The organism is Kitasatospora sp. NPDC059327 (genome assembly GCF_042752535.1).
In the GTDB taxonomy this organism is placed as follows: Bacteria; Actinomycetota; Actinomycetes; order Streptomycetales; family Streptomycetaceae; genus Kitasatospora.
The window spans coordinates 1-56,149 of sequence record NZ_JBHYYB010000054.1; the positions used below are offsets into that span (position 1 = coordinate 1).

Annotated in this window: 49 protein-coding genes and 1 tRNA gene (1 of these 50 cut by a window edge); 28 read left to right on the top strand and 22 right to left on the bottom strand. The window is 73.0% G+C overall.

All coding sequences use genetic code 11. The features are described from left to right. Positions 1–505 precede the first annotated feature (505 nt). The 3 genes from ACFXHB_RS27930 to ACFXHB_RS27940 all read left to right on the top strand — a co-directional run bounded on the left by ACFXHB_RS27930 (position 506) and on the right by ACFXHB_RS27940 (position 2,141). Positions 506–587 (top strand) — tRNA-Leu (locus ACFXHB_RS27930). Between the two features lie 142 nt (positions 588–729). Continuing rightward, positions 730–1,656, top strand: coding sequence for a Bax inhibitor-1/YccA family protein (locus ACFXHB_RS27935; RefSeq protein WP_380577412.1), 927 nt, complete (start codon positions 730–732; stop codon positions 1,654–1,656). Between the two features lie 80 nt (positions 1,657–1,736). Beyond that, the gene (locus ACFXHB_RS27940; protein WP_380577413.1) at positions 1,737–2,141 is read left to right on the top strand and encodes a hypothetical protein; all 405 of its coding nucleotides are present in this window, start codon (positions 1,737–1,739) and stop codon (positions 2,139–2,141) included. Positions 2,142–2,294: 153 nt separating this feature from the next. On the opposite strand, the gene ACFXHB_RS27945 is transcribed toward ACFXHB_RS27940, so the two are convergent. The 3 genes from ACFXHB_RS27945 to ACFXHB_RS27955 form a co-directional block, all read right to left on the bottom strand. Next, entirely contained in the window at positions 2,295–3,260 is a 966-nt protein-coding gene (locus tag ACFXHB_RS27945) for a hypothetical protein (RefSeq protein ID WP_380577414.1), read from the bottom strand. 291 nt (positions 3,261–3,551) lie between these two features. Further along, positions 3,552–4,772 (bottom strand): acetyl-CoA C-acetyltransferase, encoded by a 1,221-nt coding sequence (locus tag ACFXHB_RS27950; RefSeq protein WP_380577415.1) that lies wholly within the window; start codon positions 4,770–4,772, stop codon positions 3,552–3,554. 109 nt (positions 4,773–4,881) lie between these two features. Next, entirely contained in the window at positions 4,882–5,976 is a 1,095-nt protein-coding gene (locus ACFXHB_RS27955; protein WP_380577416.1) for an SGNH/GDSL hydrolase family protein, read from the bottom strand. A gap of 331 nt (positions 5,977–6,307) precedes the next feature. Between ACFXHB_RS27955 and ACFXHB_RS27960 the strand changes: the two genes are divergently transcribed. From ACFXHB_RS27960 to ACFXHB_RS27975, 4 genes are all read left to right on the top strand, one after another. Continuing rightward, positions 6,308–7,708: a cystathionine beta-synthase gene (locus ACFXHB_RS27960; protein WP_380577417.1), complete on the top strand. Its 1,401-nt coding sequence runs from the start codon at positions 6,308–6,310 to the stop codon at positions 7,706–7,708. Between the two features lie 595 nt (positions 7,709–8,303). Beyond that, positions 8,304–8,642 (top strand): hypothetical protein, encoded by a 339-nt coding sequence (locus tag ACFXHB_RS27965; protein WP_380577418.1) that lies wholly within the window; start codon positions 8,304–8,306, stop codon positions 8,640–8,642. Between the two features lie 188 nt (positions 8,643–8,830). Further along, a complete protein-coding gene (locus tag ACFXHB_RS27970) occupies positions 8,831–10,138 on the top strand; it encodes an Ig-like domain-containing protein (protein WP_380577419.1) in 1,308 nt (435 codons plus the stop codon). A 115-nt stretch (positions 10,139–10,253) separates the two neighbouring features. Then, positions 10,254–10,748 (top strand): DUF1203 domain-containing protein, encoded by a 495-nt coding sequence (locus ACFXHB_RS27975; RefSeq protein ID WP_380577420.1) that lies wholly within the window; start codon positions 10,254–10,256, stop codon positions 10,746–10,748. Between the two features lie 71 nt (positions 10,749–10,819). Here ACFXHB_RS27975 and msrA read toward each other — a convergent pair whose 3' ends face one another. Next, positions 10,820–11,485, bottom strand: a complete 666-nt coding sequence (gene msrA, locus ACFXHB_RS27980; RefSeq protein ID WP_380577421.1) for a peptide-methionine (S)-S-oxide reductase MsrA — start codon at positions 11,483–11,485, stop codon at positions 10,820–10,822. Between the two features lie 141 nt (positions 11,486–11,626). Here msrA and ACFXHB_RS27985 point away from each other — a divergent pair, with 141 nt between their 5' ends. Next, on the top strand, positions 11,627–12,784 hold the full coding sequence (locus tag ACFXHB_RS27985; protein ID WP_380577422.1) for a cystathionine gamma-synthase: 1,158 nt from the start codon (positions 11,627–11,629) through the stop codon (positions 12,782–12,784). A 14-nt stretch (positions 12,785–12,798) separates the two neighbouring features. Here ACFXHB_RS27985 and ACFXHB_RS27990 read toward each other — a convergent pair whose 3' ends face one another. Continuing rightward, a complete protein-coding gene (locus ACFXHB_RS27990; RefSeq protein WP_380577423.1) occupies positions 12,799–13,278 on the bottom strand; it encodes a MarR family winged helix-turn-helix transcriptional regulator in 480 nt (159 codons plus the stop codon). Positions 13,279–13,471: 193 nt separating this feature from the next. On the opposite strand from ACFXHB_RS27990, the gene ilvA reads away from it, so the two are divergent. The 3 genes from ilvA (at position 13,472) to ACFXHB_RS28005 (ending at position 16,811) form a co-directional block, all read left to right on the top strand. Further along, entirely contained in the window at positions 13,472–14,683 is a 1,212-nt protein-coding gene (gene ilvA / locus ACFXHB_RS27995; RefSeq protein ID WP_380577424.1) for a threonine ammonia-lyase, read from the top strand. 207 nt (positions 14,684–14,890) lie between these two features. Further along, positions 14,891–15,952: an ATP-binding cassette domain-containing protein gene (locus tag ACFXHB_RS28000; RefSeq protein WP_380577425.1), complete on the top strand. Its 1,062-nt coding sequence runs from the start codon at positions 14,891–14,893 to the stop codon at positions 15,950–15,952. Position 15,953: 1 nt separating this feature from the next. Next, complete coding sequence (locus ACFXHB_RS28005; protein WP_380577426.1) at positions 15,954–16,811, top strand: ABC transporter permease; 858 nt, start codon at positions 15,954–15,956, stop codon at positions 16,809–16,811. A gap of 88 nt (positions 16,812–16,899) precedes the next feature. On the opposite strand, the gene greA is transcribed toward ACFXHB_RS28005, so the two are convergent. Together greA and ACFXHB_RS28015 are read right to left on the bottom strand one after the other, a co-directional pair. Continuing rightward, positions 16,900–17,400: a transcription elongation factor GreA gene (greA, locus tag ACFXHB_RS28010; RefSeq protein WP_380577427.1), complete on the bottom strand. Its 501-nt coding sequence runs from the start codon at positions 17,398–17,400 to the stop codon at positions 16,900–16,902. 288 nt (positions 17,401–17,688) lie between these two features. Further along, positions 17,689–18,102 (bottom strand): DUF4307 domain-containing protein, encoded by a 414-nt coding sequence (locus tag ACFXHB_RS28015; protein ID WP_380577428.1) that lies wholly within the window; start codon positions 18,100–18,102, stop codon positions 17,689–17,691. 272 nt (positions 18,103–18,374) lie between these two features. Here ACFXHB_RS28015 and mca point away from each other — a divergent pair, with 272 nt between their 5' ends. The 4 genes from mca to ACFXHB_RS28035 are packed head-to-tail and all read left to right on the top strand — an operon-like array spanning position 18,375 to position 22,145. Further along, complete coding sequence (gene mca, locus ACFXHB_RS28020) at positions 18,375–19,280, top strand: mycothiol conjugate amidase Mca (protein ID WP_380577429.1); 906 nt, start codon at positions 18,375–18,377, stop codon at positions 19,278–19,280. 49 nt (positions 19,281–19,329) lie between these two features. Beyond that, positions 19,330–19,521: a hypothetical protein gene (locus ACFXHB_RS28025; protein WP_329489368.1), complete on the top strand. Its 192-nt coding sequence runs from the start codon at positions 19,330–19,332 to the stop codon at positions 19,519–19,521. Between the two features lie 42 nt (positions 19,522–19,563). Continuing rightward, the gene (locus ACFXHB_RS28030; RefSeq protein ID WP_380577430.1) at positions 19,564–21,684 is read left to right on the top strand and encodes a thioredoxin domain-containing protein; all 2,121 of its coding nucleotides are present in this window, start codon (positions 19,564–19,566) and stop codon (positions 21,682–21,684) included. Between the two features lie 56 nt (positions 21,685–21,740). Next, positions 21,741–22,145 (top strand): GNAT family N-acetyltransferase, encoded by a 405-nt coding sequence (locus ACFXHB_RS28035; RefSeq protein WP_380577465.1) that lies wholly within the window; start codon positions 21,741–21,743, stop codon positions 22,143–22,145. Here the strand turns inward: ACFXHB_RS28035 and ACFXHB_RS28040 are convergent. Next, positions 22,043–22,975 (bottom strand): hypothetical protein, encoded by a 933-nt coding sequence (locus tag ACFXHB_RS28040; RefSeq protein ID WP_380577431.1) that lies wholly within the window; start codon positions 22,973–22,975, stop codon positions 22,043–22,045. The two genes, ACFXHB_RS28035 and ACFXHB_RS28040, sit on opposite strands and share 103 nt — an antisense overlap. Before the next feature lie 265 nt (positions 22,976–23,240). Here ACFXHB_RS28040 and ACFXHB_RS28045 point away from each other — a divergent pair, with 265 nt between their 5' ends. Both ACFXHB_RS28045 and ACFXHB_RS28050 read left to right on the top strand, forming a co-directional pair. After that, entirely contained in the window at positions 23,241–23,897 is a 657-nt protein-coding gene (locus ACFXHB_RS28045; protein ID WP_380577432.1) for a papain-like cysteine protease family protein, read from the top strand. Positions 23,898–23,905: 8 nt separating this feature from the next. After that, on the top strand, positions 23,906–24,766 hold the full coding sequence (locus tag ACFXHB_RS28050; RefSeq protein ID WP_380577433.1) for a hypothetical protein: 861 nt from the start codon (positions 23,906–23,908) through the stop codon (positions 24,764–24,766). A 117-nt stretch (positions 24,767–24,883) separates the two neighbouring features. Here ACFXHB_RS28050 and ACFXHB_RS28055 read toward each other — a convergent pair whose 3' ends face one another. Beyond that, positions 24,884–25,540 (bottom strand): TetR family transcriptional regulator, encoded by a 657-nt coding sequence (locus tag ACFXHB_RS28055; protein ID WP_380577434.1) that lies wholly within the window; start codon positions 25,538–25,540, stop codon positions 24,884–24,886. Positions 25,541–25,548: 8 nt separating this feature from the next. Further along, positions 25,549–27,147: an MFS transporter gene (locus tag ACFXHB_RS28060; protein ID WP_380577466.1), complete on the bottom strand. Its 1,599-nt coding sequence runs from the start codon at positions 27,145–27,147 to the stop codon at positions 25,549–25,551. A gap of 306 nt (positions 27,148–27,453) precedes the next feature. Here ACFXHB_RS28060 and ACFXHB_RS28065 point away from each other — a divergent pair, with 306 nt between their 5' ends. Further along, entirely contained in the window at positions 27,454–28,260 is an 807-nt protein-coding gene (locus ACFXHB_RS28065; RefSeq protein ID WP_380577435.1) for a hypothetical protein, read from the top strand. Here the strand turns inward: ACFXHB_RS28065 and ACFXHB_RS28070 are convergent. Next, the gene (locus tag ACFXHB_RS28070; protein WP_380577436.1) at positions 28,231–28,914 is read right to left on the bottom strand and encodes a hemolysin III family protein; all 684 of its coding nucleotides are present in this window, start codon (positions 28,912–28,914) and stop codon (positions 28,231–28,233) included. The genes ACFXHB_RS28065 and ACFXHB_RS28070 overlap by 30 nt on opposite strands. Before the next feature lie 276 nt (positions 28,915–29,190). Here ACFXHB_RS28070 and ACFXHB_RS28075 point away from each other — a divergent pair, with 276 nt between their 5' ends. Beyond that, complete coding sequence (locus ACFXHB_RS28075; RefSeq protein WP_380577437.1) at positions 29,191–31,017, top strand: phosphoenolpyruvate carboxykinase (GTP); 1,827 nt, start codon at positions 29,191–29,193, stop codon at positions 31,015–31,017. Positions 31,018–31,180: 163 nt separating this feature from the next. Here the strand turns inward: ACFXHB_RS28075 and ACFXHB_RS28080 are convergent, their stop codons facing one another. From ACFXHB_RS28080 to ACFXHB_RS28090, 3 genes are all read right to left on the bottom strand, one after another. Next, positions 31,181–31,750: an RICIN domain-containing protein gene (locus tag ACFXHB_RS28080; protein WP_380577438.1), complete on the bottom strand. Its 570-nt coding sequence runs from the start codon at positions 31,748–31,750 to the stop codon at positions 31,181–31,183. A 213-nt stretch (positions 31,751–31,963) separates the two neighbouring features. Beyond that, positions 31,964–33,178 (bottom strand): pyridoxal phosphate-dependent aminotransferase, encoded by a 1,215-nt coding sequence (locus tag ACFXHB_RS28085; RefSeq protein WP_380577439.1) that lies wholly within the window; start codon positions 33,176–33,178, stop codon positions 31,964–31,966. 100 nt (positions 33,179–33,278) lie between these two features. Continuing rightward, positions 33,279–34,037 (bottom strand): hypothetical protein, encoded by a 759-nt coding sequence (locus ACFXHB_RS28090; RefSeq protein WP_380577440.1) that lies wholly within the window; start codon positions 34,035–34,037, stop codon positions 33,279–33,281. Positions 34,038–34,165: 128 nt separating this feature from the next. Between ACFXHB_RS28090 and ACFXHB_RS28095 the strand changes: the two genes are divergently transcribed. Next, positions 34,166–34,879 (top strand): prepilin peptidase, encoded by a 714-nt coding sequence (locus ACFXHB_RS28095; protein WP_380577441.1) that lies wholly within the window; start codon positions 34,166–34,168, stop codon positions 34,877–34,879. 124 nt (positions 34,880–35,003) lie between these two features. Here the strand turns inward: ACFXHB_RS28095 and ACFXHB_RS28100 are convergent, their stop codons facing one another. Continuing rightward, a complete protein-coding gene (locus ACFXHB_RS28100; RefSeq protein ID WP_380577442.1) occupies positions 35,004–36,626 on the bottom strand; it encodes a chitinase in 1,623 nt (540 codons plus the stop codon). A 405-nt stretch (positions 36,627–37,031) separates the two neighbouring features. Between ACFXHB_RS28100 and ACFXHB_RS28105 the strand changes: the two genes are divergently transcribed. The 4 genes from ACFXHB_RS28105 (at position 37,032) to ACFXHB_RS28120 (ending at position 42,491) form a co-directional block, all read left to right on the top strand. Continuing rightward, positions 37,032–37,826 carry an isoprenyl transferase gene (locus tag ACFXHB_RS28105; RefSeq protein WP_380577443.1) on the top strand — a complete coding sequence of 265 codons (795 nt, stop codon included), beginning with the start codon at positions 37,032–37,034 and terminating at the stop codon, positions 37,824–37,826. Between the two features lie 225 nt (positions 37,827–38,051). Continuing rightward, positions 38,052–39,386: a PhoH family protein gene (locus ACFXHB_RS28110; protein WP_380577444.1), complete on the top strand. Its 1,335-nt coding sequence runs from the start codon at positions 38,052–38,054 to the stop codon at positions 39,384–39,386. A gap of 431 nt (positions 39,387–39,817) precedes the next feature. After that, the gene (locus tag ACFXHB_RS28115) at positions 39,818–40,558 is read left to right on the top strand and encodes a transglycosylase SLT domain-containing protein (protein ID WP_380577445.1); all 741 of its coding nucleotides are present in this window, start codon (positions 39,818–39,820) and stop codon (positions 40,556–40,558) included. Between the two features lie 484 nt (positions 40,559–41,042). Beyond that, entirely contained in the window at positions 41,043–42,491 is a 1,449-nt protein-coding gene (locus ACFXHB_RS28120; RefSeq protein ID WP_380577446.1) for an AI-2E family transporter, read from the top strand. Positions 42,492–42,578: 87 nt separating this feature from the next. On the opposite strand, the gene ACFXHB_RS28125 is transcribed toward ACFXHB_RS28120, so the two are convergent. Then, positions 42,579–43,121: an alkyl hydroperoxide reductase gene (locus ACFXHB_RS28125; protein ID WP_380577448.1), complete on the bottom strand. Its 543-nt coding sequence runs from the start codon at positions 43,119–43,121 to the stop codon at positions 42,579–42,581. A 5-nt stretch (positions 43,122–43,126) separates the two neighbouring features. Then, positions 43,127–43,678, bottom strand: coding sequence for a peroxiredoxin (locus tag ACFXHB_RS28130; protein WP_380577449.1), 552 nt, complete (start codon positions 43,676–43,678; stop codon positions 43,127–43,129). 191 nt (positions 43,679–43,869) lie between these two features. On the opposite strand from ACFXHB_RS28130, the gene ACFXHB_RS28135 reads away from it, so the two are divergent. Then, positions 43,870–44,820: a LysR substrate-binding domain-containing protein gene (locus tag ACFXHB_RS28135; protein ID WP_380577451.1), complete on the top strand. Its 951-nt coding sequence runs from the start codon at positions 43,870–43,872 to the stop codon at positions 44,818–44,820. Between the two features lie 37 nt (positions 44,821–44,857). Here the strand turns inward: ACFXHB_RS28135 and ACFXHB_RS28140 are convergent, their stop codons facing one another. After that, complete coding sequence (locus tag ACFXHB_RS28140; RefSeq protein ID WP_380577452.1) at positions 44,858–45,484, bottom strand: TetR/AcrR family transcriptional regulator; 627 nt, start codon at positions 45,482–45,484, stop codon at positions 44,858–44,860. Between the two features lie 155 nt (positions 45,485–45,639). Here ACFXHB_RS28140 and ACFXHB_RS28145 point away from each other — a divergent pair, with 155 nt between their 5' ends. Next, complete coding sequence (locus tag ACFXHB_RS28145; protein ID WP_380577453.1) at positions 45,640–47,925, top strand: MMPL family transporter; 2,286 nt, start codon at positions 45,640–45,642, stop codon at positions 47,923–47,925. An 80-nt stretch (positions 47,926–48,005) separates the two neighbouring features. Here ACFXHB_RS28145 and ACFXHB_RS28150 read toward each other — a convergent pair whose 3' ends face one another. From ACFXHB_RS28150 to ACFXHB_RS28160, 3 genes are all read right to left on the bottom strand, one after another. Further along, on the bottom strand, positions 48,006–49,949 hold the full coding sequence (locus ACFXHB_RS28150) for a SpoIIE family protein phosphatase (RefSeq protein WP_380577454.1): 1,944 nt from the start codon (positions 49,947–49,949) through the stop codon (positions 48,006–48,008). Between the two features lie 71 nt (positions 49,950–50,020). Beyond that, positions 50,021–50,788 carry a class I SAM-dependent methyltransferase gene (locus ACFXHB_RS28155; RefSeq protein ID WP_380577455.1) on the bottom strand — a complete coding sequence of 256 codons (768 nt, stop codon included), beginning with the start codon at positions 50,786–50,788 and terminating at the stop codon, positions 50,021–50,023. Between the two features lie 583 nt (positions 50,789–51,371). Then, positions 51,372–54,353 (bottom strand): BTAD domain-containing putative transcriptional regulator, encoded by a 2,982-nt coding sequence (locus ACFXHB_RS28160; RefSeq protein ID WP_380577456.1) that lies wholly within the window; start codon positions 54,351–54,353, stop codon positions 51,372–51,374. 222 nt (positions 54,354–54,575) lie between these two features. Here ACFXHB_RS28160 and ACFXHB_RS28165 point away from each other — a divergent pair, with 222 nt between their 5' ends. Further along, the gene (locus ACFXHB_RS28165; RefSeq protein ID WP_380577457.1) at positions 54,576–54,824 is read left to right on the top strand and encodes a hypothetical protein; all 249 of its coding nucleotides are present in this window, start codon (positions 54,576–54,578) and stop codon (positions 54,822–54,824) included. Between the two features lie 151 nt (positions 54,825–54,975). Here the strand turns inward: ACFXHB_RS28165 and ACFXHB_RS28170 are convergent, their stop codons facing one another. Further along, complete coding sequence (locus tag ACFXHB_RS28170) at positions 54,976–55,320, bottom strand: hypothetical protein (protein WP_380577458.1); 345 nt, start codon at positions 55,318–55,320, stop codon at positions 54,976–54,978. A 204-nt stretch (positions 55,321–55,524) separates the two neighbouring features. Here ACFXHB_RS28170 and ACFXHB_RS28175 point away from each other — a divergent pair, with 204 nt between their 5' ends. Continuing rightward, on the top strand, positions 55,525–56,149 hold the 5' portion of the coding sequence (locus ACFXHB_RS28175) for a GntR family transcriptional regulator (protein WP_380577459.1). The gene runs 134 nt beyond the window's last position; 625 of the gene's 759 nt are visible here — the first part of the coding sequence; it begins with the start codon at positions 55,525–55,527; its stop codon lies off the right edge, out of view.

Here is a 56,149-nt window from a genome sequence, read left to right on the forward strand (position 1 = left end):
GTCGAGGGCGACGACGCGGGTCTCCCCGTCCCCGTAGACCTTGTTGAGGCCGGTGGCGCGGGCGGCCGCCCGGCCGGTACGGACGGCGGTTGCGGTCGACGTGGTCACGGGGATGCTCCTTGTGGTCGGGCTGCCGACGGCGTCGGGAGAGCGCGAGAGGTCGCTGGAGGGCCGTTCACCGCAGGGTTCCGGCCGTATTTCCATGGTCGGCCACGTGATCATGGTTTCTCGTCGCTCCGCCGGACGGTTGGCCTGACCACCGCTGGGCGTAGGCCCAGGTAAAGCCCTCATCCTCCGGTATGACACCGACCCTTACCGGAGTTCGGTGGCCGGATCGCACGCTTTGACTGGCCAAATCACGAACTGTTCGTCAGATGGCAAGGAAACATGACAACTTCCCTGGCTGGGAACATGCGAAAGGGGGAGGCGGGCGACTAGGCTCAGGGCTGGCCCGCACGGGGACGGAGCAGCACCTCCGGCTGTCGGCAGGGCAGATCCGCAGAAGGCCCGGATGGTGGAACGCAGACACGGGCAGCTTAAAACTGCTTGGCCGTGAGGCCGTGCCGGTTCGAGTCCGGCTCCGGGCACCGCTCGATGGACGGGGACGCCACCGGGCGTCCCCGCCGGGTGCCGTTCACCGGATCCTCCTCGCGGCGTATCCCCATTCTTTTGCCAACCCATTACCCTTGTGCTGCGGGCGGTGCAGTGCCGCCACGGAGGGAATGAGCAATGAGAAGCAGCAACCCGGTCTTCTCGCGGGAGGGATCCTTCACCCGCGAGCCCGGCTACGCGGGTTTCGGTACCACGCAGGCCCCGCCGGCCGGGAGTCCGCACGCCACCGGTCCCGCCGGCCAGAGCGACCCGTACGGCAACAACCCGTACGGCAACAACCCCTACGCGGGCAGCCCCTACGCCCAGCAGCCGCAGGCCCAGGGCCCGCTGACCGACGAGCAGCTGGTCGAGATGTACCAGGCGCCGTCCGCCGGTCCGCTGGCGACGGGGCGGATGACGCTCGACGATGTCGTCGCCCGCACCGCCATGACGTTGCTCACCCTGGTCGCCGCCGGCGGGCTGGCCTGGTTCCTCCTGCCGGACCGGAACTACGGCCTGGCGGTCGGCGCCTCGCTGATCGCTTTCGTGGTCGGCCTGGTGATCTCGTTCAAGCGCAGCGTCAGCCCGCCGCTGATCCTGGTCTACGCGGGCCTGGAGGGCTTCGCGCTCGGTGCCGTGACCAAGGTGTTCAACACCATCTGGCCGGGCATCGCGATCCAGGCGGTGCTGGGTACCGCGGCGGTCTTCGCGGCGATGCTGATCGCCTACAAGACCGGCCGGATCCGGGTCACCCCGCGCTACACGCGGATCGGCATCGCGATCGCCATGGGCTTCGTGCTGCTGCTCATGATCAACATGGTCGCGTCGATGTTCGGTGCGGAGATGGGGCTGCGCTCCGGCCCGCTGGGCATCGTGGTGGGCCTGGTCGGCATCGCCCTCGGCGCGTTCTTCCTGTCGCTGGACTTCGCGGCCATCGAGCAGGCCATCGCGCAGGGCGCCCCGCAGAAGGAGGCCTGGCGGGCCGCCTTCGGGCTCACCCTCTCGCTGGTCTGGATCTACATCGAGATGCTGCGACTGATCGCGATCCTGCGCGGCGACGACTGATCACCGCGTCCCTCGCGCACTGCCGCCGGACCCCGGAGCCTTCCGCTCCGGGGTCCGGCGGCTTTCGTTAGGCTCGCGCCATGTCTGAAGCAGTCTCCCTCGTCGAAGCCGTCGAAGCCCTGGCGGATCGTTTCCGCTCGATGCCGCAGAGCCGGCTGCTGGGTGCCGTCCCCGGCCACCCCTCCCGGGCCGCCGCGGCGCTGGCGCTGGCCCGCCGGCTGGCGCTGGCGGCGCAGGCCGCCGAGGGCGCGGCGGCGGGCGGGGACGGGGCGGCCGGGGCACCGCGGGAGTTCCCGGACGCCGGCGCCTTCGCGGCCGGCGACCAGCTGGCCGTCGCCGGGCACGACCTGGCGGCCGCGCTGGACGCCCTGCCGGCGTGGACGCCGGTACCGCTTCCGGAGCCGCTGGGCGGGCCCGCGCCGGCCTCGACGGTGCTCACCCGGGCGCTGGCCGAGGTGGCCGCCACGGCCGCCCTCTGCGGTTGAGTGCCCCGCCGGGTCCGCCGGGTCCGCCGGGTCCGGTGGGGAACGCCGGGTCCGCCGGCTCCGGCGGGGAACGCCGAAGGCCGACCGGATCGGTAACCCCTTGATCCGGTCGGCCTTCTGTCGTGCGGTCGGTCGCGTCGGTGGGCGCGGGCGTCAGATGCTGGCGACCACCCGGTCGGCGAGCACGTAGACGGCGTCCTCGTCGGTGGAGAAGGTCAGGGAGTACGAGCCGGAGAAACGCGAGCCGCCGAGCAGCCGGACGTCCTCACCGGCCCGGACGGCGTCGATCAGCCGGTACGCGGCCTCGCGGTCGCCGGGGGCGACGCAGAGGGTGGTGCCGTCGGCGAAGGCGTACACGTCCAGCGTGCCGAGCGGGCCGGGGCGGACGTCGATCAGGCCCACGCCCTCCTCGGCGAGCGTGGCCAGCCGGGTGTCGGTCCACTCGCGGGACGGTGCCTGGCTGGGCACGAAGTCGGGGTGCGAGGGGTGGCGGCGCGGGTCGGGGGCGGGCGCCGGCGCGTCCTCGACGGCCGGTTCGGCGTCCAGCAGTCCGGCCTCCAGGCCGGTGGCCAGCAGGTCGGCCTCCCGGCGGGCCCGGGCGTCGCCGCCGCCGACCTCGGCGGCCGGGGCTCCGGAGGGGTGGCCGGACGGGTGGCCGGGCCGCAGGGGCGCACCGCCCTCGGGGCCGGGCCCGGCCGGGTCGGCGCCGCCCTCGTTGATCAGGTCTTCCAGCGCGGAACGCAGCGCCTCGCCGAACTCCGGGTCCATGGTGCCCGCGTTGTCGGCGGCCTCCTGCGGACCGGTCGGCCGGGGGAAGAAGAGCGGCCACTCGTCGGTGGTGCCGAGCGCGCCGGTGAAGGGGGAGTCGAACAGTGGCGCGTCCTCGGCCGCGCGGGCCTCCTGCTCGGCCCAGAACGCGCGGGCCTCGGTGATCTCCCGCTCGCGGTCGGCGGCGAGCGCCTCGGCGACGGCCCGGCGGATCGCGGCCTCGTCGACCGGTGCGGGTGCGGCGGCTGCGGCCCGGGCGTCCAGCCGGCGGGAGAGCCCCCGGAGGTGGACCAGCACAGCGGTCGACACGGTGATCAGTATCAGCAGGAGGAGGGTGTAGACGGCGCTCACGGAACGTACTCCTAGGGAGGAGTGGAACGGGGTTACCTCTCCACACTGCCCCATACGGGGCTGTTACCGCAGTGGCGAATGTCTACTTTGTCCGTGACTTTCGCTCTTGTCCCCAAATTGTTAGGTAACACCGTTCTACGCTGCGGAGTTGATCCGCTCCGCACTGTCGATTTCCGGGCCCGATTCGAAAGAAAAGAGGGCCGGATCGACCTCTCGGTGTGATCCGGCCCTCAATTACTCTGCGTCACTCCAAATGGGTGGTCTGGACCCTTCGGGGTTGACGTCCGAGGGTCAGCTGAGTCGCTCGACGACCATCGCCATGCCCTGGCCGCCGCCGACGCACATGGTCTCCAGGCCGAACTGCTTGTCGTGCCACTGCAGGGAGTTGATCAGCGTGGTGGTGATGCGGGCGCCGGTCATGCCGAAGGGGTGGCCGACGGCGATGGCGCCACCGTTGACGTTGAGGCGCTCGGGGTCGATGCCCAGGTCGCGGTAGGACGGGATGACCTGGGCGGCGAAGGCTTCGTTGATCTCGACGAGGTCGATGTCGTCGATGGTGAGGCCGGCGCGGCGCAGGGCCTGGCGGGACGCCTCGACGGGGCCGTAGCCCATGATCTCGGGGGAGAGGGCGCTGAGGCCGGTGGAGACGATCCGGGCGAGGGGCGTGATGCCGAGGTCGCGGGCCTTGGCGTCGGACATGATGACGAGGGCGGCCGCGCCGTCGTTGAGGGGGCAGCAGTTACCGGCGGTCACGGTGCCGTCGGGGCGGAAGACGGGCTTCAGGCCGGAGACGCCCTCCAGGGTGACGCCGGCGCGGGGGCCGTCGTCGGTGCTGACCACGGTGCCGTCGGGGAGGGTGACGGGCGTGATCTCGCGCTCCCAGAAGCCGGCCTTGAGGGCGGCCTCGGCGAGGTTCTGGGAGCGGACGCCGAAGGCGTCCTGGTCGGCGCGGGTGATGCCCTTGAGGGCGGCGAGGTTCTCGGCGGTCTGGCCCATCGCGATGTAGGCGTCGGGCAGCAGACCGTCCTCGCGCGGGTCGTGCCACTCGCCGCCGCCCTGCTCGGCGCGCCGGGCGGTACGGGCCTGGGCGTCGTCGAAGAGCGGGTTCATGGTGCCGGGCATGCCGTCGGAGGTGCCGTGCACGCTGCGGGAGACGGTCTCGACGCCGGCCGAGATGAAGACGTCGCCCTCGCCGGCCTTGATCGCGTGCAGCGCCATCCGGGTGGTCTGGAGGGAGGAGGAACAGTAGCGGGTGACGGTGGTCCCGGGCAGGTGGTCCAGGCCCATCTGGACGGCGACGATCCGCGCGAGGTTGTGGCCCTGCTCACCGCCGGGCAGGCCGCAGCCGAGCATCAGGTCCTCGATGTCGCGGGGGTCGAGCTCGGGGACCTTGGCCAGGGCGGTGGCGATGATGTGGGCGGTCAGGTCGTCGGGGCGGACGTCCTTGAGGGAGCCCTTGAAGGCCCGGCCGATCGGCGAACGGGCAGCGCTGACGATGACGGCTTCGGGCATGGCGGGCTCCTCGCTGAGTGACCTTCGGGCTGGGGGTCCGGGTGGCGGTCCGGCGGGAACGGCCGGACGCGCGCGCGGACGCCCGGGAGGAAAGTTACCGTCTGGTAGCTCAGGCGTCACTCGCCCCGGCGTGTGAGCTGGCCGACGTGTTCCCGTGATCGGCCCCGGGATCCGAGACCGGCCCGGCCGCAGGGCCCTCGGCGGCCCAGGTGCCCGGCAGGCCGACCCGCAGCCGGTGACGCAGCAGCGCCCAGCGCCGGGCCGCGCCCTCGGCCCCGACGGCCGCCACCTCGGTGCCCGAGCGGCCCGCCGCGGCGGCCGCGGCCACCGCCACCGGCAGCAGCTCCTCGCCCGGCACCGGGCCGGCCGGCCGCTCCTCCTCGGGCCAGAGGCCGAGCACCGCGCAGAGCGAGGGCAGGACGGCCATCGCCGCCGTCGCGTAGCCCTGGGCGGAGGGGTGGTAGCGGTCGGCGGCGAACATCTCGGGCCGGGCCGCGAACTCCGGCCCGAGCAGGGAGCCCAGCGAGACCGTCCGGCCGCCGGCCTCCACCACGGCGATGGTCTGCGCGGCCGCCAGCTGCCGGCTGACCCGCCGGGCCACCCAGCGCAGCGGCGGACGCACCGGCTTGATCGTGCCGAGGTCCGGGCAGGTGCCGACCACCACCTCGCAGCCGTTGGCGCGCAGCGCGGCGACCGCCTCGCCGAGATGGCGCACCGCGAGCTGGGCCGGGCTGTGCCGGGTCACGTCGTTGGCGCCCACCATGATCACGGCGATGTCGGGGCGGTGCGGCAGGGCCAGCTCCAGCTGGCCGGAGAGGTCGGCGGAGCGCCCGCCGGAGCGGGCCACGTTGACCAGCCGGACCGGCCGCTCGGCCACCGACGCCAGACCTGCGGCGAGCAGCGCGCCCGGGGTCTCGCGGGCCCGCAGCACCCCCAGGCCGGCGGCGGTGGAGTCGCCGAGGAAGGCCAGCACCAGGGGCGGCTGCCCGGCGGTGGCGCCGTCGGCGAAGGCCTCGCCGTAGACGCCGTCGGCCTTGGGCGGGTCGCCCTGGAGGATGCCGATCGCCTGCACGGCCAGTTTGCTCTCGGTCAGCAGTACCCCGACCAGGCCCACGCCCAGCAGGCCGAGCCCGCCGCCCCCGTACGCCGCCGCGGTGGCGATCCGCCGGGCCACCCGGGCCCGCGACTCCTGCGTCCCTGGCATCCGGCACCCCCTTCGCGTCCTCGTGCCGCCCCCCGGCGGGGCCGCCCCTCGCGTTGCCTGTACACCTCCTACCCGTCCTCGGCCGTGCGCTATCGACCGGACTGGGCCATCCGTGGGCGTGCGACGGGGCGCGCGGTCGGAGGTGGGGGCGGGCGTCCGGTCCCTGGGCGGGCGCGCGGACGGCCGGAGCGGGGGTGGTGGGGAGGGGGCGGGGACGGGGCCGGAGGAGGCCGGGAGGGAGTGTGGCGCAGGGGAGAGCTGGGGCCGGTGGCACGCCCTAGGCTTTGCAGTACCGAAAGCACTCGCATGCCCACAGACCGGGAGGACCCCCGTGCGGTACCACAACTCGATCATCGACCTGGTCGGCAACACGCCCTTGGTCAAGCTCAACAAGGTCACCGACGGCATCAGCGCGACGGTGCTGGCGAAGGTCGAGTACTTCAACCCCGGCGGCTCGGTGAAGGACCGGATCGCGATGCGCATGATCGAGGCCGCCGAGGCCTCGGGCGCGCTGAAGCCCGGCGGCACGATCGTGGAGCCGACCTCCGGCAACACCGGTGTCGGCCTGGCGATCGTGGCCCAGCAGAAGGGCTACAAGTGCATCTTCGTCTGTCCGGACAAGGTGTCCACCGACAAGATCAATACGCTGCGCGCGTACGGCGCCGAGGTGGTCGTCTGTCCGACCGCGGTCGCCCCGGAGCATCCGGACTCCTATTACAACGTCTCGGACCGCCTGGTCCGTGAGACGCCGAACGCCTGGAAGCCGGACCAGTACTCCAACCCGGACAACCCGGCCTCGCACTACCACTCCACCGGCCCGGAGCTCTGGGAGCAGACCGGCGGGCGGATCACCCACTTCGTGGCCGGCGTCGGCACCGGCGGCACCATCTCGGGCACCGGCAACTACCTGAAGGAGGTCTCCGGCGGCAAGGTCAAGGTCGTCGGCGCCGACCCGGAGGGCTCGGTCTACTCGGGCGGCACCGGCCGGCCGTACCTGGTCGAGGGTGTCGGCGAGGACTTCTGGCCGACCGCCTACGACCGCGGCGTCGCGGACGAGATCGTCGCCGTCTCCGACAAGGACTCGTTCCAGATGACCCGCCGCCTCGCGAAGGAGGAGGGCCTGCTGGTCGGCGGCTCCTGCGGGATGGCCGTGGTCGCCGCGCTGGAGGTGGCCAAGCGGCTGGGCCCGGACGACGTCGTGGTCGTCCTGCTGCCGGACGGCGGCCGCGGCTACCTGTCGAAGATCTTCAACGACGACTGGATGGCCGACTACGGCTTCCTGCCGTCGGCCACCGACGAGGCGCACATCGCCGAGGTGCTGGCCCGCAAGGACGCCATCGAGCACGAGGGCATTCCGCAGTTCGTCCACATGCACCCCAACGAGACCGTCGCCGAGGCGGTCCGGGTCCTGCGCGAGTACGGCGTCTCGCAGATGCCGGTGGTCTCCCCGGGGGCCGGCCACCCCGACATCATGGCCGGCGAGGTGATCGGTTCGGTGGCCGAGAAGCTCCTGCTGGAGGGCGTCTTCGCGAACGAGATCCAGCTCACCGACACGCTCGACAAGGTGATGTCCAAGCCGCTGCCGGTGGTCGGCTCGGGCGAGACGGTCACCAACCTGATGACCGTGCTGGAGAAGGCCGACGCGGCCGTGGTGCTGGTGGAGGGCAAGCCGCAGGGCATCGTCACCCGCCAGGACCTGCTGGGCTTCCTCGCGGGCCGCGGCTCGCACTGACCGGCTCGCACTGACCGGCTCGCGCCGGCGGGCCCGTACCGGTGGGGCCGTACCGGTGGGGCCGCGCTGACCCGGCTCGAACGGGCGGGCCCGCGGTGACGGCCACTCACCCCGGTGGTCCGACCGGACGGCTGAGGGTTCGTCCGCGGGCGAAGTGGTACATCGGCGTCACCTGCGCGCAGCACGCGCTTAACAACGGTCGGGCATCGTTGAGGTCAACGGCAAGACGCCGAGTGAGGCGACAGTGACCGACCGGGAGCGGCTCCCCGGTGGCCGCGGTCGTCTCCGGACACGTCGGACGGTCCTGACCCGGCCTGCCGTGTCCTGCCCTCCCCGCCCGGTCTCCGGGCAGGAGGGGCCCGCCGCGGGTGACGTCGTCGTCCCGCCCCTGTCCGGCTACGGCCGGTCGACAGGGTGCGACGGCTCCCGCGGTCACCACCGCGCCGCTTGGCGCGTCTCCGCGGCTCCCGGGTGGGGGAGTCCGGCGGAGACGGCAGGGCCGGTCCCTCCTCGGAGGGGCCGGCCCTTCCCGTGTGTGTGGGGGGAGGGGTTGTCGCCCGCTCGCCTCCGGGCGGTTTCCCGTACGCTCGCTCGCATGACCAGCACTGACACGACCGGCCAGGACGAACCGCGCTACGTCCGGCTCAGCATCGAGCTCATCGCCGAGATCACCGACGAGGGGGCGCTCAAGGCGGCGGCCCTGCAGCAGGTGACGGAAGACGAGTACCTCGACGACGAGGAGCGCGCCCAGTCCGTCGAGGCCATCGAGGTGGACCCGTCGGGTTCGCTCGCGCACTTCATCGACCCGGTCGCCCTGCTCGGCGACGTCCCGGGCGTCGAGCTCGCCTCGGCGACCTGGGAGTCCGCGCAGACCGAGTTCGACGCCGAGGGGGAGGGCTGGGACGAGTACGCGGTGGAAGAGTCCGCCGAGTAGTCTCCGCCCGCCTTCGTCACGGCCTGTGAGTGCCCGGTCTGCGATCCGCAGGCCGGGCATTTTGTCCATATTTGGCGGGAAGTTGAGTAGTCTCATACGATCGCTTCCCGTTGGTGATGGAACCGTGAAGGGGCGGATTGCGTTTCTGTATCCGTAATGCCCGGGATGATCAGCAGGGAGAACGCGACGTGACGGCACGGGACGGTCAGGGCCGGGCGGCCGGAGGAAACTGGAGCCGGCGCGGGGTGCTGGCCGGTCTGATCGGTGCGCCGGTCCTCCTGCTGGCGGCCTGCAACGACACCAAGGGCGACGGCGGGACCGGCGCGGGCGGTGGGTCCGGCTCCGGCAACGGGTCCGCGGGTGGCGGCGGAGCCGCCACGGGCAGTGGCGCGAGCGCGAGCGCGAGCAGCTCGCCGAAGACCTCGGTGGCCGTCATCACCGTCACCCCCGCCGACGGCTCCACCGCCGCCAGCTTCAGCGAGCCGGTCAAGGTCACCGTCACGGGCGGCACCCTCGGCGCGGTCAAGGTCGCCGACTCGACCGGCAAGGCGCTGGCCGGGGAGCTCTCCTCGGACGGCACCAGCTGGACGTCCGCCGCCGCGCCGGCCAGCGGCACCAAGTACACCGTCTCCGCCTCGGCCACCGACAAGGACAAGCTGGAGGCGGACGCCAACGCCGTCTTCACCACGGCGACCCCGGCCAACACCTTCGTCGGCTACTTCACCCCCGAGGACGGCTCGGTCGTCGGCGTCGGCATGCCGGTCTCGATCAACTTCAGCAAGCCGGTGAGCGACCGCAAGGCCGTCCAGCAGGCGATCACCGTCATAGCCGAGCCCGGCGTCGAGATCGTCGGGCACTGGTTCTCCAGCACCCGCCTGGACTTCCGGCCGCAGGAGTACTGGGCCAAGGGCACCAAGGTCACCGTGAAGCTCCGGCTCAAGGACGTGCAGGCGGCCAAGGGCGTCTACGGCACCCAGTCCAAGGACGTCCGCTTCACCGTCGGCCGCGCGCAGACCAGCGTCGCCGACCTCGCCGCCAAGAAGCTCACCGTCACCACCGACGGCCAGGTCAGCGCCGTCTACGCGATCTCCGGCGGCTCGCCCGAGTACCGCACCTGGGGCGGCAAGATGGTCATCTCGGAGCAGTACCAGCAGACCCGGATGAACTCGCAGACCGTCGGCCTCGGCAGTGAGTACGACATCGCCGACGTGCCGCACGCCCAGCGCCTGACCACCTCCGGCACCTTCATCCACGGCAACTACTGGTCGCCGACGTCGATCTTCGGCAGCCAGAACACCAGCCACGGCTGCGTCGGCCTGAAGGACACCAAGGGCGGCCAGGACCAGAGCGCGGACGGCTACAAGTTCTACAAGAGCTCGATGATCGGCGACGTCGTCGAGGTCGTGAACTCCGGCGACAAGACGGTCGAGCCCTCCAACGGGCTGAACGGCTGGAACCTCGGCTGGGCCGCCTGGAAGGCAGGCAGCGCGATCTGAGCCCGCCCGGCGGCCGCCGAAGGGTCGGGGCGGCCGTCGAACCACCAGGGCGGCCGCCGAACGCGACGGCCGAAACCCGCCGGACCCCGGGCGGCTCCGGCGGCAGGCTGGACGCATGACCACCACGCCCGCCGTACCCGCCCTGGCCGTCGGCCCGATCGATCCGGCCGTCCACCTCGCCCTGCTGGAGCGCGACGACGCCGGGTGCCCGCCGGTCCGGTCGGTGGACCGGACCGGCGGCGCCCCGCTGCGCTGCTGCCTCACCCGCGCCCTGCCCGGCGACCGGATCGCCCTGGTCGGCTACGCGCCGCTGCGCCGCTGGGCCGCCCGGACGGGCGCCGAACCCGGTCCGTACGACGAGGTCGGCCCGGTGTTCGTGCACGCCGACCCGTGCCCCGGCGCGGGCGCGTCCTGGCCGGCCGGGTTCCACCTCGGCGCGCGGGTGCTGCGCGCCTACGACCGGCGCGGCCACATCCTGCGCGGTGTGCCCGTCACCCCCGACACCGCCGAGGCGGCCGCCGCCGAGCTGCTCGCCGATCCGGAGGTGGCCGTGGTGCACGTCCGGGCGCTGGAGTTCGGCTGCTTCCAGCACGAAGTCCGGCGCGCCTGAGGTCCGGCCCACCTGGGGCCGGGCGTGCTTCAGGCCGGGCGCGCCCGGCTCGCGCCGGCGCCCGGCTCCCGTCAGCCCTCGCTGCGGGCCACGCCGATCGGGCAGCTGGCGCCCGTGCCGCCGAGGCCGCAGTAGCCGTTCGGGTTCTTGGCGTCGGACAGGTACTGCTGGTGGTACGGCTCCGCCGGGTAGAACGGCCCCGCCGGGGCGATCTCGGTGGTGATCGGCCCCAGGCCGATCGCGGTCAGCGCCGGCTGGAAGGCCTCCCGCGCGGCGGCCACGGTGGCGGCCTGGGTCGGCGAGTGCGTGTAGACGGCCGACCGGTACTGGGTGCCGACGTCGTTGCCCTGCCGGTTGCCCTGGGTCGGGTCGTGCGCCTCCCAGAAGGTCTTCAGCAGCCGCTCGTACGAGATCACCGCCGGGTCGAACACCACCCGGACCGCCTCGGTGTGGCCGGTCAGCCCGCTGCACACCTCCTCGTACGTCGGGTGGGGGGTGTGCCCGCCCTGGTAGCCGACCAGCGTCGTCCAGACGCCGGGCAGCCGCCAGAACGTGCGCTCGGCGCCCCAGAAGCAGCCCAGCCCGAAGTCGGCCACCTCCAGCCCGGCCGGGTACGGACCGGTGAGCGGGGTGCCGAGCACGGTGTGCGGCTCGCTCAGGGTGAAGCCCGGCGACTCCCGGCCGGGCAGCGCCTGGTCGGCGGGAACGAGCGAGGTCTTGTGGCGGTTGAACAGCACGGCCTGCTCCAGCTGGTCGGGAAGGGTTGTGCAGGTTTCAACGCTGCCGGACGCCGCCGGATTCCGGGCAGCGCCGGTGCTTTCCGGACGGCGCCGCCCCTTCGGGAGGCGCCCCGGCGTTCGCCCACTACGCTCGTTGTCATGACCGAGCACCAGCTTCCCCAGGGCTTCGAGACTCTCGCCATCCACGCGGGTCAGGAAGCAGACCCCCAGACCGGGGCCGTCGTCACGCCGATCTACCAGGTGTCCACCTACAAGCAGGACGGGGTGGGCGGCCTCCGGGGCGGTTACGAGTACAGCCGTAGCGCCAACCCGACCCGGACCGCGCTGGAGGAGTGCCTCGCGGCACTGGAGGGCGGCGCCCGCGGCCTGGCCTTCGCCTCCGGCCTGGCCGCCGAGGACACCCTGCTGCGCACCATCCTCAAGCCGGGCGACCACATCGTGATCCCCAACGACGCCTACGGCGGTACCTTCCGGCTGTTCGCCAAGGTCCTGACCCGCTGGGGCGTCGAGTTCTCCGTCGCCAACACCCAGGACCTGTCGACCGTTCGCGAGGCGCTGCGCCCCAACACCCGCGCGGTCTGGGTGGAGACCCCGTCCAACCCGCTGCTGGGCATCACCGACCTGACCGCGCTCGCCGAGATCGCGCACGGCGCCGGCGCGCTGCTGGTGGTCGACAACACCTTCGCCAGCCCCTACCTGCAGCAGCCCATCGCGCTCGGCGCGGACGCGGTCGTGCACTCCACCACCAAGTACATGGGCGGTCACTCCGACGTCGTCGGTGGTGCGCTGGTGCTGGCCGAGGCGGGCCTCGGTGAGGAGGTCGCCTACCACCAGAACGCGATGGGCGCCGTCTCCGGCCCGTTCGACGCCTGGCTGGTGCTGCGCGGGATCAAGACCCTCGGGGTCCGGATGGACCGGCACAGCTCCAACGCCGAGAAGGTCGCCGAGCTGCTGGCGGGCCACCCCAAGGTCAGCCAGGTGCTGTACCCGGGCCTGCCCGAGCACCCCGGCCACGACATCGCCGCCAAGCAGATGAAGGCGTTCGGCGGCATGGTCTCCTTCCGCGTCAACGGCGGGGAGGAGGCGGCGGTCGAGGTCTGCAACCGCGCGCAGCTCTTCACCCTCGGTGAGTCGCTGGGCGGTGTCGAGTCGCTCATCGAGCACCCGGGCCGGATGACCCACGCCTCGGTGGCCGGTTCGGCCCTGGAGGTGCCCGCCGACCTGGTGCGCGTCTCGGTCGGCATCGAGTCGATCGACGACCTGCTCGCCGACCTCCAGCAGGCGCTCGGCCAGTAGTCCCCGGCCGGGCTCTACGCGCCCTGCCGGCCCGCCGTGTACGACTCCATGGAGTGGTTGAAGCGGGCCAGCAGGGCGCAGAACACGTGCTGTTCCTCGGGTGGCCAGTCGGCCACCAGCCGGCGGGCCAACTCGGCCCGCCCGGCGCGGACTTCGGCCAGCCGACGGGCGCCGATCGGGGACAGTGCGAGCCGCACGGCGCGGCGGTCGGCCGGGTCCTGGACCCGGCCGACCAGCCCGGCGGCGACCAGCGGGGCGACCTGCCGGGTGACGGTGGAGGAGTCGACGCCCAGCGCGTCGGCCAGCGCCTTGACGTTGGCGGGCCCGTGCCGCTCCAGCCGGTCGAGCAGCAGGTAGGCGGCCCGGTCCAGCGCGCCCACGCCGTCGGAGCTGCGGACCTGCTCCATGCGTCGGGCGAACACCGCCAGCTGGTACTGGAGTTGGGCGTGCAGGGGGTCGGTGCGGTCGGTGGCCTGGGGCGAGGTCGTCGTCATCGCGGCTCACGATCGTCGTGCGGTGAGGGAGGCTCAGAACCAGCAGCGTACGCGGGCCGGGCGGGCCCGGGAACAGTGCCGACACGCCCGGTTGGCGCTCCCGCCCAGCCGCGGGGGCCGGTGCGTGGAGCCCCGCCCTCCCGTCGGCCGGGCGAACGGCGCCACTTCGGTGGGCGGGCCCTAGGCTGGCGCCATGCACAGCTGGCCGATCACCATCGACGATGTCCGCGGCGCCCAGAAGATGCTCGCCGGGGTCGCCCGGGTGACGCCGATGGAGGGCAGCCGGCACCTGTCCGCGCTGGTCGGCGCGCCGGTCCACCTGAAGTGCGAGAACCTCCAGCGCACCGGTTCGTTCAAGCTGCGCGGGGCGTACGTGCGGATCGCGGGCCTCTCGCCGGTCCAGCGGGCCGGCGGTGTGGTCGCGGCGAGCGCCGGGAACCACGCCCAGGGCGTGGCGCTGGCGGCCGCGCTGCTCGGGGTCCGCTCGACGGTCTTCATGCCGGTGGCCGCGCCGCTGCCCAAGGTCGCGGCGACCCGCGAGTACGGCGCCGAGGTCCGGCTGGCCGGAGCCACGGTGGACGAGGCGCTGCGGGCCGCGCAGCACTACGCGGAGGCGACCGGCGCGGTGTTCATCCACCCCTTCGACCACTGGGACGTGGTCACCGGCCAGGCCACCGTGGGGCTGGAGATCCTGGAGCAGTGCCCGGAGGTGCGGACCATCCTGGTCGGGGTGGGCGGCGGCGGGCTGCTGGCCGGGATCGCGGCGGCGGTGAAGCCGATCCGCCCCGACGTGCGGGTGATCGGGGTGCAGGCGGCCGGTGCGGCCGCGTACCCGCCCTCGTTGGCGGCCGGTCGGCCGGTGACGCTGGAGCGCTACGCCACCATGGCGGACGGGATCATGGTCGGCCGGCCCGGGGACATTCCGTTCGAGATCGTCAACGCCCTGGCGGACGGTGTGCGGACGGTCTCCGAGGACTCGCTCTCCCGGGCCCTGCTGCTCGGCCTGGAGCGGCTGAAGCTGGTGGTCGAGCCGGCCGGGGTCAGCCCGGTGGCGGCCCTGTTGGAGCAGCCGGGCTCCTTCGAGGGCCCGGTGGTGGCGGTGCTCTCGGGCGGCAACATCGATCCGCAGCTGATGCAGCGGGTGCTCCGGCACGGCCTGGCGGCGGCCGGCCGCTACCTGTCGCTGCGGGTGCGGCTGGCGGACCGGCCGGGGGCGCTGGCCGACCTGCTCGGGGTGCTCACGCGGGTGGACGCGAACGTGCTGGACGTGGCGCACGTGCGGATCGACCCCCAGCTGGGGCTGACCGAGGTCGAGGTGGACCTTCACCTGGAGACCAAGGGGCCGGAGCACTGCGCGGCGGTGCTCGGCGAGCTGAGGGACGCCGGGTACGTCGTCTCGCACTGAGGTGTCGAGTGCCCGCGCGGCGGTGGTGTCCGGCCCGGCCGGCGCGGCCCGGCGCGGGCCTTTCCGGTCCGCGACGCGTCGCACGTTCGGCCCCCTCGGGGCGAAGGCCGAGTCGCCCGCATGCCTGCATTCGGGGCAAAGTGGGACAGACCATTGGAATTCGCCCAATCGATAGCGTCGCTGTCGTCCGAGGAGATGAGGCAGGCCATGGCGCCAGCCATCCAAGCCGAGAACCTGGTGAAGACCTTCGGTGACGTACGCGCCCTGGACGGCGTCAGCCTCGACGTGCCCGAGGGCACGGTGCTGGGGCTGCTCGGCCCGAACGGAGCCGGCAAGACCACCACCGTGCGCGTCCTCACCACCTTGCTCCACCCCGATTCCGGCCGGGCGGTGGTCGCCGGGGTCGACGTCCTCAGACATCCCAACAAGGTCCGCAGCCTGATCGGCCTCTCCGGCCAGTACGCCGCGGTCGACGAGTACCTGACCGGGTTCGAGAACCTGCAGATGGTCGGTGAGCTGTACCAGATGACCGGCCGGGCCGCGAAGGCGCGCGCGCTGGAACTGCTGGAGTGGTTCAACCTCGCCGAGGCCAAGGACCGCACCGCCAAGACCTACTCCGGCGGTATGCGACGCCGGCTCGACCTCGCCGCCGCGCTGGTCGTGCGGCCGCCGGTGATGTTCCTGGACGAGCCGACCACCGGTCTCGACCCGCGCAACCGGCTCGCCCTCTGGGAGGTCATCGAGACCCTCGTCGAGCAGGGCACCACCCTGCTGCTCACCACCCAGTACCTGGAGGAGGCGGACCGCCTCGCCCACGACATCGCGGTCGTCGACCACGGCCGGGTGATCGCCCGGGGCACCGCCGACCAGCTGAAGGCACAGATCGGCGGTGAGCGGATCGAGGTCGTGGTGCACCGCGCCGACCTCGTCGCCGAGGCCCTCCAGGCCCTGTCCGCGTACGCCAAGGGTGATCCGGCGGTGGAGAAGAACACCCGCCGGATCACCGTGCCGGTCAGCGGCGGCGCCCGGGTGCTCGCGGACGCCATCCGCGAGCTGGACGCCCGCTCCATCGAGATCGACGACATCGGCCTGCGCCGGCCGACCCTGGACGACGTGTTCCTCTCGCTCACCGGTCACGTCACCGCGGCCGAGGACGAGGAGAACCGGGCCGCCGGCAAGGGCCGCGGCAAGGGGCACGGCAGGGGCCGGGCCGGTGAGGACGGCGAGGACCCGGACCAGCGGGCCGTCCCGGCCGGGAAGGAGCTGTGAGATGACGACGGCCACCGAGCACGCCATCGGCGGGGCGGTACCCAAGCAGCGCCGGGGCGCGGCCGCCACCCTGCACGACTCCTGGGTGGTCGCCCGGCGCAACCTGCGCCGGATGACCCGGATCCCCGAGATCGTGGTCTTCGGGCTGATGCAGCCCGTGATGTTCGTGCTGCTGTTCTCCTACGTCATGGGCGGGGCGATCCAGATCCCCGGGACGCAGGCCAGCTCCAACTCGTACATCCAGTTCCTGATGGCCGGCATCTTCGCGCAGACCGTCACCTTCGCCACGGCCGGCGCCTCCGCCGGCATCGCGGAGGACATGACCAAGGGGCTGGTGGACCGCTTCCGCTCGCTGCCGATGGCCCGGTCGGCGGTGCTGGTCGGCCGCACCCTGGCCGACCTCTGCCAGACCGCGTTCACCCTGGTCGTGCTGGCGGTGGTGGCGCTGCTGGTCGGCTGGCGGATCCACGAGGGCGTGCCGAAGGCGCTCGCCGCGTTCGGGCTGCTGCTCCTGCTCGGCTACGCGTTCTCCTGGATCGGCGCGCTGATCGGCCTCTCGGTCCGCAGCCCCGAGGCGGCCACCTCGGCCGGGCTGATCTGGCTCTTCCCGCTGACCTTCATCTCCAACGCGTTCGTGCCGATCAGCTCGATGCCGGGCTGGCTGCAGGGCATCGCCTACTGGAACCCGTTCAGTGCCACCGTGCAGGCCTGTCGCGACCTGTTCGGCAACCAGGTCGGGCCGGTGGACAGTGCCTGGCCGATGCAGCACGCGACGCTGATGTCGGTGCTCTGGTCGCTGGTCATCACCGCCGTGTTCTCCTGGCTGTCGGTGCGCAAGTACCGCTCGGCGTCGGGCTGAGCCCGGCCGCGGGCCTGCCTGCCCGGGGAATGCCGCGAGGGCGGCCGTGGAGGTCTCCACGGCCGCCCTCGGCGTCGGATGCGGGGGATCAGCCGTTGTGCGGCTTCGCCTCGGTGACGGTGACCGAGGCGGCCTTGCCGTTCGGCAGCTCGTACGTCGCCTCGTCGCCGACCTTCTTGCCGTCGATCGCGCGGCCCAGCGGCGACTGCGGCGAGTAGACGTCCAGGTCGTCGCTGCCGGCCATCTCGCGCGAGCCCAGCAGGAAGGTCATGGTGTCGTCCGCGTCGCCGTCGAAGGCGACCGTGACGACCATGCCCGGGGCCACCACGCCGGAGTCCGCCGGTGCCTCGCCGACCTTGGCACGCTCCAGGAGCTGGGTGAGCTGGCGGATCCGCAGCTCGTACTTGCCCTGCTCCTCCTTGGCCGCGTGGTAACCGGCGTTCTCCTTGAGGTCACCCTCTTCGCGCGCCGCCTCGATCTTCTGGGCGATCTCGATGCGCCAGGGGCCGCTCAGGTGGTCCAGCTCGGCCTTGAGCTGGTCGTAGCCGGACTGAGTGAGCCAGGTCACGTTCTCGCTGGTCTGGGTCACGGGTGCTCCTCGTAGGTGCTGGGGCTGTGCTGAGGGTGTGAGTCGTCAGCAGGGTGGCGGGTGCGGATATCGGTCGTAACTACAAAGCAACGCCCGCTCCCGTACCTCTTGGTGCGGAAGGGGCGAAACCACGAGCCTAACAACTCCCGCCGACAAGCGGGAGAGTCGTTGGCGCGTCATTGACGACAGCATTGCGCCGAGGTGTACAGGACCGGTGTGCGGGACATCCTGACGGATTCCCGCTCCGCCGATCGAATATGCGCCCGGGCGCGTCGCGATCGGGGGAGACTACTTGGCCGGTGTGCATCCCAGCAGCTCGGCGGTGGTGCCGCGGGCGGTGGTCCGCAGGGTCACCACGGCGTCGTAGTCGCCGCCGTCGGCCGGTACGGGGAAGTCGGCCACCCCGACCACCGCGCCGTCCTCGCCCTGCGAGCGGACGGTACAGCTGCCCGCCGTGCCGTCGCCCTTGCGGACCGCCAGGTGCAGCTGCATCTCGGTGTCCGAGACGGCCTGGAACGAGGGGACGCTGCCGTTGATGGTGGTCTCGCGGATCAGGTAGGAGCCGCCCAGCCAGGCCACCAGGCCCAGCCCCAGCACGGCGCAGACCGCGCCCGCCACCTTGAGACGGCGGTCGGACTCGCGGTCGCCGTGCCGGCCGTAGCGCCCCTCGGGCAGCTGCGGGGTGGTGGTGCCTGCGCTCATCGGGCTCAGTCCTCTCCGGGAGGTACCCCCCGCGGTGGTGCCGGGGGAATGCGACGCTCCTCCAGTCCGTCACTATAGGAGGGGCACGCCCGCGGCCGGTCCGGCGGGGGGCGCTGCTCGGCCGTGTCGGTGCCGTGCCGGCGGCGTGGTGAGGTCGTGCCGCGGCGCACCCGGCGGCAGGTCCGCGGTGACGCGGCCCGAACCGAGCGGCTCGGACGGTGGGCAGACCGGACTTCGCGGAAGGCCCAGACATTGTGGAAGGAACGCGCGCGTTGAGTGAGCAGTTGCGACTGATGGCGGTGCACGCCCACCCGGACGACGAGTCCAGCAAGGGCGCTGCCACCATGGCCATGTACGTCGACCAGGGGGTGGACGTGCTGGTGGCCACCTGCACCGGGGGGGAACGCGGGTCGGTCCTCAATCCCAAGCTGCAGGGCAAGCCGGAGATCGAGGAGAACATCCACGAGGTCCGGCGCAAGGAGATGGACGAGGCGCGACGGATCCTCGGGGTCAAGCAGGCCTGGCTGGGCTTCGTCGACTCCGGCCTGCCGGAGGGCGACCCGCTGCCCCCGCTGCCCGAGGGCTGCTTCGGCCTGAAGGACGTCGAGGAGGCGGCCGAGCCCCTGGTCCGGCTTATCCGCGAGTTCAAGCCGCAGGTCATCACGACCTACGACGAGAACGGCGGCTACCCGCACCCGGACCACATCATGACCCACAAGATCACCATGCGGGCCTTCGACGCCGCCGGTGACCCGGACGCCTACCCGGACGCCGGCGAGCCCTGGCAGCCGCTGAAGCTCTACTACAACCACGGCTTCCCGATGGGCCGGATCCGCGAACTGCACGCGTACCTCACCGAGCACGGCCACGAGTCGCCGTACGGCGAGTGGATCGAGGGCTGGGAGAAGAGCGGCCGCAAGGAGCGCGAGATCACCACCCGGGTCCGCTGCGAGGACTGGTTCGAGACCCGGGACCGCGCGCTGATCGCGCACGCCACCCAGATTGACCCGGACGGGCCGTGGTTCCGCGTCCCGCTGGAGGTCCAGCGGGAGGTCTGGCCGACCGAGGACTACGAGCTGGCCCGGACCCTGATCGACGTCGACCTGCCGGAGGACGACCTGTTCGCCGGCCTGCGCACCCCGACCCTGGCGGCCGAGGCCGCCGACACGCGCGACTGAACCACCCCCCGATGGCCCGGCTCCCCGTGAGTCGGGCCACCATAGAGATATGAGCGCCCCCGTGAACCTCACCCACCTCGCCGCCGAGCTCGCCCTCGACGAGACCAAGGTGACCCCCGGACTGCTGGGCTTCGTCGTCTTCGCCGCCCTCGGCGTGGCCACCTGGTTCCTGGTCAAGTCGATGAACAAGCAGTTCAAGCGCGTCGACTTCGTCGAGGAGCCGGAAGCCCCGAAGGAGTGAGGCTCCGCCCCCGTCGGCGCGCCGATGCGCGAGGATGGGGGCATGCCGAACCGTCTCGCGGACGCGACCTCGCCGTATCTGCAGCAGCACGCCGACAACCCCGTCGACTGGTGGCCCTGGGGCCCCGAGGCGTTCGCGGAGGCGGAGCGCCGGGGGGTGCCGGTGCTGCTGAGTGTGGGGTACGCGGCCTGTCACTGGTGCCACGTGATGGCCCACGAGTCGTTCGAGGACGACGAGCTGGCCGCGTACGCCAATGAGCGGTTCGTCGCGGTGAAGGTCGACCGCGAGGAGCGGCCGGACGTCGACGCGGTCTACATGGAGGCCGTGCAGGCGGCGACCGGGCAGGGCGGCTGGCCGATGACGGTCTTCCTCACGCCCGAGAAGGACCCGTTCTACTTCGGGACGTACTTCCCGCCCGAGCCCCGGCACGGGATGCCGTCCTTCCGGCAGGTGCTGGAGGGCGTCGACGCGGCCTGGCGGGACCGGCGGGAGGAGGTCGGCGAGGTCGCCGGCCGGATCCGGGCGGACCTGGCCCGGCGGGCCTCGGTGTACGCGGTCGGCGGCGGGGTCCACCGGCCGCCGGGTGAGGCGGAGTTGCACGAGGCGCTGGTCGCGCTCGGCCGGGACTTCGACGCCCGGCGCGGCGGCTTCGGCGGCGCGCCCAAGTTCCCGCCGGCCATGGTGATCGAGTTCCTGCTGCGCCACCACGCCCGGACCGGCTCGGCGGCCGCGCTGGAGATGGCCGTCCGGACCGCCGCCGCGATGGCCCGCGGCGGGATCCACGACCAGCTCGGCGGCGGCTTCGCCCGGTACGCGGTGGACGCCGACTGGGTCGTCCCGCACTTCGAGAAGATGCTGTACGACAACGCGCTGCTGCTCCGCGCGTACCTGCACCTGTGGCGGGCCACCGGCTCGCCGCTCGCCCGTCGGGTGGCGCTCTCCACGGCGGACTTCCTGCTGCGTGAACTGCGCACCCCCGAGGGGGCGTTCGCCTCGGCGCTGGACGCGGACAGTCTGGACCGGGAGAGCGGCGCCTCGGTCGAGGGCGCGTACTACGCCTGGACGCCCGCGCAGTTGGCCGAGGTCCTGGGGGAGGCGGACGCGGCCTTCGCCGCGGAGCTCTACGAGGTGACCGAGGCGGGCACCTTCGAGCACGGCGCCTCGGTGCTGCAACTGCTCTCCGACCCGCGGGACGACGAGGCGGCCGAGCGGGTCCGGGCCGCCCTGTTCGCGGCGCGGGCCGAGCGGCCGGCGCCCGCCCGGGACGACAAGGTGGTCGCCGCCTGGAACGGGCTGGCCGTCGCCGCGCTCGCCGAGACCGGTGCGCTGCTGGAGCGGCCCGACCTGGTCGAGGCCGCCGAGCGCGCCGCCGACCTGCTGCTCGCCGTCCACCTCACGCCCGACGGCCGGCTGCTGCGCACCTCCCGGGACGGCCGGGCCGGGGCCAACGCGGGCGTCCTGGAGGACTACGCGGACACCGCCGAGGGCTTCCTCGCGCTGTACGCCGTGACCGGCGCCGCGGAGTGGCTGCAGCTCGCCGGCGGGCTGCTGGACACCGTGCTGAAGCACTTCGCGGACGAGGCCTCCGGCGCGCTCTTCGACACCGCCGACGACGCCGAGGAGCTGATCCGGCGGCCGCAGGACCCGACCGACAACGCGACCCCGTCCGGCTGGACGGCCGCCGCCGGGGCGCTGCTCACCTACGCCGCGTACACCGGGTCGGCGCGCCACCGCACGGCCGCCGAGCGGGCGCTCGGCATCGTCGGGGCGCTCGCCACCCGGGCACCGCGGTTCATCGGCTGGGGCCTGGCCGTCGCCGAGGCGCTGGTGGACGGGCCGCGCGAGGTCGCGGTGGTCGGCCCGGCGGGGGATTCGGCGACGGCCGCGCTGCACCGGGCGGCGTTGCTGGGCACCGCGCCCGGTGTGGTGGTCGCGGTCGGCGAGCCGACGGCGGTCGGTGGGTCGGCGCCGGTCGGCGGGTCGGGTGACTGGCAGGGCGACTGGCCCGGGACCGGGCCGGAGGCCGCCGGGGTGCCGTTGCTCGCGGACCGGCCGCTGGTGGGCGGAGCGCCCGCCGCGTACGTCTGCCGGCACTTCGCCTGTGAGGCGCCGACCACCGATCCGGCGGTGCTGGCCGAGCGGCTGGGCGCGGCCGAGCGGTAGCGGGTCGCGCTCCCCGGCGTGCCGGGCGCGGTGGACGAGCGGACGGCCGACGGGGGCTGCGCCTCCGGGAGGACGGCGGTACCCCGGTCGCGATGGCCGGCAACAGCCCGGTGAACGCCGGCATGTCGCGGATCGGCCCGGTCCGCACGCCGGGCGAGCGGCGCGGCCGCGGCTACGCGAGCGGCGTCACCGCGGCCGCCACCGCGCACGCGCTCGCACAGGGGGCCACCGAGGTGCTGCTCCACACCGATCTGGCCCACCCGACCGGCAACTCGATCTACCAGCAGCTCGGTTACCGGCCGGTGGAGGACTGCCTGACGGTGGGCTTCCGGCGCTGGGCCTTCGGCGCTGGGGCGCGCTACTCCCAGTCCCAGCGGACGCCGAGCAGACAGGGCTGCAGGGCGGTCGCCACCAGATGGACGCAGTGGTGGCCGTCCAGGGTCAACTCCTCGGTCTCGTAGGGCTTCTCGCCGGGGGAGCGGAGCGCGAAGCGGTGGCAGCGGACGGGCAGCGCGTCGGGGTGGAAGGTGACCTGGAGGACGTACTGGCCGGCGCCGGAGTTGAAACCGCGGACGTACTCGCAGCCGGGTGTGGGGGACGGGCTGGCGTCGAAGCCGTAGCCGAGCAGATGGGTGTCGCCGGCCCGCATCCGGCGGTCGAGGAGGAGTTCGGCGACCAGCAGGTCGTGGGTCTGGTCGCGGCGGATCCGGCCGGGGCGGCAGTTCTCCTCGGCGCGCACCCCGACCCGGGTGATGTCGCAGCCGGGATCCCCCTGGTAGAGGGCCAGGTAGCGGTCGATGCCGTCGCGGTGGGCGCGCAGCGCGTGCTGGGAGTCGCGGCGCAGCAGTTGGCGGTCGGCGCCGATCCGGATCCGCTCGATGTGGGTGATGGTGTGCAGCCCGGTGTCGCGCGGGCTCGCGAGGGCGGTGAGCAGGTCGTCGACGGCGGCGGCCGGGGAGATGAGGTCCCGGTACGGGCGGACGGGTGGACCGGCCTGGTCGGCGGGGGTGGCACGGCGGGGGCCGAGCAGCCGGGTGAGGGAGTGCTCGGGGAGGTCCAGGACCTCCTCCAGGGCCCGGACGGCGCGCAGCGACTCGGGGCGTTCGGGCCGGCGGCGGCCCTGCTGCCAGTAGCTGAGGCTGGTGACCCCGACGTGGACGCCGCGCAGGGCGAGGTGCCGGCGGACGCGGTGCAGGGCGAGGCCGCGGGCGGTGATGGCGGTGCGCAGGGCCACGTGGAACGGGCCGGTGCGCAGTGCGGTGGCGAGGTCGGCCTGGTCGTTCCGCTGCATGGCGGCCTCCTCGGTGGGCGGGCAGGGCGGACACCGGTTGGTCGTGAATATTCACATGTGGAAGGCGGTTTGTCACCGGTCCCGGCCTGCCGCGCGGGCGTTTCGGGGGTGGCGTTCACAACTGGGCCGGGCCGTTCACACCGTCTTTCGCGGCCTGTGACGGCCGTTGACCAGCTTCTGTCAACGGCGCGATGCTCGGTGACGCGATCCGGACCGCACCCAGAAGGAACCCCCACTCCTCTGCTGTGCAAGGAGACACTCCCCCATGCCAGTTCCACGGATACGTCTGCGCCGCGCCGTCGCGGCGCTCGCGCTGGGCGTGCTCGGCCCGGCGCTCAGCGTCGCGGCGACCACCCCCGCCTCGGCGGCCCCGGCCCCCACCGGTGCCGCCGCCCAGGTCCGTCCGGCCGCGGCGCCGGGCAGCACGGCCGATCTGGCCGGCACGTTCAAGAAGCTCAACATCACCATGCAGCAGCAACAGCAGACCAACTGGTGCTGGGCGGCGAGCGGCAACACCATCGCCACCTGGTTCGGCTACGGCTACAGCCAGAACCAGTTCTGCAACGCCGCGTTCGGCCGCTCGATCAACTCCAGCTGCCCCAACAACCAGGCCACACTGGGCGATGTCCAGAACGGTCTGAGCCGGGTCGGCATCAACCCCGGCTCGTACGTCACCGGCTACCTGCGCTACAGCACGCTGCAGACCGAGGTGAACGCCGACCGGCCGGTGGAGACCCGGATCCAGTGGAGCTCCGGCGGCGGCCACATGCACGTCGTCTACGGCTACGACACCGCGAGCAACTGGGTCTACTGGGGCGACCCGTGGCCCTCCAACACCCGCTACAACTGGGCGGACTACACCTACTACGTGTCCAACGGCACGTTCTCCTGGACCCACTCCCTGTACCGGATCGGCGCGTGAGGGCGGCCATGACCAGCATCCGTAACGCGGCCGTCGCCGTCCTGCTCGCCGCCGGTCTCGGCCTGGCCGTCACCCCGGCCGCCCAGGCGGACACCCCGGCCGGCGGCCCCGCGGGCACCCCCGCGCCGGTCGGCGCGGCCGACCTCGCCCAGGCCCGCGGCGCCGTCCAGGACCAGGCCGTCCTGGACCGGTTGGGCCACTTCTTCGCGCGCGAGGGCGTGCCGCCGACCCGGCGGCTCACCATCGGCGCGGCCGAGGAGGCGCGGGCGGCGAGCGCGGCCGCGCCCCGGCTGACGGGCGACACCGTGCCCGTCTACACCCTGGACGCGGACTTCGTGGCCGGCTCCCCGGGCGCACCGGTGGCGAAGGCCGAGTACACCGCCAGCAAGGCCGTCTCGGCGGACGGCCAGGTGGCCTCGGTCTGGACGGTGAAGCAGGGCGAGACCTGGCGGGTGGTCAACATCGCCTCCGGCGGCGACGAGACCGACTACGCGGCGGTGGCGGCGGGCGGTGGCGGCGGGACGGCGTTCCGCGAGCCCCAGCTCAACGCCTGGTACGTGCTGCGGGCCGGCCGGGTGCTGCCGCTGGACGACGAGGCGCGGCGCTCGGTGGGCGAGGCCGGGGTCACCCTGGCCGCGTACCAGCGGCTGGTCCACCAGCGTTACGGGGACAAGCTGCCCGGCTCGGCGTACGACCGGGCGGGCAAGGGCGGCGGGTACCAGCCGGACGCCGGCGGGTCGGAGACCGCCGTCGCGTCCGGTGGTGGCGGCGCGCTGCCCGCCGTGACGGCGGGTGCGGCCCTGGGGGCCACCGCGCTGGTGGGCGCGGGCCTCGCGCGGCGGCGGCGGGCGGGTGCCAGGCGGGGATAGGTCACCGGCCGGGTGAGGCGGTGGGGTCCGGCCCGGTTGCCGGGCCCCGTCCGCCGGCGCGGGGCGCCCGTCCGCCGGTGGCCGGGCCCCGTCCGCCGGCACGGGGCGCCGTCGTGGTCAGAGGCCGGTGAAGCCGCGCTCCAGCACGGCGAAGGTGTGGTCGACCAGGTCCGCGATGTCCTGCTGGCCGCCGGTCTCGGCCCAGCGCAGTACGGTCTCGGTGGTCGCGGCCCCGATGGCCGCCGCGGTGATCCGCATCTCGAAGGTCGGCTCGTCGACCCCCTGCCGCCGGGTCAGCGCGGCGAGGTAGAGCCGCTGCGGGTCGTTCGCGGTCTCGTGCATCCTGGCGCGCAGCGCGGGGACGTCGCGGACCAGCCGCATGCGGGTGAGCAGCTCGTCCCGTTCGTCCTGGGGCAGTTCGCGGATCAGGCCGACCAGGGCCTCCCGGCAGGTGCGCAGAAACGGTTCGTCAGAGGGTCGGGCCAGCAGGGCGGTGACCATCGCGGGGTCGTACTCGTCGGTGAGGACGAGGTCCTCCTTGGTGGCGAAGTACCGGAAGAAGGTGGACTGCGAGACCTCGGCCGCCGCCGCGATCTGTTCCACGGTGGTGTTCTCGTACCCCTGGGCGGCGATCAGCCGGTAGGCCTCGTGACGGATCGCCTGGCGGGTCTTCAGCTTCTTCCGTTCGCGCAGCGACAGCGGCGCCTCCAGCATCGCCTGGACCGTGTGGGCCGGGCCTGCCGGGGGCGCCGTGGTCGGCTGCGTTGCGCTCATACCTTCGATTATCCGTGATCGGCGGCCGGGACGGCGGCGGTCTCCGCAGCGGGGTCGGCGGTCTCCGCGGCGGGGTCGGCGGCCTCGGCGCCGGGTGCTTCGGCGGGCGGCATCCGCAGCACGACCAGTACGGCCGAGAGCAGGGCGATCACCCCGGAGACCAGCAGGACCACCGTCATGCCGTGGACGTAGGCGGCGTGCGCGGAGGCCGCCAGGGCCTGGTCCCCGGAGGCGGCGGCCATCGCGTCGGCGGCGACCACCGACTGCTCGGCCCGGTGCGCGGCGTCGGCCGGGAGCGCGGAGACGTCCAGCGCACCGCGGTACGAACCGGCCAGCAGGCTGCCGAAGACGGCGACCCCGATCGCGCCGCCGACCTGGCGGAGCGTCTGCATCAGCCCGGCGCCGACCCCGGCCCGGGCCGGGGGCAGGGTCAGCAGCGCGGAGGCCTGGGCGGTGATGAGCGACAGGCCCATGCCCAGGCCGAGCAGGGTCAGCCAGACCGCCGCCGGGCCGTAGCCGTCGGAGACCGAGGTGCGGCTGCCGAGCAGCAGGGCGGCGGACAGCGAGGCCAGTCCGAGGCCGATCACCGCGCGGGGGCCGATCCGGGCGACCAGGCCCTCGCTGAGCTTGGCGGCCACCATCAGCCCGAGCATCATCGGCATCAGCCGCAGGCCGGTGCCGAAGGCGTCCGCACCCAGCACGCTCTGGAAGTACAGCGGCAGGACGAAGAACGCGCCGAAGAGCACCAGCGAGACCAGCGTCGCGGCCACCGCCGCCCAGCGGAAGGTCGGGTCCGCGAGCAGGGTGAGGTCGAGCATCGGGGCGCGCTGGTGGCGGCTGCGCAGTACCAGGGCGGTGAGGGCGACCAGCGAGCCGCCGATCATGCCCAGCACCAGCGGGTCGGCCCAGCCGCGTTCGGGCCCCTCGATGATGCCGTAGGTCAGCGTGGCCAGACCGCCCGCGCCGAGCACGGTGGCGAGCACGTCGATCCGGGGCGCGTCGGGGTTGCGGGTCTCCGGGAGCAGCAGGACGCAGGCGACGATGCCGATCACCGTCAGCGGGACGTTGATCACGAAGATCGCGCCCCACCAGAAGTGCTGCAGCAGGAAGCCGCCGATCAGCGGGCCGAGCGGGGTGCCGGCGGCGATCGCGGCGGACAGGATCGCGGTGGCGCGGCGCTGCTCGCCGGCGGGGAACAGGCCGGGGATCACCGCCAGCGACATCGGCATGACCAGCGCCCCGGCCAGGCCCATCGCGGCGCGGGCGGCGACCAGGGTGCCGGGGCTGTCGGCCAGCATGCCGACGGCGGAGGCGAGCCCGAACAGCGCGAGGCCGACGGTGAGGGTGCGGCGGCGGCCGAACCGGTCGCCGAGCAGGCCGGCCGGGAGCATCGCGGCGGCGAAGACCACGGTGTAGGAGTCCACGATCCACTGCTGCTGCCCGGTGGTGGCCTGGAGCTGGGAGGCCAGGGTGGGCAGGGCCACGTTGAGGATCGTCATGTCGAAGCTGATGACCAGGACGCTCAGCGCGACGGCGACCAGTGCCAGCCAGCGCCGGGGGTCGGGTCCGGGTGGAGCGGGCGTGGGCGGGACGGCGGGCGTGGGCACGGCAACCTCCAGGACGCTTGAGGGAGTCACTCTCAAATGACAGTAACTCCCAAAAGAGGCCGACCGTCAATGTCGAGGGTTCGGTACGACGGTCATCACGCTCCGTGACGTGTCCTGGAAGTGCGCGTTCCGCACAAGGAATTGACGCAACGTTGATCTGGCGTTCGCCGCCCCCGGGCGGCTCCGGGTGACGGACGGTAGATACGATGTGGCAATCGGTCAGTGCGGGCCGAAGCGTGCCGAGAGCGGAGAAGGGGTGGGGCGGCAGGAGCCGACCACGAGCCCGGCGCAGGAAGGGGAAGTCGAATGGCCGACAGGGAGTCGAGCGCCCAGATCTGGGGTGCGGCAGTGGTGGTGGTGTCCGCGTTGGCCGTGGTCGCGGCCTACCTGATCAACGGTGCCGTGTTGGTGCTGGGGGTCGCCGGGGTCGAGGTGCTGCTGCTGATGGTGTACGTCGGCCGGCGCTGGCAGCTGCTGCATCAGCAGGCCGGGCCGCGCGGGCGCCGTCCGGAGCGCGGGCACCGCCCCGGCCGGGGGGTCCCGGACGCCGCGCACTGCGAGCGCTGCCGCCGGGCCCGCGAGGCCCTGGACGCGCGGCAGGCCGGCTCCCGCCCGCACGGGGCGCGCGAGCGGCTGATCCGTGAGCACCCGGGCCGGGACCGTCCGGTGCGGGAGTTCCCGGCCCCGGGGTCCCCGGCCGCCGAGCACCCGACCCCCGGGTACCCGATCGCCGAGTACCCGAGCGCCGAGCGGCCGCCTGCCGAGCGCCGGACCGCCGGGTACCCGGCTCCCGAGCGCCCGGCCCCCGAGCGGCTGGTGTCCGACCACCCGGGTCACGACCACCCGGGTCACGACCACCCGGGTCACGACCACCCGGGTCACGACCACGCGGCCCATGAGCGCGTCGCACGGGAGCGGCCGGGGCGCGAGCGTCCGGCGTACGAGCGCCCGGGGCACGACGGCGGCCCGGCGCACGAGCGTCCGGACCGCGGCCGGCCGGGCCGCCCGGGCTCGGAGTGGACGGCGGAACGGGCGGCCGCCCGGTCGCAGGACCGGTCGACCGCCCGTCGCGGGGCGCCGGGTTCAGCCGGCCGTGCTGTACGCCACCAGTGAGACCCCGACGTACTGGACGATGAAGGCTCCGAGGGTGAAGGCGTGGAACACCTCGTGGAAGCCGAACCGGCGCGGTGAGGGATTGGGGCGCTTGAGCCCGTACACCACCCCGCCGACGCTGTAGAGCACCCCGCCGACGATCATCAGCACCAGCACCGCGACCCCGCCGGTGCGCAGGAAGTCCGGCAGGAAGAAGGCGGCGGCCCAGCCCAGCGCTATGTACACCGGCGTGTACAGCCAGCGCGGCGCGCCGACCCAGAACACCCGGAAGGCGATCCCCGCCAGCGCACCGCCCCAGACCGCCCAGAGCAGCAGCTGCCGGGCGCCGCCGTCCAGTAGCAGGATGGTGAACGGGGTGTAGGTGCCCGCGATGATCAGGAAGATGTTCGCGTGGTCGAGCCGGCGCAGTACGGCGTCGCCGCGCGGTCCCCAGGTGAAGCGGTGGTAGACCGCGCTGACCCCGAACAGCAGCCAGGCGCTGACGGAGTAGATCGCGCAGGCGACCTTGGCGGGGGTGGAGTCGGCCAGGCAGATCAGCACGATCCCGGCGGCCACCGCGGCGGGGAACATCCCGGCGTGCAGCCAGCCACGCCAGGTCGGCTTGCTCTCGGCACGCTCCGTGCTCCCCAGGAGCTCAGCAGTCATGGGCAGCATGCTACCCGCTACCTACGCCTCCGTAGGTTACTGACGCGTAGGAAGTGGTGCTCATCACTACTTGGACGTTTTGGAGTGTTCGGGGGTTGATCGCGAGGGGCGCGGGTCGGCCTGAGGCGACTGATTACCTGCAAGTAACCAGACTGAATGTAGTAAAAGATGAGTCAACTTCACCGTTGCGCCGTATTCGACGCCGGAGGCCGGGGCTACGCTGCAAGCACCCTCAAACCCCCGCTACGCCGTCTCCGTGCCGAGATGGCGTGAAACGGAGCGATCGTGTCGTACGAGAACCTCGCTCTCAGCGCATCCGCGCCCACCCGTCACAAGCGCCTGCTGGCCTGGGTGAGCGAGATCGCGGAGCTCACCCAGCCGGCCCGCATCGAGTGGTGCGACGGGTCCGAGGAGGAGTACCAGCGCCTCGCGGACCTGCTGGTCGCTCAGGGCACCTTCAGGAAGCTCGACGAGAAGAAGCGCCCCAACTCCTACTACGCCGCCTCGGACCCCACGGACGTGGCGCGCGTCGAGGACCGCACCTACATCTGCTCCGAGCAGGAGAAGGACGCCGGTCCGACCAACAACTGGAAGGCCCCCGCCGAGATGCGGGAGGTCTTCCAGGGCGAGAGCGGTCTCTTCCGCGGCGCGATGAAGGGCCGCACGATGTACGTCGTGCCGTTCTCCATGGGTCCGGTCGGCTCCCCGCTGGCCGCGTACGGCGTCGAGATCACCGACTCCGCCTACGTCGCCGTGTCGATGCGGGTGATGACCCGGATGGGCCAGGCCGTGCTGGACCAGCTCGGCGAGGACGGCGAGTTCGTCAAGGCCGTGCACACCGTCGGCGCTCCGCTCGCCGAGGGCGAGGCGGACGTGGCGTGGCCGTGCAACAGCACCAAGTACATCTCGCACTTCCCGGAGAGCCGGGAGATCTGGTCCTTCGGTTCCGGCTACGGCGGCAACGCCCTGCTCGGCAAGAAGTGCTACGCGCTGCGCATCGCCTCGACCATGGCCCGCGACGAGGGCTGGCTGGCCGAGCACATGCTCATCCTCAAGCTCACCCCGCCGAACGGCGAGGCCACGTACGCCGCGGCGGCCTTCCCCTCGGCGTGCGGCAAGACCAACCTCGCCATGCTCCAGCCGACCATCCCGGGCTGGAAGGTCGAGACGATCGGCGACGACATCGCCTGGATGCGCTTCGGCGCCGACGGCCGGCTCTACGCGATCAACCCCGAGGCCGGCTTCTTCGGTGTCGCCCCCGGCACCGGCGTGGACACCAACGCCAACGCGATCGAGACCCTCTGGGGCAACACGGTCTTCACCAACGTCGCGCTCACCGACGACGGTGACGTCTGGTGGGAGGGCCTCACCGACGAGCCGCCGGCCCACCTGACCGACTGGCGGGGCAACGACTGGACGCCGGAGTCCGGCACCCCGGCCGCCCACCCGAACGCCCGCTTCGCCGTGCCGGCCGCCCAGTGCCCGACCATCGCGCCCGAGTGGGAGGACCCGGCGGGTGTGCCGATCTCGGCCATCCTGTTCGGCGGCCGCCGCGCCACCGCCGTCCCGCTGGTGACGGAGTCCTTCGACTGGCAGCACGGTGTCTTCCTGGGCGCGAACATCGCCTCCGAGAAGACCGCCGCCGCCGAGGGCACCGTCGGCGAGCTGCGTCGCGACCCGTTCGCGATGCTGCCCTTCTGCGGCTACAACATGGGTGACTACTTCGCCCACTGGCTGAAGGTCGGCGCCCGGGCGGACGCCGCCAAGCTGCCGAAGATCTACTACGTGAACTGGTTCCGCAAGAACGGCGCGGGCGAGTTCGTCTGGCCCGGCTACGGCGAGAACAGCCGCGTGCTCAAGTGGATCGTCGAGCGCCTGCAGGGCACCGGCGAGGGCGTCGAGACCCCGATCGGCGTGCTGCCGACCGTCGAGGGCTTCGACCTGGACGGCCTGGACCTCTCCGAGGCCGACCGGGAGCTGCTGTTCACCGTGGACGCCGACATCTGGCGTCAGGAGGCCGCGCTCGTCCCGGCCCACCTGGAGCTCTTCGGCGCCCACACGCCGACCGAGCTGTGGGACGAGTACCGAGACCTGGTCGCCCGCCTCGGCTGAGCCTGAGCCTCAGCCCGGCGAGTAGTGGTGGGTGCGTGGCACGAATCGCGCACCGACCGAGCGACAGGACGGCCGGAGCCCCGCCGGACGATCTTTCCCCGACCAAGGAGATCGTCCGGACCAGGGCTCCGGCCGTAGCTTTTCCCGGAGCCTTCGGCGCCGGTCAGATCGCCTTGGCGTTGACGATGGTCCAGTACTTGTTCCAGCCCTGGCCTCCGCGCCACTGCCGGACCGGCGCGCCGTTGTCCATCCGGTAGTCGGCGACCTCCAGGAAGCCCATCGAGTTCCAGTTCATGAAGCCGACCTCCTTGGGGCCGGTCTGGACGCTCCCGCCGGCCCCCATCTGCCAGGCCTGGTTGTCCCCGCCGGTGCAGTCCCACTGGCGGGCCGGGGCGCCGTCGTCCTGGCGCCAGTCGGCGATCTCCAGACACTTGTCGGAGTTGCGGTTGCGCAGGAGGTAGGCGGCCTTGCCCGGCACCTGGATCATGTCCCAGAGCTGGTTGGCGCCGCCGGTGCAGTCCCACTGCTGGGCGGGGGCGCCCGCGTCGGTGCGCCAGCCGCCGATCTCCAGGCACTTGCCGCTCTGGGAGTTGACCAGCGGGCTGTACTTGGGGACCTGCAGCCCCGAGGCGGCGGCGGCCGGAGCGGCCGGTACGGCGGCCAGCAGCGCGACGGCCGCGCCGGAGAGCGCGGCGGCGGTCCGCAGGCGCGAGCCGGTGGTACGGGAGGTCATGGTGGGTCGGTTCCCTCGGTCCGGAGCGGTCGGGGGAGGCGGTCGCGGCGAGGCCGCGGCACCGAGCACGGCGCCGCGCGGTGACCTCTGCCGCCGCGCGGTTCCCCCGGGCCGGGCGGGAGGGCCTCCCGCGGCCGCCGGCTCAACGCCGCATGCTACCCACGGTGCCGCGGCCCGGACGAGGGGGTTCCCCGGCGAGCGGCCCGCCGGCGGTCACGGCTGGGTGTAGCCGCCGAGGAAGTCGCCGATCCGGGTGACGGCGTCGGTGATCTCCTCGGCCCGGGGCAGGGTGACCAGGCGGAAGTGGTCCGGCTCGGGCCAGTTGAAGCCGGTGCCCTGGACCAGCAGGATCCGCTCGGCGCGCAGCAGGTCCAGCACCATCTGGGCGTCGTCCTTGATCTTGTAGACCTTCGGATCCAGCCGGGGGAACGCGTAGAGCGCGCCCTTCGGCTTGACGCAGCTGACCCCCGGGATCTCGTTGAGCAGCCGGTAAGCGGCGTCCCGGGACTCCAGCAGTCGGCCGCCGGGGAGGATCAGGTCCTTGATCGACTGCCGGCCGCCGAGCGCCGCGGCCACCGCGTGCTGGGCCGGCATGTTGGCGCACAGGCGCATCGAGGCGAGGACGGTCAGGCCCTCGATGTAGCTGCGGGCGCGGTGCCGGTCGCCGGAGAGCACCATCCAGCCGGAGCGGAAGCCCGCCACCCGGTAGGCCTTGGAGAGCCCGTTGAAGGTGACGCAGAAGAGGTCCGGAGCCAGGGTGGCCAGCGGGATGTGCTCGGCGTCGTCGTAGAGGATCTTGTCGTAGATCTCGTCCGCGTAGACCACCAGCTTGTGCCGGCGGGCGATCTCGACCAGGCCCTCCAGGACCTCGCGCGGGTAGACCGCGCCGGTCGGGTTGTTCGGGTTGATCACCACGATCGCCCTGGTCCGGTCGGTGACCTTGGCCTCGATGTCGGCGAGGTCCGGGTACCACTCGGACTGCTCGTCGCAGCGGTAGTGCACGGCGGTGCCCCCGGCCAGCGAGACGGAGGCCGTCCACAGCGGGTAGTCCGGCGCCGGGACGAGCACCTCGTCGCCGTCGTCCAGGAGGGCCGTCATGGCCAGCTGGATCAGCTCCGAGACGCCGTTGCCGAGGAAGACGTCCTCGACGGTGAGGCCGTGCAGCCCGCGCTCCTCGTAGTGCATCACCACGGCCCGGCGGGCGGCGAGCAGGCCCTTGGAGTCGCCGTACCCGTGCGCGGAGGAGAGGTTGCGCAGGATGTCCTGGAGGATCTCCGGGGGCGCGTCGAAGCCGAACACGGCGGGATTGCCGGTGTTGAGCTTCAGGATGCGGTGGCCCTGCTCCTCCAGCCGCATCGCCTCGTCGAGCACCGGGCCGCGGATGTCGTAACAGACGTTGGCGAGCTTGCTGGACTGGATGACCTGCATGCCTGCCTACTTTAGGGGTATCCCGGACCGGTCCGGCGCGGGCGCGAGGGCACGCGCCGGACGGGTCCTCAGGGCCCCCTTCGATCAGCAGGCGGAGCTGTCAGCCGGCCTTCCAGATCAGGGGCTCGGTGTCCAGAACGCTGCCGAAGGCGAGGAACTTCGGCGGGGTGTTGGTCGGGACGAGATAGACCGCACACTGCTGCTGGGTCTGGCCGTCGGCCAGGGGCCCGGGCTTCTTGCCGGAGTCGCACTGCGGGATCGACTTCAGGATCGTCGGGGCCGGCAGGGCGCCGCCGCTGGGCGCGCTGTCCGACTTCACCTTGAACCGCATCATGAAGTACTCGTCGGTGAGCGGGGCACCGGTGCGGTTGGTGAACGAGACGGTCACGTAGTACGGCGTCTTGCCGTCGAGGTCGGCCGGCTTGAAGTTGTACGGCGCGATCTCGGCCAGGGTGCCCTTGACCACCGAGACCGGGGTGACGTCGGCCTTGGTCTTGCCCAGGTAGCTGCCGGTGGCGGTGGGCGCCAGCGGGTTGTCGTAGCCGATCTTCCCGCTGCCGCCGCCACCGTTGGCGCCGCCGATCGGGTTGCCGCTGGTGGCCGCGGACGGGACGGGGTTCGGCGTGCTGCCGCCGGTGCCGGCGGTACCCGCCGTACCGCCGGAGCCCCCGGTGGCCGCGCCGCCCCCGGTGGCCGCCGGAGCCCCGGTGGCGCCCGGCGTGCCGGTGGCGGCGACGGTCGCGCCGCCGGCGCCCGCCGCGCCGGCCGGGTCCTCGTTCTCGGGCCCGCAGGCGGTCAGCAGCAGCGCCAGCGCGGCGAGCGGGACGGCGGCGCGCAGCGCGTTCTGAGTGTTGGTCACAGTGTTTCCCCGTGGATGATGTGGTCGGTGCGGCGCCGGATTCCCATGTGGCACCGCAGGGGTCGGACGCCAACGAGCGCCGGGCGGTTCCCGTGGACCGGTTCCGGCGGTGGACGGGAGGGGGCGCCGTGGTCGCGGTCGTGCTCGGGGCGGTGCTGGGCGGTCTGCTGGTGGCCCCCGCGCTGCGGGGGCTGGTGGTGCGGTACGCGGTGCCGGAGGACACGCCGTGGTGCACGCGGTGTCCCGGTTGCGAGCGGGAGTTGCGCGGTCTGCGGCCCGGTGGGCGCTGCCCGGGGTGCCGGGAGCGGCTGGGGCCGGGGGCCTGGCAGGTGGAGGCGGTGACCGTCGCGGTGGCGGCGGCCGCGTTGTCGGCCACGGACCCGGCCGACGCGGTGCTGCTGCTGTGGGCGGCCGGCCCCGGGGTGGTGCTCGGCTTCACCGACGCCCGGGTGCGCCGGCTGCCGTACCCGCTGAGCTGGGCGCTGGCGGCGGGCCTGGCGGTCCTGCTGGTGGTGCTGGAGCTGGCGGCCGGGCGGCCGGGCGTACTGCTGCGCTGTCTGCTGGTGGCGCTGGCCGCCGCCGCCCTGTTCGAACTGCCCGGCTGGTTCGGGCTGATGGGCGCGGGGGACACCGTGCTCGCGCTCGGCCTCGGCGCGCTGCTCGGCCGGTACGGCTGGTCGGCGGCCTTCACCGGGCTGTTCGCGGCGTCGGTGCTGGCCGGGCTCTGGGCCCTGGCCCTGGCGGCGGCCGCCCTGGCGCGGCGGCGGTCGGTCCGCGGCCTGGACCTGCCGATGGGTCCGTTCCTGCTGCTCGGGACGCTGGTGGCGGTGCTGCTGCGGTAGACCCGGCCGCGGCGGCACCGCGCCCGGCCGGGGAACGAGCGGGGCCCGTCGTACCGGTCAGGTACGACGGGCCCCGGCGTCGGCGCGCGAGCCCCACCCTCAAGGAGCGGCGCGCCGAGGGGAGTTACGGCATCTTGTGGACGAACGGGCCGACCGTGTTGGAGAAGGCGTTCCCGTTGTTGGCGTCCCAGTTGGTGGACCAGGTCATCGCGCCGCGGATGGTGGGCCACTTGGCCGGCGGCACGAAGCTCCCGCAGTTGTTGCCGGTGGCCAGGCAGTCCAGCGCGTTGTTCACCACGGTCGGCGAGACGTACCCGCCGCCGGCCGCCTTGCTGGAGGCCGGGACACCGATGCCGACCTGGTCGGGCCGCAGGCCGCCCTGGATCTGGGTGCAGATCTGCGCGGTGATGAAGTCGATGGTGCCCTGGGTGTAGACCTTGCCGTCGCAGCCGTTCATGCCGCCCGAGTTGTAGAACTGGGTGTTGACGACGGTCAGGATGTCCTTGGTGTTCAGCGCCAGCTGGAAGTAGGCGCCGGCGGTGCTGTACATCCCGATGGTCTCGGGGGCCATCGTGAGGATGAAGTTCGGGCCGACCTTGGCCTGCAGGCTGTGCAGCGCGTTGCCGAGGTAGGTCGGGTTGACCCCGTTCTCCAGGTCGACGTCGATGCCGTCGAACCCGTAGTCCTTGATGATCCCGTAGGCGCTGTCGGTGAACGCGGCCGCGGCGTTGGAGTCGCCGACCGCGATGGCGCCGTTCTGGCCGCCGATCGACAGGATGACCTTCTTGCCGGCCGCCTGCTTGGCCTTCACGTCGGCGCGGAACTGCGCGTCGGTGTAGCCGCCGAGGGCCTTGGAGAGCGCCGGGTCGAGGGTGAAGCTGATCGCCCCGCCCTTGGTCGGCACGGCGTCGGCGAAGGAGACCGCGATGATGTCGTAGGCGCTCTGGACGTCGCTCAGCTTCTGGACGGTCGCGCCGTTGTCGAAGTTGTGCCAGTAGCCGGTGACGGCGTGCTTCGGCAGGCCGGTGACCGGCGGGGTGGTGCTGGTCGCGGTCGCCGTGGGGGTCGGGGTGGCGGTCTGGGTCGGCGTCGCGGTCGCCGTGGGGGTGGCGGTCGGCGTCGCGGTCGCGGTCGCGGTCGGCGAAGCGGTGGCCGTCGGCGAAGCGGTCGGCGTGGGGGTGGCCGTCGCGGTCGGGCTCGGCGTGCTGGTGCCGCCGGGGCCGCTCAGCGTGATGTCGTCCGCGAGGTAGGCGCTCTGGCCGTACCACCCGTGCACGAACAGCGTGACGCTCTTGACGTTCGCGCCGGTGGTGAAGGTGGAGGAGAGCTGGTTCCAGCTGTTCTGGTTGGACCAACTGCTCGGGTCGGTGCCGCCGGTGCCGCGCGCGCCGAGGTAGACGTACGGGCCCTGGACCCAGGCGCTCAGCGCGTAGCTGGTGTTGGGCAGCACGCTGATGGTCTGGGTGCACTCGGCGGTGTCCCCGGCGCCCGGGGTGGCCTGCAGCGCGCCGGTGCCGGAGTGGACCGGGGTGGAGACGACGCTCGCGGCGCCGGTACAGACCCAGCCGGCGGTCGAGCCCGCGTCGAAGCCGCCGTTGGAGACCAGGTTCCCGACCGCCGCCGAGGCGCCGCCGGCGAAGAGGGCGAGACCGCTGCCGGCGAGGGCGAGGGCGGTGGCACCGGCGGCGAGGGCCGGGAGGGTGCTGCGCCGGCGCTTGTGCGCGGGCTGGTTCAGCGTACGGGCCATGGAGGTGCGCTCCTGGGGGAGGAGCGGCCGCCGCGGTGGGGGGCGCGGCGGCCGCGTGTGGGGGAGGGGAGGTCCGCAGTACTGCCTTGGGCCGGGCGGAGTTCGGTGTTCGTTCCGCCCTGGGTCAAAAGCTGGACTAGACCATTGGTGGTCGTCAAGCATTGAACGGTCGGCTTACGGATTCTTTAAGGAACCGGATACCGTTCCGTATCCGGAGCCCCGGGGGACACCGGGTGTTCGCGCGGGTGTCTTCCGGCCACTCCTGCCACGCCGTCCGCGACAGTCTCCGCACAGGACTGTGACCGGACCGCTACCTGCGGCTTTACCCACTGCCTCCGTGCCGGAGTAGGCTGCGCCGGGGGTTGTGACGTACCCCGGTGAATGAGTACGGAGGGGCCGAAAACCATGGGTCTGCGCGATGTCGTCGAACGCACGCCGGGTCTGCGCACCCTGCTGGACGGTATGTACGGCCTCTACGGTCGCCGGGTCGAGGTCCACCTCGCCCGCACCCCGCACCACATCGGCGTGATCCTCGACGGCAACCGCCGCTGGGCCAAGGCGACCGGAGGCTCGACCGCCTACGGCCACCAGCGCGGCGCCGACAAGATCAGCGAGTTCCTGGGCTGGTGCGACGAGACCCACGTCAAGGTCGTCACGCTCTGGATGCTCTCCACCGACAACCTCTCCCGGCCGGCCGACGAGCTGGTCCCCCTGCTCGGGATCATCGAGGACGCCGTCACCGGCCTGGCCGCCGCCCGCCGCTGGAGGGTCAACCCGGTCGGGGCGCTGGACCTGCTCCCGCAGCACACCGCGGACGTGCTCAAGCGGGCCGCCGAGGAGACCGCCGCGATCGACGGGATCACGGTGAACGTCGCGGTCGGGTACGGCGGCCGGCACGAGATCGCCGACGCCGTCCGCTCCCTGCTGCAGGAGCACGCCGGCCGCGGCACCTCGATCGAGGAACTGGCCGAAATCCTCGACGTCGAGCACATCGCCGAGCACCTCTACACCAAGGGCCAGCCCGACCCGGACCTCGTCATCCGCACCTCGGGCGAGCAGCGGCTGTCCGGCTTCCTGCTCTGGCAGAGCGCGCACAGCGAGTTCTACTTCTGCGAGGCCTACTGGCCCGCCTTCCGGAAGGTCGACTTCCTCCGGGCGCTGCGCGCGTACGAGGAACGCCACCGGCGGATGGGCCTGTGACGCCCGTCGGCCCCCAGCGGTCCCTGCCGACCCCCCAGTAGGGCTGGCGTACCCGGGCGCGACGCGAGGTCAAACGTTCACCGGCAATGATCCGTCAGTTCGCCGAGAACGTGAATGCACCGCCCCTCGCCTGGGAATACTCCGAGCAGACCGGCCCCGAGGCCACCGGGGCAGCGGGGGCCGGCTTGCCGCGGATGACGCAGGGTCATCCGCTCTGGAGGCCTAGTGGTCAGTTCCAAGAGCCGCCGGACGCCAGACCGGCGCACGTACGTTCTCGACACCAGCGTGCTCCTGGCGGACCCTCTCGCCATGACCCGCTTCGAGGAGCACGAGGTCGTCCTGCCGGTGGTCGTGGTCACCGAGCTGGAGGCCAAGCGGCACCATCCCGAGCTGGGCTACTTCGCCCGCCAGGCGCTGCGGTTGCTCGACGACTACCGCATCCGCTTCGGCCGGCTCGACGAGCCGATCCCGGTCGGGGAGCTCGGCGGCACCATCCGGGTCGAGCTGAACCACTCCGACCTGTCGATACTGCCGGTCGGCTACCGGGTCGCCGGTGGGGAGGCGGACAGCCGGATCCTGGCGGTCGCCCGCAACCTGCAGGCCGAGGGCTACGACGTCACGGTCGTCTCCAAGGACCTCCCGCTGCGGATCAAGGCCAGTTCGGTCGGCCTGCTCGCCGAGGAGTACCGGGCCGAGCTGGCGATCACCTCCGGCTGGACGGGCATGGCCGAGCTGCACGTGCCCGCCGACGAGGTGGACGCGCTGTTCGCGGCCGGCCACGACGCGGCGGTGGACGTCGAGGGAGCGGCCGAGCTGCCCGTCCACACCGGACTGGTACTCAGCTCCGAGCGGGGCCGGGCGCTGGGCCGGGTCACCGGCGACGGCCGGGTCCGGCTGGTGCGCGGGGAGCGCGAGGCCTTCGGGCTACGCGGGCGCAGCGCCGAGCAGCGGGTGGCGCTGGACCTGCTGCTGGATCCGGAGGTGGGGATCGTCTCGATGGGCGGTCGGGCCGGCACGGGGAAGTCGGCGTTGGCGCTGTGCGCGGGTCTGGAGGCGGTGCTGGAGCGGGGGCAGCATCGCAAGGTGATGGTCTTCCGGCCGCTGTACGCGGTGGGCGGTCAGGAGCTCGGCTACCTGCCGGGCTCCGAGACGGAGAAGATGAGCCCCTGGGCGCAGGCGGTCTTCGACACCCTCTCGGCCGTCACCACGCCGGACGTCATCGAGGAGATCATCTCCCGGGGCATGCTGGAGGTCCTGCCGCTGACCCACATCCGGGGGCGGTCCCTGCACGACGCCTTCGTGATCGTCGACGAGGCGCAGTCGTTGGAGCGCAACGTCCTGCTGACGGTGCTCTCCCGGATCGGCCAGGGCTCGCGGGTGGTGCTGACCCACGACGTGGCGCAGCGGGACAACCTGCGGGTCGGCCGGTACGACGGCGTGGTGGCGGTGGTGGAGAAGCTGAAGGGCCACCCGCTGTTCGCGCACATCACCCTCACCCGGTCCGAGCGCTCGCCGATCGCGGCGCTGGTCACGGAGATGCTGGAGGACATCAACCCGTGATCCCCCCGTAATGGGGTCATAGTCGGACAATAAGGTCAACTTCGGGCGTGGGGCCCGCTCCTGACGGGGCGGGCCCGCGCCCCTTTCATCACATCGAGTGCTTTCCGTCCGGAGAACTCCAGTGCGGTGAATGTGAGATGCGCCACGCAACAGGGAATTGCGTCGACAGGGCCCGGTGCGGCATGGTGAGGGTTCTGTCAGGCCCCGCGTACGGCATGACAGGGCCCCCGGGAGACCGTGGGCCCGGTCCGGAAGGTCCGCCAACTCCGGTAGGTGGACGCACAATTGAACACCGATGAGCCGTACGCCGCCCGATCGCAACGCCCGGTCGCCTCACCGCCTCCGGACGCCGGGTCAGTACCTCCCGTGACCAGCACCTAGGGAGGGCAGCGACAAGGGGCATGTTGCGCCCGTACGGTCACGCGTGGGCGATGCTGGAAGGAAACCATGTGACTCGGATCTCGGTCCGGGGAGTCGCTGTGGCCTCCGCCACCGCCGTCACCGCAGTCGGTGCCGTCGTGGGTGTGGCCTCGGGCAGCGAGGGCAAGACGACGCAGACGGTCGATGTCGCCGGTGCGACCCTGCTTGCCGAAGTCCCCTCTGGCGCCCAGGCGCAGACCATCAGCGACAACATCGGCACGCAGGCCTCCGCCCAGCAGGCCGCCGCCGACGCGGCCGCCAAGGCCGCCGCGGAGCAGAAGGCCGCCGAGGAGGCAGCGCGCCAGCAGGCCGCCGCCGACGCGCAGGCCAAGGCCGACGCGGAGAAGGCCGCCAAGGCCGCCGACGACAAGCGGAAGGCCGACGAGGCCGCCGCCAACCGCTCCAAGGCGCGTTCCGCGATGGCCGCCACCGACACGGCCGCGCCGCCGGTCTCGGTCAGCCCCGGTTCGGTCCAGGAGATCGCCCAGCAGATCGTCGGCAGCGACGCGCAGTTCCAGTGCTTCAGCCAGATCGTGAAGCGCGAGAGCGGCTGGGACTACACCGCGACCAACAAGAGCTCCGGCGCGTACGGCCTGGTCCAGGCACTGCCCGGGACCAAGATGGCCTCGGCCGGCGCCGACTGGCGCACCAACCCGGCCACCCAGATCAAGTGGGGCCTGAACTACATGAACAGCCGGTACGGCAGCCCCTGTGGCGCCTGGTCGTTCTGGCAGTCGCACCACTGGTACTAGGAACCACGGGTACCGGAAGCACGCTTCACCACCACGGCCCCCGACCGCTCTCACGCGGTCGGGGGCCGTGGTGTGCGGCGGGCCCCCCGCCGCCGTGGCCGCGCGATGGGCGGGCCGCCCCGCCCGGGCTGCGCTGACCAGTGCGCTCGCGGGCGGTGCGGGCCCGGGTGCGGACGCGGGGCGCGGGAAGGGGTCCTGGTTGCCTCCCGCACCGGCCGGTCCGCCGACAGATGGCTCCGGCTCTCGTTTGGACTCCTCCCCGTTGCCAGTTGGCTGAAACCATCCGGTCCGGACCGGTTTGTCCGGATACCGACTGATCGGCCGGGGCCGGTGGGGGGCCGGGGCGCGCCGCCGATCACGGCCAACCGGCCCGCCCGTCGGACTCGCACCGCGTCGGGCGGGTAGTTTCATCCCTGACGGCCGTGGCGGGACCCACGGCGTACCGCCGGCACGGCGGACCAGCGGGGGAGCGGCGGTAGCGAGGATGGCGCGGGGCGGGAAGGCCTTCAAGGCCGTGGCCAAGGGCGTGGCCGTGGTGGCGAGCGCGGCCGCCGTGATCGAGCGGCGCAGGCGGGCCGCGATCGCGGCCGAGTACCACGAACCCCCGGTCGCGGTGGTGCCGATCCCGGATCAGGCGCTGCCCCCGGGCGCGGTCACGACGGCGGTCCCGGTCGCGGCCCCGCTGCCGGCTCCGCGCGAGGAGGTCGTCGCGCCGGCCCATGCCCCGGCCCCGGCTCCGCCGCCCACCCACGGTGCCTTCGGGCGGGAGCTCCACCCCGGACGGCCCGCCACCCCGGCCGAGGCGGTGCCCTGGGGGCTGCGGGTGGCCGCCGAGTCGACCTGGCGGCTGCTGCTGCTCGGCGCCGCGCTCTACGTCCTCTTCATGGTCGTCGACATGCTGCGGCTGGTGGCTTTCGCGGTGCTGGCCTCGCTGCTGATCTCCGCGTTGCTGGAGCCCACGGTCTCCTGGCTGCGCCGGCACGGCGTCCCGCGCTCGCTGGCCGCCGGCGGGGTGTTCATGAGCGGCCTGGCCGGGATCGGGCTGGTCGGCTGGTTCGTGGTCTGGCAGGTCACCACCAACCTGTCCGATGTGACCAGCAAGGTCCAGGACGGTGTCGCGACCCTCCGGGACTGGCTGGTCACCGGCCCGCTGCACCTGACCGAGCAGCAGATCAAGGACTTCGCCGACCAGATCACCAAGGCGATCAGCACCAACACCGACCAGCTCACCTCGGTCGGCCTCACCGGTGCCCAGATCGCCGTCGAGGTGCTGACGACCGTCCTGCTCGCCTTCTTCACCACCTTCTTCCTGCTCTACGACGGCGAGCGGATCTGGGGCTGGGCGCTGCGCGGCCTGCCGCGGCACTCCCGCTACGCGATGGCCGGCGCCGGTCCGAAGGCCTGGGCGACCCTGACCGCGTACGTCCGCGGCACCGTCTGCGTGGCCTTCATCGACGCGGTCTGCATCGGCATCGGTATCCAGCTGTTGGGCGTGCCGATGGCGCTGCCCCTCGCGGTGATCATCTTCCTGGGGGCCTTCGTCCCGCTGGTCGGCGCGCTGGTCACCGGGACGGTCGCGGTGCTGATCGCGCTCGTCACCACCTCCCCGTGGACCGCGCTGATGGTGCTGGTGGTGCTGATCGCCGTCCAGCAGCTCGAAGGCCACATCCTCCAGCCGCTGATCCTCGGCCGGGCCGTCCGCGTCCATCCGCTGGGTGTGGTGCTCGGGGTGGCCGCCGGCTCCATCATCGGCGGCATCGGCGGCGCCATCGTCGCCGTCCCGCTGATCGCGGTCACCAACACCGTGGTCGGCCACCTGCGCCGTCGCAACGAGGCCGGGCAGGCCGTGTTCACCGCGATGGAGGCCGCCCGCGAGGCGGCCGTCGCCCGGACCGCCTCGGCCGGCGGCGCGACGCCGGCCGCCGCCGAGTAGGGCGCGCGCGGCCCTCGGCCGCCGCGACGCGCGCGGGCCCCCGCCGGCCGGAAGGTCCGGCGGGGGCCCGCGTGGTGTGGCGTGGGATCAGGCGTCGACGCCGGCCAGGGTGGCCTCGGAGTCGAGGACACCGGCCACGGCCTGCAGCACGGCGGCGATCTTCACGGAGGCCTGGATGACCTCGCGCGCGACACCGGCCTTGCTCAGCACGCCCTCGTGGGAGTCCAGGCACTGGCCGCAGCCGTTGATGGCGGAGACCGCGAAGCACCAGAGCTCGAAGTCGATCTTCTCGACGCCCGGGGTGCCGATGATGTTCATCCGCAGACCGGCCCGCATGCTGCTGTACTCCTTGTCGGAGAGCAGGTGCGTGGTCCGGTAGTAGACGTTGTTCATCCCCATGATCGCGGCCGCGCCCTTGGCGGCGTTGTACGCCTCCGGGGAGAGGTTGGCCTTGGCCTCGGGCTCCAGCGCGCGCAGCACGGCGGGGCTGCGGGTGGCCATCGCGCAGGAGAGCACGGTGCCCCAGAGCTGCTGGGCGGGGAGGTCGGAGTTGCCGATGACCGCGCTCAGGTTGAGCTTGAGGTCCTTGGCGTAGTCCGGGAGGGCGGACTTCAGGTCGTCGAGAGCCATGTCGGTCAGCCCGCCAGCAGGGCCTGGGCGTCGAGGGTGTCCTCGCCCTTGGTCCAGTTGCACGGGCACAGCTCGTCGGTCTGCAGGGCGTCCAGCACCCGCAGGACCTCCTTGGGGTTACGGCCGACGGAGCCGGCGGTCACCATGACGAACTGGATCTCGTTGTTCGGGTCGACGATGAAGACCGCGCGCTGGGCGGTGCCGTCCGCGCCCTCGACGCCGCAGGCGCGCATCAGGTCGTGCTTGATGTCGGCCAGCATCGGGAAGGGCAGGTCGCGCAGGTCCTTGTGGTCCTTGCGCCAGGCGTGGTGCACGAACTCGGAGTCGCCGGAGACGCCGAGGATCTGGGCGTCGCGGTCCGCGAACTCCTCGTTCAGCTTGCCGAACGCGGCGATCTCGGTCGGGCAGACGAAGGTGAAGTCCATCGGCCAGAAGAAGACGATCTTCCACTTGCCCTCGTAGGACTTGTGGTTGATCTCGGCGAAGGCGTTCGCGGCGTCCAGGTCGACGCAGGCGTTGAGTTCGAACTCGGGGAACTTGTCACCGATCGTGAGCACGTTCGCTTCTCCTGAAGTGAGATGAGGGGAGTTTGTCCGGATTGCGGAACGGCTTCCACGATTCCACATCGTGGACTGATCAGGGAAATAGCTACACTCGATGTGTCTGATCGGAGAGAGTTATCAATAGCCCCATGCCCACCTCACGCCCCACGCCACGCAAGGGTGCCGCGCGCAAACCCGCGGGCACTGTGGGAAGCACCACATCCCGCGGCCCCAGGACGCCCACGGTCGCCCAGCTCAAGGCCTTCGTCGCGGTGGCCGAGCACCGGCACTTCCGGGAGGCGGCGGCCGCCACCGGGACCAGTCAGCCGGCCCTCTCGGGGGCGGTCGCGGCGCTGGAGGAGTCGCTGGGGGCGCAGCTGGTCGAGCGTACGACACGCAAGGTGATCATCACTCCGCTGGGCGAGCGCGTGCTCGAACACGCACGCCGGGTGCTCGCCTCGCTGCAGTCGCTCACCGAGGAGGTCGAGGCCGCCCGCCGTCCGTTCACCGGCCCGCTGCACCTCGGCGTCATCCCCACCGTCGCCCCCTACCTGCTGCCCACCGTGCTGCGGCTGGTCCGCGACCGGTACCCGGAGCTGGAGCTGCACGTCCACGAGGAGCGCACGCCCTCGCTGCTGGAGGGGCTGGCGGCCGGCCGGCTGGACGTCCTGCTGCTCGCGCTCCCGGCCGGCGGGTCCTCGCCGACCCGGGACATTCCGCTGTTCGACGAGGACTTCGTGCTGGTCACCCCGCCCGGGCACGCGCTCGCCGGGCGGATCGACGTCGCGCGCGACGTGCTGCTCGACCTGGAGGTGCTGCTGCTGGAGGAGGGGCACTGCCTGCGTGACCAGGCCCTCGACATCTGTCGCGAGGTCGGCGCCGACCTCGGTGGCTCCACCACCCGGGCGGCCGGGCTCTCCACCCTGGTCCAGCTGGTGGCCGGCGGCCTCGGCGTCACGCTGCTGCCCGCCACCGCGCTGGACGTCGAGGCGGGGCGCACCGACCGGCTGGCCGCCGTCCGCTTCGCCGCGCCCGCGCCCGGGCGTCGGATCGGGCTCGCCGTCCGGCCGGGTTCGGCCCGCAGTGCCGAGTACGACCGCTTCGCGGCCTCGCTGCGCGAAGTCCTGGTGGAACTGCCGGTCCGGATCGTCGAGTAGGCGGGCCGCGGCCGGACCCGCGGGGGACCGCCGGGCGTCAGCCGATCCGGGCCGGTGAGCCCAGGCAGAGCCCGACCGTGGTGGCGACCAGCAGGTCCAGCGCCCGCAACGCCTCGGCGTCCGGCTGCTCGCCGGCGCTGCGCAGCACCAGGTAGCGGTCGGTCAGCCCGTCGAAGCCGGTCAGGAAGTGCGTGGCGATGTCCTGGGCGGGCAGTGCCAGCTCCAGCTCGTGGGCGGCGGCGAGCGCTTCGAGCATCTGCGAGGCGGTGGTCTCGATCTCGTGCTGCAGTCCGCGCATGACGTCCTGCAGGTCGGGGTCGCGCAGCGCCAGCGCCGCGAACTCGTCCAGCAGGACGCACCGCCCCTCCTCGCCGGTGGCCCCGGCCCAGAGCGCGTGCACCATGGCCCGGATCTGCTCGCCGAAGGGCCCGTCGCCGGGGGCCGCGTCGCGCACCTGGCCGACGAACTCGGCCGTCAGCTGCTCGACCACCGCGCGGTAGAGGTCCTTCTTGGTGCCGAAGGTGTAGTGCACCGTCGCCTGTGCCACGCCCAGCTCGGCGGCGATCGCCCGGGTGCTGCCGGCGGCGACGCCCTCGCGGGTCATCAGGTCGATGGCGGCCCGGACCAGTTGCGGGCGGCGTTCGGAGGCGGGGACATGTGCCATTGGGCCAGGGTAGCGCCACGGTCAAGTAACTCGGTCGAGTGAATCTGTCGATCGATTATGTCGAGCAACTTTGTCAGGTGACAAGGTTGGCCTTACGGTGGAGTCCGACCTGTTCGGGCACCTGCCCGCCGACCGACGTGATCGAGGGTTCACTCATGGCCACGTACCTGTACCGCCTGGGCCGCTTCTGCTTCCGTCGAAGGCGCGCCGTGCTCGCCGTCTGGATCGCGGTGCTGATCGCGGTCGGAGGCGCCGCCGGGGCCTTCGCGGGCAAGACCAGCGACGAGTTCAAGGTGCCGGGCACCGAGGCGCAGAGCACCCTGGACCGGATCAAGGGCACCTTCCCGGAGCAGGGCCACGGTGCGGCGCAGGTGGTCTTCGGCGCCCCGGAGGCCGGCGGCATCGCCACCGAGCGGGCGGCCGGGGCCGTCAGCGCGGCGGTCGGCCGGATCGCCGCCGTCCCCGGTGTCGCGGCGGTGCCCGACCCGTACGCCACCGGCGCGGTCTCCCCGGACGGCCGGGTCGCGCTGGCCCTGGTCTCCTTCGACCGCCCGCTCGCCGACATCACCGACCAGCAGCGCGACGCGGTGCGGGCGGCCGCCGGTCCGGCCGGCGACGCCGGGCTGACGGTCGCCTTCGGCGGTGACGCGTACAACCGGATGGCGCAGGTCGAGGGCGGTGAGGCGATCGGTCTGATGGTGGCCGGGGTGGTGTTGGTGATCACCCTGGGCTCGCTGGTCGCCGCCGGGCTGCCGCTGCTGACCGCCCTGCTCGGCGTCGGCGTGGCGATGGCCGCGCTGCTGGCCCTCTCCGGTTCGTTCGAGATCATCACCACCGCGCCGGTCCTGGCCCTGATGGTCGGACTCGCGGTCGGCATCGACTACGCCCTGTTCATCCTCTCCCGGCACCGCCGGCACCTCGCCGAGGGCCTGGAGCCGGAGGAGGCGGCCGCCCGCGCCAACGCGACGGCGGGCAGCGCGGTGGTCTTCGCCGGTCTCACCGTGGTGGTCGCGCTCGCCGGGCTCGCCGTCGCGGGGGTGCCCTTCCTGACCGTGATGGGCCTGTCCGCCTCCGGAGCCGTGGTGGTGGCGGTGCTCGTCGCGATCACCCTGCTGCCCGCGCTGCTCGGCTTCGCCGGCCGGGCCATCGACCGGCTGCCGGTCTGGCGGCGGGCCCTGAAGACCTCCGGCCGGACGACCCTGGGGGAGCGCTGGGCGAGGTTCGTGGTCCGCCGCCCGGTGGCCGTGCTGTTCGCCGGGCTGGCCGCGCTGGCCGTCCTCGCGGTACCGGCCGCCGGCCTCAGCCTGGGCCTGCCGGGCGGTGGCTCGCAGGCCGCCGGCACCGACGCCCGCACCGCGTACGACCGGATCGGCGAGAGCTTCGGCCCCGGTTTCAACGCGCCGCTGGTGGTCGTCGTCGACGCGCACGGGGCGGAGCGGCCGGAGCAGGCCGTTCAGGGGGTGGCCGAGAAGCTGGGCACGCTCGACGGGGTGCGCACGCTGTTGCCGCCGACCGTCGACGGGCCGAGCGGAACGGCCCTGCTGACCGTCATCCCGGCCACCGGCCCGGACCACGCCGACACCAGGAAGCTGGTCGAGGAGATCCGCGACCAGCGCGAGGAGCTGCGGGCCTCGACCGGCGCGCGGATCGACGTCACCGGCACCACGGCCGCCAACATCGACGTCTCCGCCAAGCTCGGCGACGCGCTGCCGCCCTTCGTGGCGGTGATCGGCGCCATCGCGGTGGTACTGCTGGCGCTGGCCTTCCGCTCGATCCTGGTGCCGCTGAAGGCGGTGGCCGGCTTCCTGCTCAGCATCACGGCCTCGCTCGGCGCGGTGGTCGCGGTCTACCAGTGGGGCTGGCTGGACGGGCTGATCGACGTGCCGAAGGTCGGCCCGGTGGTGAGCTTCGTGCCGATCCTGTTGATCGCGGTGCTGTTCGGGCTGGCGATGGACTACGAGCTGTTCCTGGTCTTCGGGATGAAGGAGCAGTACGTCCACGGCACGGCGCCGCGGGACGCGGTGGTCGCCGGGGTGCGGAACGGTGCGCGAGTGGTCACGGCGGCCGCGCTGATCATGGCCGCGGTCTTCGGCAGCTTCGTCTTCGGCCACGACCCGATCGTCCAGCCGATCGGCTTCGCGCTGGCGGTCGGCGTGCTGGTGGACGCCTTCGTGGTGCGGATGGCCCTGGTGCCGGCCGCGATGGCGCTGTTCGGCAAGGCGGCCTGGTGGTTCCCGAAGCGCCTGGAGAAGGTGGTGCCCCGGGTCGACATGGAGGGTGAGCGGCTGATGGCCCGGCTGGAGTCGGAGCGGTCCGGGAGCACGGGTCCGGACGGGGCCGACGGGCCGACGGCCGGCGCGGAGGCGACGAAGGGGACGGGGACGGGGACGGCGGACCCGACGGGCGGGACCGGCCCGGCGAAGGAGCCGGAGCGGGTCTGACACCGTGCGGGGCGGGCGTCCGGCCCTCGGCCGGGCGCCCTCCGGCGCGTCCGGGCGGCGGGCGCGGGGCCCGACCCGCCCTAGGGAAGCCGCTGTTCGAACCAGACCACCTTGCCGGTGCCCAGCCGGGTGGCACCCCAGCGCTCGGCGCACCTGGCCACTATCTGCAGCCCGCGCCCGCGTTCGTCCTCCGGCCCGGTGCGCCTCGGACGGGGCAGCAGCGGGCTGTCGTCGCCGACCTCGCAGCGCAGCCGGGAGGTGCGGACCAGGCTCAGGGTGACCGGCCGGGTGGCGTGCTGGACGGCGTTGGTGACCAGCTCGCTGACCATCAACTCGGTTGCCTCGCTCAGCTCTTCGAGCCCCCAGCGGCGCAGGGTGTGGGCGGCCAGGCGGCGGGCCCGGCCGGGCGTCTCGTTGCGCGGCTGGAGGTACCAGTGCGCGACGTCCCCCGCCGGGATGCCGTCGAAGCAGGCGGCCAGCAGCGCGATGTCGTCGCCCCGGTCGCCCGGCGGCAGGATGCGCAGCGCCTCCTGGCAGAGCTGCTCCGGGGTGTGCCGCTGGGTGGCGGCCAGCCGGGCACGGAGCAGCTCCAGCCCGTCGCTGAGCGGGCGGTTGCGGGTCTCCACCAGGCCGTCGGTGAAGAGCAGCAGGGCGGAGCCGGGCGGGGCGGGCAGCTCCACCGAGTTGAAGTCGACCCCGCCGACGCCGATCGGCGCGCCCGAATCCAGTTCCAGCAACTCGGCCGTGCCGTCCGGTCGGACGAGCACCGGTGGGACGTGCCCGGCGTTGGCGAGCACCACCCGGTTGGCGATCGGGTCGTAGACCGCGTACACACAGGTGGCCAGGTGTTGCTCCCGGCCCAGCCGCTGGGCCTGTTCGTCCAGGTGGTAGAGCACCTCGTGCGGGGGCAGGTCGAGGGCGGCCAGGGTCTGGGCGCTGGTGCGGAGCTGGCCCATGATGGCGGCCGAGGTGAGCGAGTGGCCCATCACGTCGCCGACGATCAGGGCCACCCGGTTGCCGGGCAGTGGCACGGCGTCGTACCAGTCCCCGCCGACCTGCGCCCCGCGCTCACCGGGCAGGTAGCGCTGGGCGAGCCGGACGCCGTGCGGCTGGGGCAGGCGCAGCGGCAGCATGCTGCGCTGGAGCTCGTTGGCTATCTCCCATTCGCGGGCGTACCGCAGGGCGGTGTCGACGGCGAGCCCGGCCTGGGTGGCGAGATGCGCCGCGGTGGCGGTGTCGGTGGCGTCGAAGCTGGGGCGGCCGGTCTTCTCGGGCGGCCGGCGGATCAGCACCAGCAGGCCCAGGACGGCCTTGCGCCCGCGCAGTGGCAGGGCGAGCACCGAGGAGCCCGGACCGAGCCGGGCCAGTCCGCGCGCGCCGTACAGCTCGCGCAGCAGCTCGGTGGTCCGCTCGGTGCCGGTGCCGGTGGTGGTGCCGGCGGGGCCGAGGACGGCCGCTTCGGCGGGGCGGCGGCTGAGCAGGGTGTGCGCGAGCGCGCCGCCCCGGGTGACCGGGGTCGCGGGCCCGGTGTCCGCGGTCGAGCGCGAGCCGTACCGGGTGCCGTAGCGGGAGCCGCGGTGGTCGGAGCCGGTGGTCGGGCGGCCCCGGCGGCCGAGCCGGGTGCCGAGGCTGTGGTGGATCCGCAGCTCGTCGGGGAAGCCGGGCTCACGCTCCACGTTGGGCAGCGGGTCACGCAGGTGGACGACGGCGGCGTCGGCGAGGGTCGGCACGAGCACCCGGCAGATGTTGCGCAGGGTGGCGGCCAGGTCGAGGGCGCTGTTGATCCGGCGGGTGGCGGAGTCCAGGTAGGCGAGCCGCTCGGCGACCTGGCCGGTGACGGACCGTCCGGTGGCGCCCGGCCCGCCGACCGCCTGGCCGAGGGCGGCCTGCCCGCCGGTGCCCGGCCCGAGGGCGACCGGGCCGTCGGCGGGCGGGCCGTCGCTCCCCTCCGGGTCCGGCGACGTGCGGCGCGGGCCCGGGAGGGCAGGTGGCTGTCCGGCCTCGGGTTTGAGCTGGTCGCGCACGGCTGCCTGTCCTGGGATTGGTGGTGAGTGCTGGCTCTTCTGGTCGGGCGGTCGGTCGGTGTGGCGAACGGTCAGCCGACGCGTCGGCAGCACAGGAACAGCTGCTCCTCCGGCGGCAGCGAGGTGCTGGCCGGCGCGTACGGATGCCCCGACTGCTCCTCGACGGCGAACCCGGACTCGACCAGGACCCGTTCCAGATCCTCCCGCAGATACCCACTGATCCGCAGCTCCCGTCCGAGGAACGGCAGCGGAACGTGATCCAGGTCCGCCTCGACCATACCGAGCGCCAGCAGCCCGCCGGGCCGCAGGAGGGCCCGCAGCCGGGTCAGCACGGTGGGGATCTCGGCCTGGGGGAGCAGGATGAGGGAGAAGAAGGCGGTGACGGCGGCGAACCCGCCGTGGCCCCGCGGGCCCAGCGCGGGGACGTTCCAGGCCCGTTCGGCGCGCTCGGTGGCCAGGTCGTACATGTCGATGCGATGGAAGGCGGGCGCGATCGGCCCGCTCGGCGCCGTCTCGCGGGCCAGGGTGAGCATGACGTCCGAGAGGTCGATACCGGTGACGCGCATGCCGGCGGCGGTCAGCTGCCGGACGGTCGGGTCGCCGGTGCCGCAGCCGATGTCCAGTACGGCGGCCCCCGGTTCCAGCCGGGCCAGCAGCCGGCGGCCGCACGCGAGCTGGCCGCCCTTGGCGGGGAAGGCCTCGCCGTAGCCGGCGCCGATGGTGTCGAAGGCGACGGCCTGCAGCGCCCGCTCGGCACGGCGGCGCAGGACGTCGGGCCCGTCGTCGCCGTCCGCGTCCTCGTCGAGGGGGAACGGGTCCGATATCTGTCCGGTCGTCACGATTGAGAGGCACCTTTCCACCCGGGCCTCCGGTCGGCCGGACGAGGCCGGCCCGCCGTCCTGCCGGCGCCCGCGTTGCCCCGCCGGCCCGCTGCCGGTGGCGGTACGTCACGCTCCCCGCGTCACACTGACTGCACGCTGACACTTTGCACAGAGACACTCTGCACTGCGGGAGCGCCGCCGCGCTGCCGTTTCCGGTTTCCGGACGCTCCACCGGACGAATGCGCTCGTCTGTGTCCTGGCATCTGAGAATATGCGTGATCACTCCGTCGTAGGGTCCCTTTCCGGCCAACTCGTGGCGGTTGGGGTGGTGTGGCCCGGCTTGCGGAAGCACGGGGGTGCGGGCCCGGGTGGTGCGGCGAACGGCCGCACGCCGCACAGTGCCGTAGGAACCACCGCTGACCTGTGATTCTTTCCAGGTTTTGGCCGACAAGCCGACGTTTATCGAACGTCAATCGGTCCGGTGCACAGTGGAGTCCAGCGCCGGGGAAGCGTTGAGGGCGCTCCCGCAGCCGGGGGGCTGCGGGAGCGCCTGACGCACGGGGGAAGGCCTCCACGGGGGAAGCACGGGGGTGTGCGGGGCCTACGGCGCGGGGGGAGGGAAGGGCTCGGTGTGCTGTTGCGAGATGAGGTCCGCCACGGGGGAGGCCTCCGGCACACCGAGCCGAGTGAAGATCGCGTGGGCTTCGCGCAAGCAGGCCAGCCCACGGGCCGGCTGGGCGAGGCTGAGCAGTGCCTCGCCCAGCGCGGCGTTGGCCAGGCCCTGGCAGTAGGCGCCGTCGATCTCCTGCGCGATCACCAGCGACTCGCCCGCGGCCTCGGCGGCCTCGGCCGTCCGGTGACTGGCCAGCAGGCTCACCGCGAGCCGGGCGAGCGCGTAGCCCTCGCGCAGCCGGTTCTGCTGGGACTGGTAGAGCGCGTGCGCCTCCCGGAGGTGGTCGACCGCCTCGCCCGGGGATCCGGTGGACGACAGCACCACGCCGAGTTGGTACAGGGTGTCCGCCAGGCAGGGGCCGTTGGCGGAGCGCCGCGCCGTGGCGACGGCCTCCTCCACCGACCGCACGGCCTCCGCGCTCTTGCCGACGTCCAGCTGGGCCCGGGCGATATTGCCGAGCAGCCGGGCCTCGCCGATCGGGGCGCCGACCACGCGGCTGATGCCGAGCGCCTGCTCGAAGAACGGCAGCGCCTCGTCGCCGCGGTTGGCGAGGCTCAGGATGATGCCCAGGGTGTTGGCCACCATCGAGCGCATCACCGTCACGTCGTCGGGGTCCTGGAGGGAGAGGCTCGCCCGCAGTGAGCGCTCGGCGCCCTGGAAGTTGTTGGCGAAGTACTCCAGCGTGCCCAGCGCGAAGTGGACCCGGGCGAGCGCCTGGGCGTCGTCGTGCGACTGGGCGTTGGCCTCGGCGATCTCCAGCAGCCGGCGGGCCCGGGCGGCGTGCGTCGGGTCCTCGACGATGCTGTTGAGCGTGATCAGCAGGTCCAGGGCGGGCCGCAGCAGCGCGGACGGGCCGCCCAGGGCCGCCTCCACGCTGCTCAGCAGCATGCCGACCTCGGCCCGGAGCCACTGCTGGGCCCGCGCGTCGTCCGGCAGGCCGAGACCGGGCGCGGTGAGCTCGTCCAGCGGCTCGAACAGCTGGTCGTCGGGCTCGATGAGGCGCGCGGCGTTGCGCATGGTCGGCAGCAGGTGGTGCAGCAGGCGGAGCACCGCCCGCTGCTGCTCCTCCGTGTCGGCGCACTTCTCGTTCTGCCGCTGGGCGTACAGCCGCAGCAGGTCGTGGTAGCGGTAGCGCCCCGGGGTGAAGCACTCCAGCATGTTCGCCTCGACCAGGGCCTCCGTCAGCTGCTCGGCTCGCGCCTCGTCCTCGCCGAGCAGGGCGGCCGCCGCGTCGAGCGGCAGGTCGGGGGAGTCCACCAGGGAGAGCAGCCGGAACGCGCGGGCCTCGTCGGGCCGCAGCTGGCCGTAGCCGAGGCCGATGGTCGTCTCCACCGCGAGGTTGCCCAGCTGAAGCTCGTCGAGCCTCCGCCGTTGGTCCGCTAAGCGCCGGGCGAGGTCGGAGACGCTCCACCGGGGCCGGCCGGCGAGCCGGGCCGCGGCGATCCGGACGGCGAGCGGCAGGAAGCCGCAGGAGGTGACGACGGCCAGGGCCGCCTCCGGTTCGGAGGCCACCCGCTGCTCGCCCACGATGGCGGAGAAGAGCGCCAGGGCCTCGGCCGGGGTCAGCTCCTCGACGTCCACCAGGTGGGCGCCGGGGATCCCGGCCAGCCGGGAGCGGCTGGTGGCCAGGACGGCGCTGCCCGAGACGCCGGGGATCAGCGGCCGCAACTGGTCGGCGTCACGGGCGTTGTCGAGCAGGATGAGCATTCGGCGGTTGGCCAGCAGGGACCGGTACAGCGCGGCCCGCTGCTCCAGCGAGTCGGGGACCTCGGCGGTGCCCAGGGAGTGCAGGAAGTCGCCGAGCACGACGGCGGGGTCGGCGGGCGAGGCGCCCGCGCCGCGCAGGTCGACGTAGAGCTGGCCGTCCGGGAAGTCGGCCCGGACGCTGTGCGCCACGTGCACGGCGAGGGTGGTCTTCCCGACTCCGCCGATGCCCGCGAGGGACGTCACCACCACGGCCTGACCGGTCGCGCCCTGGAGGACGGCCCGGAGTTCGGCGACCAGGCCGGCGCGACCGCTGAAGTCCGAGACGTCGGCGGGCAGCTGGGCCGGGGCCGGTGCGCCGGTGGCCGGCTCCTCGCGGCTGCCGGACAGCGCGGGCCTGGGCGGGTGGGGCGCGGTGAGCGTGGGGTCGCCGGCCAGGATCCGGGCGTGCATGGACGAGAGCCCCGCGCCGGGTTCGACGCCGAGCTCCTCGATCAGCAGCTTCCGGGTGTCCGTGTAGACGCCGAGCGCCTCCGCCTGGCGGCCGCAGCGGTAGAGCGCGAGCATCAACAGCTCGCGCAGCCGCTCCCGGAGCGGGTGTTCGGCGGTGAGCGAGCTCAGCTCGGCGACCACCTCGGTGTGCAGGCCGATCTCCAGCGCGGCCGCGCACCGCTCCTCCCAGACCGTGACGTGGCGCTCGGCCAGCCGCAGCCGCTGGGTGTCGGCGTAGGGGCCGGGCACGCCGGGGATGGCGCGCCCGCTCCAGAGCGCGAGGGCCGAGACCAGCAGCCGGTGCGCCTCGACCGGATCGCCGTCGGCCCGGGCGGCGGCCGCCTCGGAAACGGTGCTCTCGAAGACCGTCAGATCCAAAGCGTCGGGGGAGATCCGCAAGGCGTATCCATCGGGCAAGGACACCAGGACCGCGGCGGGTGCGCGGACCTCCCGATGGGGCTCGATGACGGTTCGCAGCCGGGAAACATAAGTCCGCAATGCGGCGATTGCCTGCGGTGGGGGCCTTTCTCCCCAGATCCCGTCGACAAGGTCCTGCGTGGTGACGAGTCGGCCTTGTTGCAGCAGCAGACAGGTCAGTACCGCCTGCTGTTGCGGGGACCCGAGTGCCAGGGCCTCCTGGCCGCGCCGCGCCTGCACCGGACCGAGCACCTGGAAGCGCAGCGTGTTGCTGTGCGGCGTTTCCTGAGGCTCCATGAAATTCCCCCGATGACCTGTGACGGCAGGCGCGACGCGCGGGGCGTTCGGCGGTCCCGCTGCGGTGCATCAGCTTAGGCGGACGGCTGCAAACACTGGAGAACGGCACAAGCTGCGCGATGTTTATAGGACATTTAACGGCTCCCACGATACTGTCCGGGCGCCTGGGTCGAGTTCGGTCGGGCGCGAGCGAATCCCGATGACCTGAAAGGCAGCCACTCCATGGCCGAGAACGAGCCCACCAGCACCGCGACACCGTCGGCCGCGCCGGAGACCACCTCGCCCGTCACCGCGGACACCCAGGTGGTGGACGAGGCGGCGGCGAACGTCGCCGGACACATCGTCCCGGCCGAGGAGGTGCACGTCGACCCGCAGGAGCTGATGGGCGGCGAGGTCACCGAGCCGGAGCACGCCGACGAGAAGTCGGAGAAGCCCTACGAGCCGTTCGGCGTGATCAACAGCCGTCCGTAGGACCCGCGGTCCCGGATCCGGGCCGCCCGCCTCCACGGCGGGCGGCCCGGTCCGCGTTTCGCGGCCGGTCCGCGCCGTGCCACCCGGCCGGGGCGGCCGCCGCCGGTGGCCGGATCCGGTCACCCGTCGGGGCCGCGGCCCGCGCGGCCCCTCAGGCGACCCGGCTCTCGTTGAGGCGCGAGTCCCGGTTGCGGGCCGCGAGCCGGGCGCTCAGCCGGGCCCGGTTCTCCAGCGCCCTGTTCTCCGGCGCGGGGTTCTCCGGCGCGGGGTCCTCCGGGTCGGGGTGGTCCGGGTCGGGGTCGTCGGGGGACGGGGCCGGTGCCGGGCCGACGCGGTCGGGCGGGGCGGTCCACTCGCGGCCGCCGCCCGGGGGCCGCAGGTAGTGCTCGCCGCCGAGGCTGTCCATGTAGATGCCGGTGCGTCCGGTCCTGGTGTCGAGGACGAGTTCACCCACACGCGGTCGGTAGGCCGCGGCGTTGCGCTTACGGGTGCTCACCGCAGTGCTCCTTGCTCTGGTGCGGACACGGCGGTGGATGCGCCGGCCCTGGTCGCTGTCGGTGCCTGTGTTCTGCTCGGCGACTACCCAGCATCTCTAGAGAAGCTAATATCTCTAGAGATGTCAACGGCCTGACCGGTCATACCGGCTTACCGGTGGCCACGGGTACGCCTACGATTTCTGGCGAGGACGAGGGAGCAGGCGATGGTCGGCAGCAGCGGCGGGAAACAGCCCAAGTACCAGCGGATCGCCGACTCGCTCAAGGCGGCCATCGACAGCGGCGAGTACCGGGCGGGCGACCGGCTGCCCGGTGAGAACGACCTCATGGACACCTACGGGGTGGCCCGGATGACCGCCCGCCAGGCGCTCGGCGTCCTGCAGAGCGAGGGCATCGCCGAGGCGCGCAAGGGCGCGGGGGTCTTCGTCCGGGACTTCCGGCCGCTGCGGCGGCGCGGGATCCAGCGGCTCGCGCAGGGGCAGTGGGGGTCGGGGCGGTCGATATGGTCGGCGGACATCGACAACCGGACGCTGGTCGTGGACCAGGTGTCGGTCACCGAACAGGGGGCGCCGGAGCACGTGGCGCGGGTGCTCGGGGTCGACCCGGGCGCGCCGATGTGCGTGCGGCACAGACGGTTCGTGCTGGACGGCAAGCCGGTGCTGCTCTCCACGTCCTACCTGCCGGCGGGCCTGGTCGCCGGGACGGCGATCACCCGTGAGGACACCGGTCCGGGCGGCACCTACGCGCGCCTCGCCGAGATCGGCGCCAAGCCGGTGCACTTCCGCGAGGAGGTCCGGTCGCGGATGCCCGGCGCGGAGGAGGCCGCCCGGC

Excerpts from the sequence above, each read along its gene's own strand:
- ACFXHB_RS27935 (WP_380577412.1), top strand. The coding sequence starts at position 730 with ATGAGAAGCAGCAACCCGGTCTTCTCGCGGGAGGGATCCTTCACCCGC.
- ACFXHB_RS27940 (WP_380577413.1), top strand. The coding sequence starts at position 1,737 with ATGTCTGAAGCAGTCTCCCTCGTCGAAGCCGTCGAAGCCCTGGCGGAT.
- ACFXHB_RS27950 (WP_380577415.1), bottom strand. The coding sequence starts at position 4,772 with ATGCCCGAAGCCGTCATCGTCAGCGCTGCCCGTTCGCCGATCGGCCGG.
- ACFXHB_RS27955 (WP_380577416.1), bottom strand. The coding sequence starts at position 5,976 with ATGCCAGGGACGCAGGAGTCGCGGGCCCGGGTGGCCCGGCGGATCGCC.
- ACFXHB_RS27965 (WP_380577418.1), top strand. The coding sequence starts at position 8,304 with ATGACCAGCACTGACACGACCGGCCAGGACGAACCGCGCTACGTCCGG.
- ACFXHB_RS27975 (WP_380577420.1), top strand. The coding sequence starts at position 10,254 with ATGACCACCACGCCCGCCGTACCCGCCCTGGCCGTCGGCCCGATCGAT.
- ACFXHB_RS27985 (WP_380577422.1), top strand. The coding sequence starts at position 11,627 with ATGACCGAGCACCAGCTTCCCCAGGGCTTCGAGACTCTCGCCATCCAC.
- ACFXHB_RS27990 (WP_380577423.1), bottom strand. The coding sequence starts at position 13,278 with ATGACGACGACCTCGCCCCAGGCCACCGACCGCACCGACCCCCTGCAC.
- ilvA (WP_380577424.1), top strand. The coding sequence starts at position 13,472 with ATGCACAGCTGGCCGATCACCATCGACGATGTCCGCGGCGCCCAGAAG.
- ACFXHB_RS28000 (WP_380577425.1), top strand. The coding sequence starts at position 14,891 with ATGGCGCCAGCCATCCAAGCCGAGAACCTGGTGAAGACCTTCGGTGAC.
- ACFXHB_RS28005 (WP_380577426.1), top strand. The coding sequence starts at position 15,954 with ATGACGACGGCCACCGAGCACGCCATCGGCGGGGCGGTACCCAAGCAG.
- ACFXHB_RS28015 (WP_380577428.1), bottom strand. The coding sequence starts at position 18,102 with ATGAGCGCAGGCACCACCACCCCGCAGCTGCCCGAGGGGCGCTACGGC.
- ACFXHB_RS28025 (WP_329489368.1), top strand. The coding sequence starts at position 19,330 with ATGAGCGCCCCCGTGAACCTCACCCACCTCGCCGCCGAGCTCGCCCTC.
- ACFXHB_RS28030 (WP_380577430.1), top strand. The coding sequence starts at position 19,564 with ATGCCGAACCGTCTCGCGGACGCGACCTCGCCGTATCTGCAGCAGCAC.
- ACFXHB_RS28040 (WP_380577431.1), bottom strand. The coding sequence starts at position 22,975 with ATGCAGCGGAACGACCAGGCCGACCTCGCCACCGCACTGCGCACCGGC.
- ACFXHB_RS28045 (WP_380577432.1), top strand. The coding sequence starts at position 23,241 with ATGCCAGTTCCACGGATACGTCTGCGCCGCGCCGTCGCGGCGCTCGCG.
- ACFXHB_RS28050 (WP_380577433.1), top strand. The coding sequence starts at position 23,906 with ATGACCAGCATCCGTAACGCGGCCGTCGCCGTCCTGCTCGCCGCCGGT.
- ACFXHB_RS28055 (WP_380577434.1), bottom strand. The coding sequence starts at position 25,540 with ATGAGCGCAACGCAGCCGACCACGGCGCCCCCGGCAGGCCCGGCCCAC.
- ACFXHB_RS28065 (WP_380577435.1), top strand. The coding sequence starts at position 27,454 with ATGGCCGACAGGGAGTCGAGCGCCCAGATCTGGGGTGCGGCAGTGGTG.
- ACFXHB_RS28070 (WP_380577436.1), bottom strand. The coding sequence starts at position 28,914 with ATGCTGCCCATGACTGCTGAGCTCCTGGGGAGCACGGAGCGTGCCGAG.
- ACFXHB_RS28080 (WP_380577438.1), bottom strand. The coding sequence starts at position 31,750 with ATGACCTCCCGTACCACCGGCTCGCGCCTGCGGACCGCCGCCGCGCTC.
- ACFXHB_RS28085 (WP_380577439.1), bottom strand. The coding sequence starts at position 33,178 with ATGCAGGTCATCCAGTCCAGCAAGCTCGCCAACGTCTGTTACGACATC.
- ACFXHB_RS28100 (WP_380577442.1), bottom strand. The coding sequence starts at position 36,626 with ATGGCCCGTACGCTGAACCAGCCCGCGCACAAGCGCCGGCGCAGCACC.
- ACFXHB_RS28105 (WP_380577443.1), top strand. The coding sequence starts at position 37,032 with ATGGGTCTGCGCGATGTCGTCGAACGCACGCCGGGTCTGCGCACCCTG.
- ACFXHB_RS28115 (WP_380577445.1), top strand. The coding sequence starts at position 39,818 with ATGCTGGAAGGAAACCATGTGACTCGGATCTCGGTCCGGGGAGTCGCT.
- ACFXHB_RS28120 (WP_380577446.1), top strand. The coding sequence starts at position 41,043 with ATGGCGCGGGGCGGGAAGGCCTTCAAGGCCGTGGCCAAGGGCGTGGCC.
- ACFXHB_RS28125 (WP_380577448.1), bottom strand. The coding sequence starts at position 43,121 with ATGGCTCTCGACGACCTGAAGTCCGCCCTCCCGGACTACGCCAAGGAC.
- ACFXHB_RS28140 (WP_380577452.1), bottom strand. The coding sequence starts at position 45,484 with ATGGCACATGTCCCCGCCTCCGAACGCCGCCCGCAACTGGTCCGGGCC.
- ACFXHB_RS28145 (WP_380577453.1), top strand. The coding sequence starts at position 45,640 with ATGGCCACGTACCTGTACCGCCTGGGCCGCTTCTGCTTCCGTCGAAGG.
- ACFXHB_RS28160 (WP_380577456.1), bottom strand. The coding sequence starts at position 54,353 with ATGGAGCCTCAGGAAACGCCGCACAGCAACACGCTGCGCTTCCAGGTG.
- ACFXHB_RS28165 (WP_380577457.1), top strand. The coding sequence starts at position 54,576 with ATGGCCGAGAACGAGCCCACCAGCACCGCGACACCGTCGGCCGCGCCG.